Raw genomic sequence first — 57,322 nt, 5'->3', positions numbered from 1 at the left:
CGACGCAAACCGTGCAAGATGATGATCGACGTCGCCTAACGTTGTTTCGATGATCGACAAACGCTTGAACCAATGCGCCGCTGCAACTTCGTTCGTCACGCCCATTCCGCCATGCAACTGCACCGCTTGCTGACCGACGAAACGCGCTGCCTGACCCACTCGCGCCTTGGCCGCGGAAATCGCCCTGCGGCGTTCATCGGCGTTATCGCTTGCATATCGTGCGGCGGCAAGGTAAGTGATGGAACGCGCCTGCTCGGCATGGATCAACATCTCGACCATGCGATGCTGCAAAGCCTGGAAACGCGCGATGGGCGTGCCGAATTGCTTGCGCTCCTTCGTGTATTCGACCGTCGCGTGATTCAGCGCATCGAGCACGCCGACGGCTTCTGCGCACAGCAAAAAGGTCGCGTAATCGGCAATATGCTCAAGCGTTGCAGCACCCACGTTGGCCTTGCCGAGACGGACTGCTTCAGTCCCCGTGAACGTGAGCGTCGCGGCACGCTGGCCATCAATCGTCCGATACTCGATGACTTCCACATTCGCCGCGTTACGCGCAACGACGAACAACGCGATTTCGCCAGCCAGCCGCGCGGGCACGATCCAATAGTCAGCCTGCGCGCCGTGCAGGACCAGTGACTTCTGGCCGCTCAACGCGAACCCGTCGCCTTTCTCCTGCGCGGTGGTATCGATCGAGAACAGGTCGTAGCGGGCGTGCGGTTCGTGAAACGCGACCGCGAGCTTGATCTCGCCGCCGGCCGTGCGTTCGAGTAACGCGTTCGCATGGTCATCGCCCACCAGCCGCAAGGCTTCGATACCCACCGCCGTGGCCCAATAAGGCTCCACGACAAGCGCTCGTCCGAGTTCCTGCATCACGACCAGCATGTCGGCCGGACCGCCGTCGAAACCGCCTTGCGCTTCCGGCGCCGGCAAAGCCGTCAAGCCTAGCTCGGCGAATGCCGTCCAGTGTTTTGCATCCACGCCGTCCTTCGACGCCACGATCTTCTGACGTGCATCGAACGTGTACTCGTTGTCGAGATACCGGCGCAATGCGTCCCTGAACTGTTGCTGCTCATCGGTGAAATTGAAGTCCATGTGCAGCTCCTCACAAGCCCAGAATCATCTGCGCGATGATGTTTTTTTGAATTTCGTTCGAGCCGCCGTAGATCGACGTCTTGCGGAAGTTGAAGTAGTACGCGGCGAGCGGCGCGGCATCGTCGTCGCCGGCGAGGCTGTGTTCACGTTCGCCTTCCAGATACGCGGGGTCGAACGCGGCGGCTTGCGGGCCGACGGCTTCAACCATGAGTTCGGTCAGCGCTTGCTGGACTTCGGTGCCCTTGATCTTGAGCATCGATGCCTCTGGTCCCGGCCCGCGGCCGTTCGCTTCGCTCGCGACCACGCGTTGCACAGTGACTTCGAGCGCCATCACCTCGATTTCAAGCGCAGCAATTTTCGAAGAGAACACGGGGTCGCTGAGTAACGAACCGCTACCCTTCTTCTGATTCGCGGCCAGCCGTTTCAGGAACACGAGTTCGCGCTTCGATTGCCCGACGCGCGCAATGCCCGTGCGTTCATGTCCGAGCAAATACTTCGCATAGGTCCAGCCGCGATTTTCTTCGCCAATGAGGTTTTCAACCGGCACTTTTACGTCTTCGAGGAAAACTTCGTTGACCTCGTGATCTTCATCGAGCGTGATGATCGGCCGCACGGTAATGCCCGGCGTTTTCATATCGATAAGAAGAAACGAGATACCTTCCTGCTTCTTCGCGCCGGTGTCGGTGTCGGTGCGCACGAGGCAGAACATCATGTCCGCGAATTGGCCGAGCGTGGTCCAGGTTTTCTGGCCGTTGACCACGTAGTGATCGCCCTGGCGCTCAGCGCGCGTTCTCAACGATGCCAGATCAGAACCGGATCCGGGTTCCGAGTAACCCTGGCACCACCAGTCGGTGCCATCGAGAATGCGCGGGAGATAGTGGGCTTTTTGCGCGTCGCTGCCGTATTTCATCAGCACAGGCGCGACCATCGATACCCCGAACGGCAACACGCCCGGCGCACCGATACGCGCGCATTCTTCGTCCCAGATATGGCGCTGCGTCGCGTTCCAGCCGGGACCGCCGTACTCTTTCGGCCATGCGACAACGGACCAGCCGCGCGTACCGAGCAGCTTGTGCCAGCCCGCGTAGTCGTCGCGATTCAGACGTTTGTGTTCGAGCACCTTGGTCCGCAGAGCTTGCGGCAGGTTTGCGTCGAGCCAGGCGCGGATGTCGGCGCGAAATGCGTCGTCGGCGGGGGAATAATTCAGGTCCATGTGCGGTGTCTCCTGTCATGACCCGGGTCGGCCATGAGGAGACGCGCGCTAGGCTGAACCAGATTCAGCTTATTGCAGCGGCTCTTTCAGTGCGGCCGGCACAGGCAACGGCATCACGTCGATGCCTTCTTCCATCAATGCGTGCGCATCTTCCGGCGTTGCGACGCCACGAATATTGCGCGCCGGCGCTTCGTCGTAATGCATGCGTCGCGCCTCTTCAGCAAAACGATCGCCCACGTTCTCGGTCTTCGCGAGAATTTGCCGCATGAACTGCAGCGCACGCGCCTGAAGCGCCTGATCTGCGTCTTGCGTCGGCCGGACTGCTTGCGCAGCGCCAGAACTGGCCGCTTCTTTCTCGCCTTGATCGGAACTGCTCGATGAACGGGCCGCTAGCAAATTCAGCCGTGGGGCCGACGGCATGCGGCTCACCTCTGTTGTCGAGCACACCGGGCAAGCCACGAGCTTGCGCGACAACTGGGATTCGAACTCATCGGTCGAAGCAAACCAGCCTTCGAAACGATGGTCGTGTGAGCACTTCAAGTCGAGAACCTTCATGCTGATCGGGGCTTGCCAGAAAGTTTAATCGCAAAAACGCGTTTTGTGAACGACCGTTCGCAAAAAATGACATTGCGACGGTTCGATGGAATGGTGGAACACACGTTCGATTTTAGCCCGACGCTGGAACCCGTGCCGAAAGGTGTGCACGCATGATTTGACAGACAAATAAAAAGCGGCCTTGTTAGCCGCTTTTTTGTCGAAAGTTAGTCTTTTTAATCGCTGATCGGATCGCCCAACGCCCACTCACCCGACATCACCTTCTCCAGCCAGAAGCTGCCGATGATCGTCTTGACGTCGCTGATATGGCCGCTTTTGATCCACTCCAAAACCTGCGACTGGTCCGCGATGAACGTCTCCAGGAACTCGCCCTCGTCGAGCTTGCGCTCGCCTGCCGTCAACCCGCGCGCCAGATACACGTCGATGAATTCGGTGGAGTACGAAATCACTGGATGAATCCGCGTCAACAGAAACCATTCGCGCGCCGTATACCCGGTTTCTTCGAGGAGCTCGCGTTTTGCACACGCCAGCTCGCTCTCGTTCGGATCGATCTTGCCGGCGGGATATTCGAGGAGGACCTTGGCGATCGGATATCGATACTGCCGTTCAAGCAGCACGCGGCCGTCATCGAACAGCGGCAGGATCATCACGGCACCCGGATGTTCGACGAACTCGCGCGTGGCATGCTTGCCATCAGGCAGTTCAACCGTATCGATCTTGAGCGTGAGGAACTTGCCCTTATGCAGCAACTTGCTCTCGACCGTCTTCTCGAGCAAGCCATCATCGGAATCGGGGAAATCGAGAGATTGATCAGCCATCGTGCACCTTGAAAGAAACGCGCTGTTAGAGCGCGAGAATCAGGCCGCTGCCGGCTGTCGCGGTCAGCGGCGCTTGACGAGATACTGGAACGCGAAACCGGGGAACGCGAGCACCAGGAACAAGCTGAAGGTCACGGCGTAAAACTGCCAGCCCTGCTCGAAGCGGTTACCCGCACGCGCCTCGAGCATAAAGCCGAGCACGCCCACGACAAAATAAAGCACGATCAATTCCGCGATGCGAATCCAGCCGTTTTTCTTCGTCGTCTTGATTGGCACGACGGAGAAAAGACGCTGATTCACGAACGGGAGGTTGGCGCCGACCAGCGCCAACAACACGATAAACCAGCCCGCTGCCGACATTAGAGCTGGAACGGCAAGGTGTGCGTGATCGCTGCCAGACAGGCGTTCATCAGCGGACCGGGGACAATGCCAAGCACCAGCACAGCCAGGCCGTTAAAGGCGAGCAGCGCGCGCTTGAGGTTGTCTGCGATGATCGGTGATGCATCGGTCGGTGCATCGAAGTACATCAGCTTGACGATACGCAGGTAGTAGAACGCACCCACGAGCGACGACAAGACAGCCAGCACCGCGAGCCACGTCAGGCCGGCGTTCATGGTGGCCTCGAGCACGGCAAGCTTCGCGTAGAAGCCGACCATCGGCGGAATGCCGGCGAGCGAGAACATCATGATCATCATCACGAATGCGAACACCGGGCTACGCTGGTTCAGGCCCTTGAAGTCATCGAGTGTTTCGGCTTCGAAGTCCTTGCGTGCCAGCAACATGACTACGCCGAAGGTGCCGAGCGTGGTCAGCAAATAGATGATGCTGTAGAACATGGCCGAGCTATACGCGTTCGCCGCGCCGTCAGCCTTGCCGTCGACCACCCCTGCCAGCATGCCGAGCAGCACGAAGCCCATGTTCGAGATAGCCGAGTACGCCAGCATCCGCTTGATGTTCTTCTGCACGATACCGGTCACGTTACCCACGATCAGCGACAACGCGGCCAGGATCACCAGCATCTCTTGCCAGTCCACGGCCAGCGGCAGCAGCGCCATCACCAGGAAACGCAAGCCCCACGCAAACGCTGCAGCCTTCGGGCCACCGCCAGTGAGCAGCGTCATCGCCGTCGGTGCGCCTTGGTACACGTCAGGCACCCACATGTGGAACGGCACTGCGCCCATCTTGAACGCCACGCCTGCTACCACGAAGATCACGCCGAACAAAAGGACCGCGTCGTTGATGCGGCCCGTTGCAATCGCCTTCGCCACTTCGTTCAGTTCAAGCGAGCCGGTCGCGCCGTACAGCATCGAGATACCGTAGAGCAAAAAACCCGAGGCGAGCGCGCCGAGTACGTAGTACTTCATCGCGGATTCGTTGGCTTGCGGCGAATCCTTGCGCAACGCGATCACTGCGTACAACGACAACGACATCAGTTCCAGGCCGAGATACAGCGTCAGGAAGTTGTTGCCGGAAATCATCACGCACTGGCCGAGCAGCGAGAACAAACCGAGCAGGAAGAAGTCACCGCGGAACAGGTCGCGATCTTCAAGATACTTGCGCGAATAGATGATCGACACCGCGAAGCCGAGGGTCACGACCGCTTTCATCGCGCTCGCAAACGGGTCGACCACGTACATGCGCGTGAAGTAGTAATGCGGCGTGGGATCGAGCGCCTGGAAGGCGAACCACACACCGACCACAATGGCCGTCACAACCGATATCAGATAGGTCGTGTGACGGCTCTTCGCGCCGAAGATGGTGTCGTTCAACCAGGCCACGACGACCATCAACATCAACAGTCCATCGGGTAACAGGGCACTCATGGGGGCGTTTTGCATGATCTTTTATTTCCTCCGCACGCGTTACTGGGCCAGCGGCAGTTTGGACTGCGCGACGTGGGAGAGGAGATTTTCTACGGATGCGTGCATCACGTCGGTGAACGGCTTCGGATACAGGCCCATGTACAGCGTGAATACAGCAAGCACGGCAAGCATGAAGAATTCGCGCTTGTTGATATCTTTAAGCTTCGCCACGTGCTCGTTCGCTACCGCGCCGAAATGCACGCGCTTGTACATCCACAGCGTGTAAGCCGCGCCGAGAACCAGCGTGAAGGTCGCCAGGAAACCGATCCAGAAGTTGAACTTCACGGCAGCCAGAATCACCATGAATTCACCGACGAATCCCGAGGTACCCGGCAAACCGCAGTTGGCCATGGCGAACAACATGGCGAATGCGGCGAACTTCGGCATCACGTTCACCACACCGCCGTAGTCGGCGATCCGGCGCGAGTGCATGCGGTCATACAGCACGCCGATACACAAGAACATGGCGCCCGAGACGAAACCGTGCGAGATCATCTGGATGATCGCGCCTTCCATGCCGAGCGTGCTGAAGATAAAGAAGCCAAGCGTGACGAAGCCCATGTGCGCAATCGACGAATACGCGACCAACTTCTTCATGTCTTCCTGCACCAGCGCCACGAAGCCGATGTAGATCACCGCGATCAGCGACAACGTAATCACCACCGGCGCCAGGAAATGGCTGGCATCCGGCGCGATAGGCAGCGAGAAGCGGATGAAACCGTACGCACCGAGCTTCAGCATGATCGCGGCCAGCACGACCGAGCCGCCCGTCGGCGCTTCCACGTGGGCGTCAGGCAACCATGTGTGGACCGGCCACATCGGCACCTTCACGGCGAAGGCCATGAAGAACGCGATGAACAGCAATATCTGCGGCGTGAAGCCGATCTTGAATGCCTGCCACGTAGCGATGTCGAACGTGTGCGTCTGCGTGTACAGGTACAGCAACGCGATCAGCATCAACAGCGAGCCCATCAGCGTGTACAGGAAGAACTTGAACGAGGCATAGACCCGGTTCGCCCCACCCCACACGCCGATGATGATGTACATCGGGATCAGCGTGGCTTCGAAGAAGACGTAGAACAACATGCCGTCGGCGGTCGAGAACACGCCGATCATGAGGCCCGACAAGATCAGGAACGCGGCCAGATACTGCGCCACGCGCACCGTGATGACTTCCCACGCGCTGATGATCGTGATCACCGTGATCAACGCCGTCAGCACGACGAACCACATGGAAAGACCGTCGACACCCAGGTGATACGAGATGTTGAAGCGGTCGATCCAGACTGCCTTCTCTTCGAACTGCAACGCGGCCGACGAATTGTCGAAGCCGGTAATCAGCGGAATGGTGACGATCAGTCCAAGAATGGAGCCGATCAATGCAAGCCAGCGCGACGGGCCTGGATTGCTGTCGTTGCCTATTGCCAGTACAAGGATGCCGACGATGATCGGCAACCAGATAGCGAGACTAAGAATGGGTAAAGAGTGCATAGATAGGTGTCCCCGCCTTATTTGCCGCCGAGCGTTACAAACAGGGTCAAGAGCCCCAACATGCCAATAATCATGGCGAACGCGTAGTGATAGATGTAACCGGATTGAAGGAAGCGAATCACACCGGCGAACCAGCCGACGAACTTCGCGAGGCCATTGACGATGCCGTCGATAACAGCGACATCGCCCTCTTTCCAGAGCCCGCGGCCAATGGCGACCGCGCCCTTTGCAAATACGACGTCGTTGATTTTGTCGAGGTAGTACTTGTTGTCGAGCAGGTTATAGATCGGCAGGAAGCGTTGCTTGATCACGCCCGGCAGATCCGTGCGCTTCCAGTACAGGAACCACGACACGACCACGCCCGCGAGCGCCAGCCACACCGGCAAGCCTTCGACCGAACTCAGGCCCATCGCGAACCAGCCGTGGAATTCCTCGGCCATTTCATGCAGCGCCGGATGGTTTTCGCCGATGAAAATCACCTTGTCGAACACCACGCCGTGCGAGAAGAAGTCGCCGAACAGCATTGGACCGATTGCAATTGCACCGATGATCACCGACGGAATGGCAAGCAGGATCAGCGGCAGCGTAATAACCCACGATGTTTCGTGCGGAACGTGTGCGTGATCATGACCGTGCCCATGATCGTCATGGCCGTGTGCACCGTGACCATGTGAATCATGTGGGTGCGCCGCGGCTTCTGCAGCTTCGATACCCATCGGGCTTTCCGGATGCTTCGGACCACGGAAGCGCTCCTTGCCGTGGAACACCAGGAAGTACATGCGGAACGAATACAGCGCCGTCACGAACACGCTCGCCACGACCGCGAAATACGCGAAACCCGAGCCGGCGATGTGCGAGGCCTTCACTGCATCGATGATGGAATCTTTCGAGTAGAAGCCCGAGAAGAACGGCGTACCAATCAACGCAAGCGAACCGATCAACGACGTGATCCAAGTGATCGGCATGTATTTACGCAGGCCGCCCATGTTGCGCATGTCCTGATCGTGATGCATGCCGATGATCACCGAACCCGCGCCAAGGAACAGCAGCGCTTTAAAGAACGCGTGCGTAGCCAGATGAAACACGGCGACCGGATAAGCGGAGACGCCGAGCGCCACCGTCATGTAACCGAGTTGCGAGAGCGTGGAGTAAGCCACCACGCGCTTGATGTCGTTTTGCACCACACCCAGGAAGCCCATGAACAGCGCCGTGATCGCGCCGATCACCGTCACGAACGACAACGCCGAATCCGACAATTCGAACAGCGGCGACATGCGTGTGACCATGAAGATACCGGCCGTCACCATGGTTGCCGCGTGGATCAGTGCGGAGATAGGCGTCGGGCCTTCCATGGAGTCCGGCAGCCACACGTGCAGCGGGAATTGCGCCGACTTACCCATCGCGCCGATAAACAGGCAGATACAGGCAACGGTCAGCAAACCCCAGTCGGTGCCCGGAAACGTCATGCCGGCAAGCGCGGTACGGTGAGCGAAGACATCGCCGTAATTCAGCGAACCCGCAAACGCCAGCAACAAGCCGATGCCGAGCAGGAACCCGAAGTCGCCCACGCGGTTCACCAGGAACGCCTTCATGTTCGCGTAGATGGCCGTCGGACGGGTGTAGTAAAAGCCGATCAGCAGGTACGACACGAGACCCACCGCTTCCCAGCCGAAGAACAGCTGCAGGAAGTTGTTGCTCATCACGAGCATCAACATGGAGAACGTGAAGAGCGAGATGTACGAGAAGAAGCGCTCGTAGCCCACTTCTTCATCGGCCATGTAGCCGATCGTGTAGATGTGCACCATCAGCGAAACGAAGGTGACGATCACCATCATCATCGCGGTGAGCGAGTCGACCAGGAAGCCGATCTCCATCTTCAGCGGACCGACCGTCATCCATTCGTAGATGGTCGCGTTGAAGCTCGCGCCTTGTATTACGTCGAAGAAGACGAAACACGAGAGCACGAACGAGATCATCACGCCGAGGATCGTGATGCGGTGCGAAGCCTTGCGCCCGATCTTCCAGCCAAACAGGCCGGCGATCAGCGAACCGGCAAGTGGCGCCAGCGCAATCGTGAGCAGAAGGTTTTCATTGAGTGTCATGGACATATCTGTCTTGCCTGAAATTAACCTTTGAGCTGATCGAGGTCTTCGACGTTGATCGTGTCGAGACTGCGGAACAATGTGACCAGGATAGCGAGGCCGATTGCGGCTTCAGCCGCCGCGACCGTCAGCACGAAGAACACGAAGATTTGTCCGTGGATGTCGCCGAGGTAATGCGAGAAGGCGACGAAATTCGTGTTGACCGCCAACAGCATCAATTCGATAGCCATCAGGATGATGATCACGTTACGTCGATTCAGAAAAATCCCGACGATGCTGATCGCGAACAGGATCGCGCCAAGCACGAGGTAATGGGCAAGACTCAACATGATTGTTTTTCTCCTCAGCCTTTGTTGTCGACCGTGCCGGCGCCGGCATTGCCGGTGACGGGCGGTTCGGTCGCGGCGTCCGGCGCTTCGGTTTCGGACTTCATCTTGACGATCCGCACGCGATCTTGCGCACGCACCTTAACCTGGTCGCTGATGCGCTGGCGCTTGCTGTCCTTCTTCTCACGAACGGTCAGCGAGACGGCTGCGATGATGGCCACCAGCAAGATCAGGCCGGCGATTTCAAACGCGAAGATGTAGTCGGTGTAGATGACCTTGCCGATCAGGTGCGAATTCGACATCACCTCGTTCGGACCCACGCCGGAACCGACTCCGTTCACCAGCATTGCGTCGCGCACCGGCGTAACGGTTGCGCCGTAGCCGTGCCAGAGAATCAGCGCGGTTTCTATGATGATGATCGCGCCCACGATGCTGGCTATGGGCACGAACTTCTTGAAGTCGCCATGCAGCACGTCGAGGTTGATATCCAGCATCATCACCACGAACAGGAACAGCACCATCACTGCGCCTACATAGACGAGAACCAGCAGAATGGCGAGGAATTCGGCTTCAAGCAGCATCCAGATCGCGGCCGCGTTGAAGAACGCGAGCACGAGGAACAGCGCGGACGCTACCGGATTGCGCGAAGTGATCACCTTCAGCGCCGAGACAACCAGCAGCAACGCGAAGATGTAAAACAGTACGGTCGTGAATTCCATGATTACCGGTTCATCGTTAGGCTTTGTGTTTTGACACAAGCGCGCCGAGCCGCGTTTTTTTAAGAACGCAACCACCAACTTTGGCGCGCGGGCCGGAACAGCAGGTCAATTCAAATGCAGGAACAGCAAGGTGCGCGGCGATGTTCAGCTTGCTCTGCCCCGCTTCGCTTTATTGCTCTTCTTTACCGAGCTTCTTACCGATACGGCGCGTCAGCAGCCTTCGCAGCCGCAATCTCCGTTTCATAACGGTCGCCCACTGCGAGCAGCATGTCTTTCGTGAAATACAAGTCGCCGCGCTTCTCGCCGTGATACTCGAGGATGTGCGTTTCGACGATCGAATCGACCGGGCAGCTTTCTTCGCAGAAACCGCAGAAGATGCACTTGGTCAAGTCGATGTCATAACGCGTGGTACGGCGTGTGTTGTCAGCGCGCGTTTCCGATTCGATCGTAATGGCGAGCGCGGGGCACACGGCTTCGCATAACTTGCACGCGATGCAGCGTTCTTCGCCATTTTCGTATCGGCGTAATGCGTGCAGGCCACGGAATCGCGGGGAGATCGGCGTCTTCTCTTCCGGGAACTGAACGGTCACCTTACGCTGGAACAGATAACCGCCTGTCAGCGCCAGACCCTTCAGCAACTCGGTCAGGAAAAACGTTTTGAAGAAATTCTGAAATGCGTTCATGGTTATTTCATCCGCCCATTATTTCCAGATGTTCAGCGGCGACATGATCCAGAACCCGACCACGACCACCCACACCACCGACACCGGCAGAAAGATTTTCCAGCCGAGACGCATGATCTGGTCATAGCGATAACGCGGGAACGTCGCACGAGCCCAGATGAACACCGACAGCAGGAAGAAGATCTTCAGCACGAACCAGAAAATGCCCGGGATGAAGGACAGGAAACCAAACGGTGCACTCCAGCCGCCAAGGAACAACGTGCTTGCGATCGCCGAGATCACGATCATGTTGATGTATTCAGCCAGGAAGAACAGCGCGAACGCCATGCCCGAATAATCGATCATGTGGCCCGCGACAATTTCCGACTCGCCTTCCACCACGTCAAACGGGTGACGGTTCGTTTCAGCAATACCCGAGATGAAGTACACAACGAACATGGGCAGCAGCGGCAGCCAGTTCCACGAGAGGAAGTTGATACCCCAGTTCGCGAAAATGCCCTGCTCTTGCGACACCACGATGGCCGACATATTCAGGCTGCCCGTGACCATCAGCACAACGACGAGCGCGAAGCCCATCGAGATTTCGTACGAGACCATTTGTGCTGCTGCGCGCATCGCACCGAGGAACGCGTACTTCGAGTTCGACGCCCAACCGGCGAGGATCACGCCGTACACGCCGACGGACGAAATCGCCATCACGTAGAGCAGGCCCGCGTTGATGTCGCCGAGCACCGCTTTCGCCTGGAACGGAATCACCGCCCACACCGCGAACGCGGGCACCACGGTCATGATCGGCGCGATCAGGTAGATCCAGCGGCTTGCTTGCGTCGGCTGAATCACTTCCTTTAGCAACAGCTTCAGCACGTCGGCGATCGGCTGCAACAGACCGAGAGGACCCACGCGATTCGGGCCGAGACGAACGTGCATCCAGCCGATGAGCTTGCGTTCCCACAGAATCAGGTACGCCACGCACAGCAGGATCACTACCGAGACCACGAGAATGCGGACTAAGGCCCACACCGTCGGCCAGGCGACGCCGAGAATCTGCGTCCCGCCTGCGTTGATCGTATCGAACAAGCCCATTTACGCCTTCTCCACTACCAGTTCACCGAACAGAGCCCCGAGCGCTGCACCGGCCGACGTTCCCGCCGATACACGCACCACGCTTTCCGCCAGGTTCGCATCACGAAATGCCGGCAGGACCACCGCGAGATCACCTTGGGCGACACGCACTGCATCGCCGTTTTTCAGACCGAGTTTCTCGAACAGCGACGTCGGCAATCCAACCACGTTTGCGTCGCGCGCAGCAGCCGTCAGATGCAACGATTCAGCGCGACGCGACAACGCGTCGGCATGGTAAATCGGCGTGTCGGCGAGACGTTCGTAGCGGCCTTCGTTTGCTGCCGCTTTCGAAACAGCCTTGATCGCCACGTTCGTCTTGTTCGACAGACGCGCCGTCAAATCGCCGCTCGTGCCCAATGCCGCGTCACGGACTTCTTCGGCGGTATCGAATTCGAAACCCTTCAGGCCGAGGATGCTGCCCAGAACGCGCAGGACCTTCCAGCCCGGACGCGTTTCGCCCAGCGGACGTACCACGCCGTTGAACGTCTGCGCAGTGCCTTCAGCGTTGACGAACGTGCCCGACGTTTCCGTGAACGGCGCGATGGGCAGCAGCACGTCGGCGTAATCAGCGCCATGCTTGAATGCCGACAACGCGACAACCATTTCTGCCTGCTTCAATGCGGCCAGCGCTTGAGCCGGGTTGGCGGTATCGAATGCGGGTTCGACGTTGAACAGCACGTAACCCTTGCGCGGCTGTTCGAACACTTCACGTGCGTTCAGTCCGCCTTCGCCCGGCAGTGCATCGACGAGATGCGCGCCAACCGTATTAGCCGCTTCCGTCAGATAACCCAGCGTGGCGCCGGTGTTGTCAGCGATCCATTGGCATACCGCCTGGATCTGCGCAAACTGCGGATGCTGAACCGCGCTGTTGCCGAGCAACACCACGCGCTTTTCACCCGCCGACAACGACGCCGCAATGTCTTTCGCCGCAGCCGATGCTTCATACGAAGCGAACGCTTCCGGCACTGCAACGCCTCGTGCTTCGCCAACCGCTGCAGCCAGACTGCCGAGGCGGTCGAGCCATTCCGACGGCGCCGCGACTACGCGATGCGCAGCCGGAATCAGCGAATCGTCATTGGTCGCGTTCAGGAACGTGAGCATTGCCCCGCCCTTGGCGGCCTGACGAAGGCGCGCAGCAAACAGCGGATGATCGCGACGCAGGAACGAACCGACGACAAACGCCGTATCGATATTCGTCAGGTCTGCGATCTTCATGCCAAGCCACGGTGCGCTGTCCGAAACCGGCGCCGAGAAATCGCTCTGACGCAGACGGAAGTCGACGTTCGGCGACCCCACGCCTTCAGCAAACTGCTTCAGCAAATACAGTTCTTCGACGGTGCTATGCGGCGTAGCCAAAGCAGCGATCTGATTCGCGCCATGATCGGCCGTAATGCCCTTGATACCCTTCGCCACGTATTCCAGCGCTGTTTGCCAGTCGGTCTCGATCCACTTGCCGCCCTGCTTCAGCATAGGCTGTGTGAGACGTTCGTCGCTGTTCAGCGATTCGTACGAAAAGCGATCCTTGTCCGAGATCCAGCATTCGTTGATGGCTTCGTTTTCCATCGGCAGAACGCGCATGACACGGTTGTTCTTGACTTGCACGACCAGGTTCGCGCCGACGGAATCGTGCGGGCTGATCGACTTGCGGCGCGACAGTTCCCACGTACGGGCGCTGTAGCGGAACGGCTTGCTCGTCAACGCACCGACCGGGCACAGGTCGATCATGTTGCCCGACAGTTCCGAGTCCACCGTCTTGCCAACGAACGACGTGATTTCCGAATGCTCGCCACGACCCAGCATGCCGAGTTCCATCACGCCGGCCACTTCCTGACCGAAACGGACACAACGCGTGCAATGAATGCAACGCGTCATTTCTTCCATCGAGATCAGCGGTCCGACGTTCTTGTGGAACACCACGCGCTTTTCTTCGTTGTAGCGCGATTGCGACTTGCCGTAACCCACGGCCAAGTCTTGCAGCTGACATTCGCCGCCCTGATCGCAAATCGGGCAATCGAGCGGGTGATTGATCAGCAGGAATTCCATTACGGACTGCTGCGCCTTCACGGCCTTGTCCGATTTCGTCCGCACGATCATGCCCGCCGACACCGGCGTGGCACAGGCGGGAACCGCCTTCGGCATTTTCTCTACTTCGACCAGACACATCCGGCAGTTCGCCGCGATCGACAGTTTCTTGTGATAGCAAAAGTGCGGAATGTAGGTATCTACCTTATGCGCAGCCTGGATCACCATGCTGCCTTCAGGCACTTCTACACTTTTGCCGTCGATTTCTAGTTCAACCATGATGGGGAATGGTCCTTGGCCTGATCACTGATCACGCGGTAAGCGCTTCGGACGTGTGCGCGTGATGCGCGTGTCCGTCGACGAGACAATGTTTATGCTCGACGTGATATTCAAATTCGTCCCAGAAGTGCTTCAGCATGCCGCGCACCGGCATAGCCGCCGCGTCGCCGAGTGCACAGATGGTGCGACCCATGATGTTTTCTGCGACCGAGTTCAGCAGATCCAGGTCTTCCTTGCGCCCGAGTCCATGTTCGATCCGATGAACCACGCGATACAGCCAGCCCGTACCTTCGCGGCAAGGCGTGCATTGACCGCACGACTCTTCGTAATAGAAGTACGAAAGACGCAGCAGCGAGCGCACCATGCAGCGCGTTTCGTTCATCACGATAACGGCGCCCGAACCGAGCATTGAGCCGGCTTTGGCGATCGAGTCGTAGTCCATGTCGGTCTTCAACATGATGTCGCCCGGAATCACCGGCGCCGACGATCCGCCCGGGATCACCGCTTTCACCGACTTGCCGCGCACGCCACCGGCCAACTCGAGCAGGGTTTCGAACGATGTGCCCAGCGGCACTTCGAAGTTGCCCGGACGATTGACGTCGCCAGCCACCGAGAAGATCTTCGTGCCGCCATTGTTCGGCTTGCCGATCTCGAGATATTTCTGCGGGCCGATAGCCAGCAGGAACGGTACGGCTGCGAATGTTTCAGTGTTGTTGATCGTGGTCGGCTTGCCGTACACGCCGAAGCTCGCCGGGAACGGCGGTTTGAAGCGCGGCTGGCCTTTCTTGCCTTCCAGCGACTCGAGCAACGCAGTTTCTTCGCCGCAGATATACGCGCCGTAACCATGGTGCGCATGCAGCTCGAACGAGAACCCCGAACCCAGGATATTTGCTCCGAGGTACCCGGCCGCACGCGCTTCTTCAAGCGCCTGTTCGAAGATCCGATAGACCTCGAAAATCTCGCCGTGAATGTAGTTGTAGCCAACCGTGATGCCCATGGCATACGCGCCGATGGCCATGCCTTCGATCAACGAATGCGGATTCCAGCGCAGAATGTCGCGGTCTTTAAACGTACCCGGTTCACCTTCGTCCGAATTGCAGACGAGGTACTTCTGCCCCGGGAACTGGCGCGGCATGAAGCTCCACTTGAGGCCGGTCGGGAAACCCGCACCGCCGCGGCCGCGCAAGCCCGACGCCTTGACGTCGGCAATGACCTGCTCTTGCGGAATTTTTTCTTCGAGAATGCGGCGCAGCTGGGCATAACCGCCGCGCGCCACATAGTCTTCAAGGTGCCAGTTTTCGCCGTTGAGGCCGGCGAGAATCAGGGGCTGGATGTGGCGGTCGTGGAGAGACGTCATTTCGATAGTTCCTCGAGGAGCGTGTCGATCCGCTCGCGACTCATGAAGCTGCACATACGGTGATTGTTCACGAGCATCACGGGTGCATCGCCACACGCGCCGAAACATTCGCCTTCTTTCAAGGTGAACTTGCCGTCGGCGGTGGTTTCGCCAAAGTCGATACCAAGCTTTTGCTTCAGGTATTCAGCCGCGCTTTCCGAGCCGCCGTCCGGACCGAGCTGGCACGGCAGGTTCGTACAGAGCGTGATCTTGTGTTTGCCGACCGGCGAGGTCTCGTACATGGTGTAGAACGTCGCCACCTCCTGCACGGCCACGGCGGGCATGCTGAGGTAATCGGCGACAAACTGCATCAGCTCCGGCGACAGCCAGCCGTGCTCTTCCTGAGCGACAGTCAACGCCGACATCACCGCGGACTGTTTCTGGTCCACGGGATATTTCGCGATCGCGCGATCGATTTCTTTCAGGCCTTCAGCTGAGATCATTTCAGACACGACTCTTTCAGTTCCTACCGAACGAAAACCCGCCGCGTCCTTCTTTTGCGGCAGACCTGGCGTCCTGCTGTTGTTGGTTCGCCGGCAAGCTCAGCGCTGTTGCGCGTGCGTGCCGGCGTGGTGCGGCGCAGAGTGCTCGCGACTGCATGTCAGCGATCGATCTCACCGAACACGATGTCCTGCGTGCCGATGATCGTCACCGCGTCCGCAATCATGTGACCGCGAGCCATTTCGTCGAGTGAAGCAAGATGCGCATAACCCGGAGCACGAATCTTCAGTCGATACGGCTTGTTCGCGCCATCCGAAATCAGGTAAATACCGAACTCGCCCTTCGGATGTTCGATTGCCGCATACGTCTCACCTTCGGGAACGTGAAAACCTTCCGTGAAGAGCTTGAAGTGGTGAATCAGCTCTTCCATGTTGGTCTTCATGCCCACGCGCGACGGCGGCGCAATCTTGTGATTGTCGACCATCACCGGGCCTGGATTCTTACGAAGCCAGTCAATACATTGTTTCGCGATGCGGGTGGACTGACGCATTTCTTCCACGCGCACGAGATAACGGTCGTAGCAGTCACCGTTCACGCCGACCGGAATATCGAAATCCAGTTGATCGTAGACTTCGTACGGCTGCTTCTTGCGCAGATCCCATTCAATGCCCGAGCCGCGCAGCATCGCGCCGGTCATGCCGAGCTGCAATGCGCGCTCAGGACTGACCACGCCGATACCCACCAGACGCTGCTTCCAGATACGGTTATCGGTCAGCAACGTCTCGTATTCATCGACGCACTTCGGAAACCGCCCAAAGAACTCTTCGATGAAATCGAGCAACGAACCCTGACGCGTTTCGTTCATCCGCGACAACGCCTTCGCATTGCGGATTTTCGACGCCTTGTATTGCGGCATTGCGTCAGGCAGATCGCGATACACGCCGCCCGGACGGTAATACGCCGCGTGCATCCGGGCGCCGGAGACCGCTTCATACACGTCCATCAAATCTTCGCGTTCACGGAACGCATACAAAAACACCGCCATGGCGCCGACGTCGAGCGCGTGCGAGCCGATCCACATCAGGTGGTTCAGCACGCGCGTGATTTCGTCGAACAGCACGCGGATATATTTCGCGCGAACCGGGATGTCGATGCCGAGCAGCTTCTCGATCGCCAGCACGTAGCCGTGTTCGTTGGCCATCATCGACACATAGTCGAGACGGTCCATGTACGGCACGGACTGAATGAAGGTCTTCGATTCCGCGAGCTTTTCAGTCGCGCGATGCAACAGGCCGATATGCGGATCGGCGCGCTGAATCACTTCGCCGTCCAGTTCCAGCACGAGGCGCAGCACACCGTGCGCGGCCGGGTGTTGCGGACCGAAATTGAGCGTGTAGTTCTTGATCTCTGCCATGGCGTTCTCTTAGTGTTTCAGACCGCCATAGCGGTCCTCGCGGATCACGCGCGGCGTGATTTCGCGCGCCTCGATCGTCACTGGCTGGTACACGACGCGCTTCTCTTCCGGGTCGTAACGCATTTCGACATAACCCGACACCGGGAAGTCCTTGCGGAACGGATGGCCGATAAAGCCGTAGTCGGTGAGAATGCGGCGCAGGTCCGGGTGGCCTTCGAAGACGATACCGAACAGGTCGAATGCTTCCCGCTCATACCAGTTCGCGGACGACCAGACGTCGACAGCCGACGGCACGATGGGCACTTCGTCGTCCGGCGCGAACACGCGCACGCGCAGACGCCAGTTATTCGCGATCGAAAGAAGATGGAGGACGGCCGCGAAACGCGGGCCTTCGTAGGCGCCTTCGCCGTAAGTGGAGTAGTCCACGCCGCACAGGTCGACGAGTTGTTCGAAGCCGAGCGAACGGTCGTCGCGCAGCTTGAGGATCACGTCGGCGTAGTTCGCTGCCTTGACGACGATGGTCAGTTGCCCGAGCGACTCGGTGATGCTATGCAGGCGGTCGCCGAACGCCGCCTCGAGGTTCGCTTTCAGGGTCTCGAGTTTGCTTGCCATATTGGGGAGGCTCTGGCCTTGGTGACGCTTAATGGGACTTCACGGACTTCAACGCCGGGACTTCAATGCCACTGACTGACGTGCTTATGTGCGCGCGCACTTTCCGGCGCACATACTAACGACAATTACTGACGAGCGATGGTGCTGGTGCGGCGAATCTTCGCCTGCAACTGAATCACGCCATACACCAGCGCTTCAGCCGTCGGCGGGCATCCGGGCACGTAGACATCGACCGGTACGATCCGGTCGCATCCGCGCACTACCGAATACGAATAGTGGTAATAACCACCGCCGTTGGCGCACGAACCCATGGAGATGACCCAGCGCGGCTCGGCCATCTGGTCGTAGACCTTGCGCAGCGCGGGCGCCATCTTGTTGCATAGCGTGCCGGCGACGATCATCACGTCCGACTGCCGCGGACTTGGACGAAACACGACGCCGAAACGGTCCAGATCGTAGCGGGCAGCACCCGCGTGCATCATCTCGACCGCACAACACGCCAAGCCGAACGTCATGGGCCACAGCGAACCCGTGCGCGTCCAGTTAATCAGTTTGTCAGCCGTGGTGGTGACAAACCCTTCCTTCAAGACCCCTTCGATACTCATTTGCTTTCACTCCAGATGAGCAGCCAGCCAAAGCCGCCCAGCAATCCGGTGATCTTCAACCCGCTCAATACTGCATCACTCCCAGTCCAGCCCACCCTTTCTCCAGATGTAGGCGAAACCAAGCAGAAACTCGAGCAGAAAAACCATCATTGACAGGAAACCAGGCCAGCCGACATCGCGCAGGGCGACGCCCCACGGAAACAGGAACGCGGTTTCGAGGTCGAAAATAATGAACAGAATAGCGACGAGATAGTAGCGCACATCGAACTTCATACGAGCGTCTTCGAATGCTTCGAAGCCACACTCGTAAGGTGCGTTCTTTTCGGTGTCAGGCTTATTGGGACCGAGGATCTTACCGATGCTGACCAGCGCGATACCTAAACCGGTGCCTACGACAAGGAACAGCAAGACGGGATAATAGGCTGAGAGATTCACGACTATCCTCAAATCGGTTTGATCTGGTGTGCCGGCCGGGACGACTGCCCCGCCGATTTTCAACTAAAGCCGAGAAACATGCACAAGAGACCTTGAGCAAAATCACTCGCCAGAAGTGACAATGCCAGCCGAAGCAATGCATGCGGCTGGCATTGGATAACTTTTGGTGCCGACGGCGAGACTCGAACTCGCACAGCTTTCGCCACTACCCCCTCAAGATAGCGTGTCTACCAATTTCACCACGTCGGCACTGTCTTGCAATCCGGAAAAACAACTTCTTATTGCCGGGAATCGCTTCAAGAACAAAATTATAACCGGGTTAACCAGTTTGTTCAACGCACAAAAAGCTATCCAGGCGAAAAATTATTTCGGAACGTCAGAGCCCGGACCCGACGATGCAACCGGTGCCGAAGCCGCCGCGGAACCGGATACGCCAACGGCCGGATGCGCGACGGGCGCGGTCATTGCCGCCCCGCCCAGCAAGCCTGCGGAGGCTGCCGGCTTATAGCTGCCGAGGTACGTCAGGGTCAGTGTCGAGATGAAAAACACGGCGGCGAGCACGGCCGTTGTGCGTGACAGGAAGTTGGCCGAACCGGTCGCCCCGAAGAGACTTCCCGACGCGCCACTACCGAACGCCGCGCCCATATCAGCACCTTTGCCGTGCTGCAGCAATACCAGTCCGATAACACCAAATGCCGACAACAACTGGACGACAATAATCAAAGTCTTTAAATACAGCATTACGTTCACCCGACTCTTTAATGTTCACGCGACACTGTTGCGTCACGCTTTTAATGCTTACATTTTCGAAAGCTGAAACTCGGTAATTAAACCGAAACGTTTTGTGCCGCCTGGCAAATCGCAAGAAAATCTTTCGACTTCAGCGATGCGCCGCCAATCAATCCGCCGTCAATGTCCTGTTGAGCGAATAATTCTTCCGCGTTTTCCGGCTTGACGCTGCCGCCGTACAACACCGGCACGTCCGCCACTGCCGCGCCCTTGCCTGCCAGTTGCGCGCGCAGGAATGCGTGAACCTGTTGGGCTTGCGCCGCCGTCGCGCTTTTTCCCGTGCCGATCGCCCAGATCGGCTCGTACGCCACGACCATCTTCGCCGCCTGGGCTTCGCTCAGCACCAGCAACACCGCTTCCAACTGCGCGCCGATCACTTGTTCTGTCAAACCATTGTCGCGCTGCTCCAGCGTCTCACCCACGCACACGATGGGCGTCAACCCTGCCTCGAGCACTCGCTGCGCTTTCACCGCGACCAGGCCCGAATGCTCGCCATGATAGGCGCGCCTCTCCGAATGGCCAACGATCGCGAATGTTGCATCAAAATCCGCCGCCATGCCTGCCGCGACTTCACCTGTATACGCGCCCTGCGTGTGGGCTGACACGTCCTGCACACCCCACGCGACCACCGATCCGCCCAGCAGCGCCTGCGCTTGCGCCAGATACGGCATTGGCACGCAAACCGCTGCACGCACGCCCTTCTCCAACGTCGCGGCGCCAGCGGCGACTCCTTGCATCAAGACCGCATTTTCAGCCAGACGGCCGTGCATCTTCCAGTTTCCGACTACCAGTTTTGCGCGTTTGGCTTGTTCTTTCGGCATTTGTCTCGTCGTAGCAGCGAGGCTGCCGATCATTGAAATAGAAAATGGAACTTTCGGACGCAACGCTCCAGCACAACATGCGATTTTACTGTGCCCGGCGGAAATCGGTCAAACAACGTGCTCAATCAGCGTAGTCAAACAGCAAAACCAGATCGCCGTTATCCGGACTCCGCGCCCAGCCTTCAGGCAACCTGGCTCCAGTCCAGCATGATCTTGCCGATATGCGTGCTGCCTTCCATCAACGCGTGAGCGGCAGCGGCCTGATCGGCTGGGAAAACCTGGTGAATGACCGGCTTGATCCGTCCTGCTTCAATTTCCGGCCACACCTGCGTCTTCAATTGCACCGCAACCTTCCCCTTGAACGCGATTGAGCGCGGCCGCAAGGTGGAACCGGTAATCACCAAACGCCGGCGCAGCACTTCGTTGAGATTGATCTCGGCCTTCGATCCGCCCAGGGTTGCGATCACCACGACCCGGCCGCCATCGGCCAGCGCCTTCAACTCGCGCGGAAGATAATCGCCCGCGACCATGTCGAGGATCACGTCCACACCTCGGTCATTGGTCAGCGACTTCACGACATCGACGAAATCTTCGGTGTTGTAGTTGATCGCGCGTTCCGCGCCCAGCGTTTCGCACGCCTGACACTTTTCGTCGTTCCCGGCTGTCACGAACACGCGATGTCCCAGCGCCTTTGCGATCTGGATAGCCGTCACGCCGATACCGCTCGATCCGCCCTGGATCAGCAGCGTTTCTTCGGCACCGTTCTCGCCCTTGCCCAGATGCGCGCGTTCGAACACGTTGCTCCAGACCGTGAAGAACGTTTCCGGCAGCGACGCCGCCTCGATGTCCGTCAACCCCTTCGGCACCGGCAGGCATTGCTCGAGCGGCGCACACGCGTATTCGGCGTAACCGCCGCCGGCGAGCAGCGCACACACGCGGTCGCCTGCCTTCAGCCCGAACGGATTGTGCTTCGGATCGAAGTCGCCGCGCACGATCTCACCCGCCACTTCCAGCCCCGGCAGATCCGACGCACCCGGCGGCGGTGCATAACCGCCCTTGCGCTGGAACACGTCCGGACGATTCACGCCCGACGCCACGACCTTGATCAGCACTTCGCCGGCCTTCGGCTCGGGCATGGGGCGCTCGCCCAGCTTCAATACGTCGGGCGCGCCGAACTCGGTGATTTCGATGGCTTTCATCTGCTTGTTCCCTTCAAGTCACACGCACATAACACCGAGACATAACTCCATGGCATTGCAGGCTCACTCGGACAAAACATCAGCCGAAACCCGCAATAACATCGAATCACATTTGAACCTTCATCTTCCACCGACAAATTCAAAAACTGCCGGCACGCAAACGTCACGCGCCGGCCATCCCGAACTTACCGCATTACTGCTGTGGCGGCTGGATCGGTTCGATAGGCGCGCCGCCTTCGTTCAGCAAAGCCTTTGCTGACAAACGCACACGACCCTTTTCGTCTGTCTGAATGACCTTGACCTTCACGATCTGGCCTTCTTTCAGGTAGTCGTTGATGTCCTTGATGCGCTCGTTCACGATTTCCGAGATGTGCAGCAGACCATCCTTACCCGGAAGAATATTCACGATCGCGCCGAAGTCCAGCAATTTGAGTACCGGACCTTCGTAGACCTGACCCACTTCCACTTCAGCCGTGATGTTCTCGATGCGCTTCTTCGCTTCCGCCATGCCTTCGCTGCTCGTGCTTGCGATGGTCACCACGCCGTCATCGGAAATATCGATGGTCGTGTTGGTTTCTTCGGTCAACGCACGGATCACCGAACCGCCCTTGCCGATCACGTCGCGGATCTTTTCCGGATTGATCTTCATGGTGATCATGCGCGGCGCGTAGTCCGACAGGTTCGTGTTCGTGCCCGGAACCGCGGTCGTCATCTTGCCGAGGATATGCATGCGGCCTTCCTTCGCCTGTGCGAGCGCGACCTGCATGATTTCCTTCGTGATGCCCTGGATCTTGATGTCCATCTGCAGTGCCGTCACGCCTTGCGCCGTGCCCGCCACCTTGAAGTCCATGTCGCCGAGGTGATCTTCGTCGCCCAGGATGTCAGTCAACACTGCGAACTTGTTGCCTTCCAGGATCAGGCCCATCGCGATACCCGCGACGTGCGCTTTCATGGGCACACCAGCGTCCATCAGCGCGAGACAGCCACCGCAAACCGATGCCATCGACGAAGATCCGTTCGATTCCGTGATTTCCGATACAACGCGGATGGAGTAACCGAATTCGTCGGCGCTCGGCAGCACTGCAACCAAAGCGCGCTTCGCCAGACGGCCGTGACCGATTTCACGGCGCTTCGGCGAACCGACGCGACCCGTTTCGCCGGTCGCGAACGGAGGCATGTTGTAGTGAAGCATGAAGCGTTCGCGATACTCGCCTTCGAGCGCGTCGATGTTTTGTTCGTCGCCCTTCGTGCCCAGCGTCGCGATCACGAGCGCTTGCGTTTCGCCGCGCGTGAACAGCGCCGAACCGTGCGTACGCGGCAGCACGCCGGTACGGATTTCGATCGGGCGGACGGTGCGCGTGTCGCGGCCATCGATACGCGGTTCGCCGTTCAGGATCTGCGTGCGGACGATCTTCGCTTCGATGTCGAACATCACGTTGCCGATAGTCGCCTTGTCAGCCGGCGTCTGGCCTGCTGCCACTGCGTCCTCGGTCAGCTTCGCGGTCGTTGCTGCGTAGACTTCCTTCAGCTTTGCGGTGCGAGCCGATTTGTCGCGGATCTGATAAACCGCGTTCAGGTCGGCTTGCGCCAATTCCGTCACGCGGGCGATCAGCGGCTCGTTCTTCGGGGCCGGCGTCCAGTCCCACTCCGGCTTGCCACCTTCGGCAACCAGTTCGTGGATTGCGTCGATAGCAACCTGCATCTGGTCGTGGCCAAACACCACGGCGCCGAGCATGACTTCTTCGGTCAGTTGCTGCGCTTCCGATTCCACCATCAATACCGCGCGTTCCGTACCGGCCACGATCAGGTCGAGCGCCGATTCCTTCATCTGCGGACGGGTCGGGTTCAGCACATATTCGTTGTTGATATACGCAACGCGGGCAGCGCCCACCGGGCCGTTGAACGGCAAGCCGGAGATCGCCAGAGCCGCTGATGCGCCGATCAGCGCAGGAATGTCCGCGGGCACATCCGGGTTCAACGACAGCACATGAATTACTACCTGCACTTCGTTATAAAAGCCTTCCGGAAACAGCGGGCGCAACGGACGGTCGATCAGGCGCGAGATCAGCGTTTCGCCTTCCGACGGACGGCCTTCGCGACGGAAGAAACCACCCGGGATCTTGCCGGCTGCGTAGGTCTTTTCCAGATAATCGACGGTCAACGGGAAGAAATCCTGGCCCGGCTTTGCCGTTTTCGCGCCGACAACCGTCGCGAGCACCACGGTATCTTCGATATCAACGATTACCGCGCCGCCAGCCTGACGTGCGATTTCACCTGTTTCCAGGCGAACGTTGTGTTGTCCCCACTTGAATTCCTTGACGATCTTTTTAAACATTCTCACTCCTTCTTCGTTATGCCTCGCGTGTTTCCTACGTGTTGTCGTGGACTTCGGAGCATCCGGAGCCCATGCACACGGTAAAGAAACGGCGAAGCCAAGCGATGACCGGAACCACACGAGAGAGGGGTGTATGTCATTCCAACGCAACACGACACGCGATGCGCATGACGCGCTGGAATGACACAAAGCTCTGCCGCGAGGCCCGGTCCTGTAGTCGAATCGGTTTCCGATCCGGGGTTGGCTTTAATGCAAGCCTTCGATAATTCCCGCTACTTTCACTTCTGCGCCCATGAAGAGCGCGCCGTTCAAAAACAAAATGCCTGTATCAGCAGACTGACACAGGCATTTCGTTGTGTACGCTGGCCGCTTACTTGCGCAGGCCCAGCTTCTCGATCAGCGAGCGATAACGATCAGCGTCTTTGCCCTTGAGGTAATCGAGCAGCTTACGACGGCGGCTCACCATGCGCAGCAGGCCGCGGCGGCTGTGGTGATCCTTCGTGTGAGTCTTGAAGTGAACGGTCAGTTCGTTGATACGGGTGGTCAGCAGTGCGACTTGCACTTCTGGCGATCCGGTATCGTTAGCGGCGCGCGCATATTCTGCGACGACGTCGGACTTCTTTGCATGAGTAACTGCTGCTACGGTCGACATTTGATTTTCCTTTGAAACGGACAGGCGGTCACGGAAGAAGGGCCGTGCCGTGGGTTTTCTACATTCTTGAATCAAGCTCTGATTCACTCACCGCGCGAGGTTCTATAAGGGTTTTGCAACCCCTTTCCCATACGGCAAGTCGCGAATTATAGCACAGCGGTTTTTGCCGTCGACCCGGTTCGACACGACGGATGAAATGATGCAATAGGCCTGCGCCCAAGCTTTCTGTGATGTTGCTTTGTTGTTACGACGCCGGGCGCTTCATCTGGCACGTGGTCGGCATCGCGGTCTGGGCTGCCGGGATCTTCAGCAGAGTCCGGAAGCCAAAGCTTGAGCCTTCGTTGTCGAAACGAACGCCTGCCGTCCCCGCCTTATCCATTTCCATGACATAAAGGGGCTGGATCACCTGGTGATCGGCGGCGCGCATTTCCATCGTCTGGAAACCCTTGTCGAGCTTTATCCCTTCCAGCGCTCGGGCGACTGCAGCCGGATCGGCGCTGCGCGCCTTCTCCATCGCCTGCGCGAGCATCTCGACCATGAGCGGCATGCGCAGGAAGAGGTAGTCATCGGCGGCGGCAGGAAAACGGGCCCGAAAGGCCCCGTAGTAGGCGTCGGATGCACTGCCACCCACGTTCGGATGCCAGTCGGCCACCGCCACGACGTGTTTTACGCCCGCGTCGCCCAGCGCGGCGGGCGCGCCCAGGCTGTTGCCGTAGAACGTGTAGAAATGCGTGTCGAGCCCTTGCTCCCGCGCAGCTTTGACAAGCAATGTCAGGTCATTACCCCAGTTGCCGGTGATCACCGCGTCGGCGCCGCTTGCGCGGATCTTGGCAACGTACGGCGCGAAGTCCTTCACGCGGCCGGCGGGGATGAATTCATCGGCGGCAATTGTTATGTCCGGACGGCGTTCCTTCAGCGCGCGCTGGGCTTCGCGGCTGACATCGTGGCCAAAGCTGTAGTCCTGGTTGAACAAATAGACCTTTTTCACCGATTGATCGCGCTGGATGACATCGGCGAGCGCGTTCATGCGCATGCCGGCGTGGGCATCGAAGCGGAAATGCCAGAAGCTGCAATCCGCGTTGGTGAGCGCGGGGTCATCGGCGGAATAATTGAGGAACACCACCCGATGTTCGGGATCACGCGCATTTTGCTTGTTGATCGCGTCGATGAGCGCCGCGGCAACCGCCGAACTGTTGCCCTGCATGACAAAGCCAATATTCTGGTCGATAGCCGCACGCAACTGAACCAGGCTGGCTTCGCTGCTGCCCTTGCCGTCGAGAACCACCAGCTGCAGCGGGTGTTTGCCGTCGGGCAAGGTAACGCCACCGTTCGCGTTGACGCGCTCGACACCAAAGCGCACATTGCGCTCGACGGCTGCGCCCGCGTTCGCGAACGGACCGGACATGCCTTCGATCATCGCGATACGGATAGGCGGCAAACTCGAATTGGCGTCCGCCGCGCACGCGGGAGCGACCAGCTGGCCGCCAACGCATGCGGCCGCCAGTAATGAACCGCACAGGCGCTTGCCGACCCGCGACGCGCGACCGAGCGGCCGAAACCATCGTGCCGGCAGGAACCGATCACGTGCGTTCAGAAAAACCACGCGCGGCAAGCCGAGGCCGAAACCCATACAGTCCATTTCAGTTCATCCATCGAAAAATGACAGCAAAGCGAATCGCGGATCATAGGGCGTTCGGCACGCTGCGCGCAACCGCCCGTGGAAAATGCGAACGCAAATGGAATAGCCGCCCGAGCCTGCACGTTCCATCTACATGCTCTAAGTGCACGTCGATCGAAACCGCCCGGCTATCCCGCATGTCAAAATAAGCAATACGGCGCAGATCAGCAGAAAAACCCGCGACCAATCGGATATCGCGCCGATACGAATACGAAGGAGGCTTCGATGTTGAGCAAGGCAATACGAAAACCCGCCGCAGCAATGGCACTCGCCCTTCTGCTCACGGCATGCGCCCAGCCATGGCAGAACTATCAGGCAGGCGCGGACTCGTCGACGATCACGGCCAGGCTCGGGCCGCCAAGAGAGGTCTACGACCTGCCGAACGGCGGGCGCCGCCTGATGTGGCCAACGCAACCGCTGGGCGAAGTGACGACGGCGGCGGATATCGATGCATCGGGGAAGATCGTGAGCGTGCGCCAGGTCCTCGATGAAAACGAGTTCTTCAAGGCGCAGATTGGCACGTGGACGCGCAAGGACGTGTTGCTCAACTTCGGCCGCCCGGTGGAAACGTCCTACTTCCCGTTGATGAAACGCGAGGTCTGGACGTACCGGTACATGGAGGCGAACTACTGGTACATGATGTACAGCTTTTACTTCGACGATCAGGGCACGCTGCGCCTGACGCAAAAAACGCCCGACCCGCTCCACGATCCCGATCAACGGAATTTCTTCTGATATTGCTTTTAAACAGCGAAGAAATCTTTTGTCGACGAAAAAATGCCGCTCGGAAAGCGGCATTTTTTTCGCGTCTTCATTGCCGGAAAATTGTCGTGGAACGTAATTCGTCACGTTTCGTCGCGCCGCAGCAATGACGTTGAAAGTTTATTTCCAGCGATAATTTCGCCGTTGCAGTGTCGTACCTCTTACGCTTTTGGAACTGATACCTATGAATCGACCCGAACGCATGCTGGCTGAAAACGTCGGCTGGGCGGCGGAAGTTGCCGCCAGCGACCCTGATTTCTTCGACACCCTGGCTCAGGGCCAAAGTCCAACCGTCCTGTGGCTGGGCTGTTCGGACAGCCGCGTTCCCGCCGAAACCATCACGCATTCGAAGCCCGGTGATCTATTCGTCCATCGCAACATTGCGAACCTGTTTTCACCGGACGATGACAACACCATGAGCGTCCTCGAATACGCGGTGAACGTCCTGAAAGTGGACGACGTCATTGTGTGCGGACACTACGGCTGTGGCGGCGTGCGGGCGTCGTTGCTGCCGCTGTCCGACGCCCTGCCCCACGTCAATCGCCGCATTGCCCCGCTGTGTGCGTTGGCTCGGACCCACGGCAGCGAACTCGACGCGCTCGGCACAATGGATTCGCGCATCGACCGGCTATCGGAACTGAGCGTGCTCGAACAAGTGAGCGCGCTGCGTGAGACGTCCATCGTGCGCGACGCCGAGCATCCCCCGCGCGTTCACGGCTGGATTTTCGGTCTGCGCGATGGGCGCATCAAGGTGCTGTCGTCTGGAGAACCCGCCGGATCTTCGAACACTTCTCGTCATTCATCGTGACTATAGTAGGTGTACTGATGACTGATCCGTGGATCGGAATCCCGCAGGGTATTGCATGCAGTATCGGACGGGCTATTCAGCTCCAATAAAAAACGGCCCTCGCTTGTGGCGGGAGCCGTTTTTAACCGATAAAGCGCCGGATACGCGCCTCGTTCGACCGAGTCAATTCACGAAATCAAAGCGAGGAAAGCTGCGGATTGAGCTTCTCGACCTTTGAATGCAGCTTGTTCAGCGCCGCGAGATAAGCCTTCGCCGACGCCGCCACAATGTCCGGGTCCGTGCCCACGCCGTTCACGATCCGGCCGCTCTTCGACAACCGCACGGTCACTTCGCCCTGAGCCTGCGTGCCGGTGGTGATCGCGTTCACCGAATACAGCACCAGCTCGGCGCCGCTCGTCACCTTCGATTCGATCGCGTGGAGCGTGGCATCGACCGGACCATTGCCGCGTGATTCACCGTGCACTTCAATACCATCGACAGCAAACACCACGCGTGCATGCGGCTGCTCGCCCGTTTCCGAGTGCTGCGCCAGCGACACGAAGCGGAAGGTTTCCTTCGCCTGCATTTCCGCGGATTCTTCGGAGACGATCGCCATGATGTCTTCATCGAAGATCTCGGATTTACGATCGGCAAGTTCCTTGAAGCGGACGAACGCGGCGTTCACATCTGTTTCCGATTCGAGCGTCACGCCCAGATCTTCCAGGCGTTGCTTGAACGCATTACGTCCTGACAACTTGCCGAGCACGATCTTGTTGGTCGACCAGCCCACGTCTTCGGCACGCATGATTTCGTAGGTATCGCGCGCCTTGAGCACGCCATCCTGGTGAATGCCCGATGCGTGCGCAAACGCGTTCGCGCCGACGACAGCCTTGTTCGGCTGCACGACAAAGCCGGTGATTTGCGAGACGAGCTTCGACGTCGGCACGATATGCGTTGTGTCGATACCGAGCTCCAGCCCGTAGTAATCCTTGCGCGTTTTCATCGCCATCACGACTTCTTCGAGCGCCGTATTACCCGCGCGCTCGCCCAGACCGTTGATCGTGCACTCGACCTGACGCGCGCCGCCGATGTGCACGCCGGCCAGCGAATTCGCGACCGCCATGCCGAGGTCATCGTGACAATGCACGGACCAAATCGCCTTGTCCGAATTCGGCACGCGTTCGCGGATGGTCTTGATCAGGTCGCCGTAGCCCTCCGGCACGGCATAGCCGACCGTATCAGGGATATTGATGATGGTCGCGCCTTCATCGATCACCGCTTCCAGCACGCGACACAGGAAATCGAGATCGGAACGGCTGCCGTCTTCCGGCGAAAATTCGACGTCATCGGTGAACTTGCGCGCGAAACGCGTGGCAAGACGCGCCTGTTCATAGACCTGATCCGCGGTCATGCGCAGCTTCTTTTCCATATGCAGCGCCGACGTCGCAATGAACGTATGGATGCGGAAGTGATCGGCAGGCTTCAGGGCGTCGGCGGCGCGCTGGATGTCTTTATCGTTGGCACGGGCGAGCGAGCAGATCGTGCTGTCCTTGATCAGGCCGGCAATGGTATGGATCGCGTCGAAATCGCCGTTCGAGCTGGCAGCAAAGCCTGCTTCGATCACATCGACCTTCATCCGCTCGAGTGCCTTCGCGATCCGGATCTTCTCTTCCTTCGTCATCGACGCGCCGGGGGATTGCTCGCCATCACGCAAGGTCGTGTCGAAAATGATCAGTTTGTCTGCCATGTCGGGCTCCAGTGGGGAGTTTTTAAGTATTGAAAACGGTGGGGAAAAACGGAAAAACAATACGGAATCCGGGTGTTCGCGCCACCGCTGGCGTCGAAAACCACGAACGAGCAGACGGCAGGCGGGAAGCTTAGCGCGGTAGACGCGCTAGTAGCGATAGCGCGCGTAGCGGCGCGCCAGCTAGGGAAAACGAGAGGGGATGGGCGAAAAAAATCATTTTAAGACTATAACGAGATTTTTGAGAGCGTGCAATTGGGCTTTCCGATCGACGTCATTGAGGATGCCTGTCACGCCTGCCCGCATGCGTTTGCGCCATTAAACGCCCAAAAGCAAAAAGCGCGCACCGGAATCACTCCGATGCGCGCTCGCTTCATGTTCAATGCGTTCAATACGGTCAATGCGCCTTTTCAGACGATCTGGCCGGATTCGGCCGGCCGCGGATGGCCATGTAGCCCCACCACGCGTAACCGGAGAAACCGTACAGCACGAACAAGCCGAACAACATCAACGGCGGATCCGACGATACCAGCACGAATGCCACCACCACCAGCAACACGCCGGCGAACGGAACGCGGAACCGCACGTCGAGCGCCTTGCCGCTGTAGAACGGCGCGTTCGACACCATCGTGACACCGGCATAAATGGTCAGCGCAAACGCCACCCACGGCAGCCAGACGAGCTTCAGCGGCACGCGGTTATCGGTGGCGAGCCACACGAAACCCGCGATCAACGCCGCCGCTGCCGGACTCGGCAGGCCCTGGAAATAGCGTTTATCGACTACGCCTACGTTCGTATTGAAGCGCGCGAGACGCAATGCCGCGCCCGAGCAATAGACAAACGCCGCAAGCCAGCCCCAACGGCCCAGGTCCTTCAGGATCCATTCGTACATCACCAGCGCCGGCGCGACGCCGAACGAAACCATGTCGGACAAGCTGTCGAATTGCTCGCCGAACGCGCTTTGCGTATGCGTCATGCGCGCGACACGGCCGTCCATGCCGTCCAGCACCATGGCCACGAAGATCGCGATGGCCGCGATCTCGAAGCGCACGTTCATGGCTTGAACCACCGCGAAAAAACCGCAGAACAACGCGGCCGTGGTGAACGCGTTGGGCAGCAGGTAAATGCCGCGCTTCCTCAAAAATTGTTGCCGCTTCGCACGCCGCGTTTCCAGCACGCCGAGATCCTGTGTCGCCTTATTGCGGCGAAACGCCCGCGGGGGTGTTGTCGTGCTTCGCGTCCGGCGCGGTTTGAGTGCCGCCATCGAGTCCTCCGTTGTGCAGCCTGGTTTTACCGCTTTACTTGTACTGATTATTCTGCGAACTCGGCGAGGATGGTAGACGAGGCCGACACCTTCTCGCCAATCGCCACCCGCGGACGGCTGCCCACCGGCAAATACACATCGACTCGCGACCCGAAGCGGATAAAGCCATAACGCTGGCCACGATTAAGCGGCTCGCCCACATGGACATAGCACAAAATGCGCCGCGCGATCAGGCCAGCGATCTGCACCGATGTCACCGTATGCCCTGCCGCGGTCTGGATCACGATCGCGTTGCGTTCGTTCTCGGTCGAGGCTTTATCGACGGCGGCGTTGAGGTAAGAACCCGGGAAGTACTCCACTTTGCTGATCGCGCCATCTACGGGCGAGCGCTGCGAGTGGACATTGAACACGTTCATGAACACGCTGATCTTCAGCGCTTCGCGGCCCGCGTATGGGTCGTGTGCCGTTTCCACTGCGACGATGCGACCGTCGGCGGGACACAACACAGCGTTCGCCTGAACCGGAATCGGCCGGGCGGGGTCACGGAAAAACTGGACGACGAAGATCGTCAGCAGCCAGAACGGCCAGGCAAAACCAAAGCCGCCGATGGCCTGGATCAACACGGCAATGACAGCCGCAATGGCAATAAACGGCCAGCCTTCACGCGCGATGATCGGATGTGGATAGTTCATGAACGAGTTCTATATTTTTAGTAAAACCGTAGGATAGCAAAAGCCGTCCGGCGCCAAGCGACACCGGACGGCTTTCGGTCTTTACTAAGACCGGCAAACAAAGCCGGTCGTTCAAGCTTTTTTAGTTCTTCGACTGGTCAACCAGCTTGTTTGCAGCGATCCACGGCATCATTGCGCGCAGCTTGGCGCCGACCGTTTCAATCTGATGTTCAGCCGTCAGGCGGCGACGCGATTGCAGCGTCGGTGCGCCCGCCTTGTTTTCGATGATGAAGCTCTTCGCGTACTCGCCCGTCTGGATGTCCGTCAGCACTTGCTTCATGGCCTTCTTCGTTTCCGACGTCACGATCTTCGGACCCGTCACATATTCACCGTATTCGGCGTTGTTCGAGATCGAGTAGTTCATGTTGGCGATGCCGCCTTCATAGATCAGGTCGACGATCAGCTTCAGTTCGTGCAGGCATTCGAAGTACGCCATTTCCGGCGCGTAGCCTGCTTCCACCAGCGTTTCGAAGCCAGCCTTGATCAGGTCGACCGTACCGCCGCACAGCACAGCTTGCTCGCCGAACAAGTCGGTTTCGGTTTCTTCGCGGAAGTTCGTTTCGATAATGCCGGCACGGCCGCCGCCGTTAGCTGCTGCATACGACAATGCGACATCACGTGCTGCGCCCGATTTGTCTTGCGCCACGGCGATCAGGTGGGGAACGCCGCCGCCTTGCGAGTACGTGCTGCGGACCGTGTGGCCCGGCGCCTTCGGGGCGATCATGATCACGTCGAGGTCGGCACGCGGGATAACCTGGCCGTAATGGACGTTGAAACCGTGCGCGAATGCCAGTGCAGCGCCTTCCTTGGCGTTGTCGTGCACTTCGTTTTTGTAGACTTCAGCGATCTGCTCGTCCGGCAGCAGCATCATGACCACGTCCGCGCCCTTCACGGCTTCCGCCACTTCCTTGACCTTCAGGCCGGCCTTCTCAGCCTTGCTCCACGATGCGCCGTTCTTACGCAGACCGACCGTCACGTTCACGCCGCTTTCCTTCAGGTTCAGCGCGTGTGCATGGCCTTGCGAGCCATAACCGATGATCGTGACTTGTTTGCCCTTGATGAGGGAGAGGTCGGCATCTTTGTCGTAGAAAACTTTCATGGTGGTTCCTTAACTTGAATTTAATAAGTGAATTGGGTGCTAAATAACGTGCGCTTTGTTCAGCCGCTCTCAGACCTTCAGGATTCGCTCGCCCCGGCCAATGCCGGAACTGCCTGTGCGAACGGTCTCGAGAATCGCCGTTGCGTCCAGCCCCTGAATAAATGCGTCGAGCTTGTCGCTCGCGCCCGTCAGTTCCATCGTGTAGCTTTTTTCGGTGACGTCGATGATGCGGCCGCGGAAGATATCCGCCATCCGTTTCATCTCTTCCCGTTCCTTACCGACCGCTCTCACCTTGATCAGCATCAGCTCGCGCTCGATGTGGGCGCCCTCTGTCAGGTCGACCACTTTCACCACCTCGATCAGGCGGTTCAGGTGCTTTGTGATCTGTTCGATCACGTCATCCGAGCCAATGGAAACGATGGTCAGCCGCGACAGCGAACTGTCTTCGGTCGGCGCCACCGTCAAGGTTTCAATGTTGTAGCCACGCGCTGAAAAGAGCCCGACGACACGCGATAACGCGCCCGGTTCGTTTTCCAGCAGCACGGAAATAATGTGTCTCATGATAGGTGCGTTCCTGATTTATCCAGTTAGATAGCGTGTTTTCGCGAGATTCGTGCGCGGCCGGACGTCTTTTGTGAAGACGGGCGCGCGCGAATCCGAACGAGAAACGAGCCGTTATAGATCTTCCGATCCGAGCAGCATTTCCGTGATGCCCTTACCTGCCTGGACCATCGGAAATACGTTTTCGGTGGGATCTGTCTGGAAGTCGAGGAACACCGTGCGATCCTTCAGGCGCAATGCTTCTTTCAGCGCCGGTTCGACATCGCGCGTGTGCTCGATACGCATGCCCACGTGACCATACGCCTCAGCCAGTTTCACGAAGTCAGGCAGCGCGTCCATATACGAACTGGAATAGCGCTTCTTGTATTCGATCTGCTGCCACTGGCGAACCATGCCGAGATAGCGGTTGTTGAGCGAAATGATCTTGATCGGCGTGTTGTACTGCTTGCACGTCGACAATTCCTGAATGCACATCTGGATCGAGCCTTCGCCCGTGATGCACAACACCTCGTCGTTCGGGTGCGCCATCTTCACGCCCATCGCCGCCGGCAGGCCGAAGCCCATGGTGCCGAGACCACCCGAATTGATCCATCGACGCGGCTTGTTGAAGCGATAGAACTGCGCCGCCCACATTTGATGCTGGCCGACGTCCGAACAAACGAAGGCTTCGCCGTCGGTCAGTTCCCATGCTTTTTCGACCACGTACTGCGGCTTGATGATCTCGCTTGCGCGGTCGAACTTGAGGCAGTCCTTCGAACGCCATGCTTCGATGTCCTTCCACCAGTCGGCCAGCGCCGCAGTGTCCGGACCATGATCGGCCGTCTGCAATTGTTCGATCAACTCCTTCAGCACTTCTTTCACGTCGCCGACGATAGGGATATCGACTTTGACGCGCTTGGAGATGGACGACGGATCGATATCGATGTGAATGATCTTCTTCGCATGCGACGCGAAATGCTCAGGATCGCCAATCACGCGGTCGTCGAAACGCGCGCCAATGGCAATCAGCACGTCGCAATGCTGCATGGCCATGTTGGCTTCGTACGTGCCGTGCATGCCAAGCATGCCGAGGAATTTCTGGTTGTCCGCGCGATAACCGCCCAGGCCCATCAGCGTATTCGTCACCGGATAACCGAGCAGGTCGGCGAACTGGTTCAACTCACGTGCCGCATTCGCCAGGATGATGCCGCCGCCCGTATAAATGTACGGACGCTTCGCCGAGAGCAACAACTGCACGGCCTTGCGGATCTGGCCCGAATGGCCTTTGGTCACTGGATTGTATGAACGCAGCGAGACGGACTTGAGCGGTTCGTACTTGCACGGCGTCTTCGACACGTCTTTCGGAATGTCGATCAGCACCGGGCCGGGACGTCCCGTACGAGCGATATAAAACGCTTTCTTGACGGTCGCAGCGAGTTCGCGCACGTCTTTGACGAGGAAGTTGTGTTTGACGCAGGGACGTGTAATGCCGACGGTGTCGCACTCCTGGAACGCATCCTGACCGATTGCCGCCGTAGGAACCTGGCCGCTGATGATGACGAGCGGTATGGAATCCATGTAGGCAGTGGCAATACCGGTCACCGCGTTGGTGACGCCGGGGCCGGACGTAACCAGGCAGACGCCAACATTTCCCGTGGAGCGCGCGTAGGCGTCGGCGGCATGAACCGCGGCCTGTTCGTGGCGCACGAGGATGTGCTGGATCTCGTCCTGCTTGTACAACTCGTCGTAGATATAGAGTACCGAGCCGCCGGGATAGCCCCAAATGAACTCGACCTTTTCGTCAGCGAGCGCGCGCATGAGCACGGTGCCGCCAATGGATTCAGCTTCGAGCGAGGGAGTCGTATCCGACGTGGAGAATTCCGCGCTGGGCATATTCATACATTCACCTTTCGAATTTTCGGCAAAAAATTGATTGGGTGCTCTCTGCCGGGCTTATGGCTCGGGTTCAAGCGGCGCGTCTAAATGGGAAGCGGGCTTCTTGGGCTCGCCTCAAAGAGACAGTTCACTTTATGATGCGAGTCGGAAACAATAGCCCGAGGCTATAAAGTTCGTCAAGGAAAAACTGCGCAATCGCGCGGCAAGCGCATGGAATTCGGCGTTAAAAGCATGGATTTCTGTGAAATACCGACGAAAGCTGTGTGTTTCAGCCTGTAACAGCGGCGCATTTCCTCGCTGTTCACTCAAAAGTTTGCTAGCATCCGCAGGCTTTAACCTCTCACCAACCCTTATCGACGCACACTCGTTGCGCCGGGCCTCACGGATGGCATCAGACAAGGAACTCGCCGATTTTCTGGCGGGCGTCGAAAGACGCGCGTTTAAGCAGACGGTGTACACCGTACGCGACGACGATGCGGCGCTCGACATCGTTCAGGATGCGATGATCAAGCTCGCCGAAAAATACGGCGACCGGCCTCCGCCCGAATTGCCCCTTTTGTTTCAGCGTATCCTGCAAAATGCAACGCACGACTATTTCCGGCGCCAAAAGGTCCGCAATACGTGGGTAAGCCTGTTTTCCTCGTTCGGCAACGCCGACGACGACGAATTCGACCCCCTCGAAACCTTCGAATCGCAAGATGGGACGGTCGGTGCGGAAAGCAGCGAGAGCCGGCTTGAGCGTGAACAGGTGCTCAACCTGATCGACGCCGAGATCCAAAAACTACCAGCACGTCAACGGGAAGCGTTTCTCATGCGTTACTGGGAGGATATGGATGTCGCCGAAACCGCCGCTGCAATGGGCTGCTCTGAAGGCAGCGTAAAAACACATTGCTCGCGGGCCACGCATGCGTTGGCACACGCGCTGAAGGCGAAAGGAATCACGCTATGAGCAACGCTCTCGATCACAAGGAAACCGAGTTCGCGCTGAAGGTACGCCGCGCGCTCGACGAAAACATCAATTCGCTGCCCACCGCATCGCTCGACAAGCTCGCAGCGGGGCGCCGGACGGCGATCGCACGCAAGAAACCGGAAAAAGTCGCCGTGGCGGCGCCGGTTTTTGCGCCTGCGCTCGCCGGGGCGGGCATCGCCGGTCCGGGTTCGCACGACTCGGGGCACACGGGTAAACGCGGTCGCTTCTCGCGGCTCGCGCTGGCGTGGCCGCTGCTCGCGCTGGTGATCGGATTGGCTGGCATCGCTTATTTCGAGGACCAGCAGCGCACCGCGGAACTCGCCGATATCGACGCTGCCATGCTCAGCGACACGCTTCCGCTCGACGCCTATCTCGACCACGGTTTTAACGCGTACCTGACGCGCAATCACTAAGACTGCAGGAGTCATCGGGTGAGTTACAAGCGCGGCCTCGCGATTGTCTTTGGATGCGCAATTGCGGGACTTGTCGCGTTTGCCGCCACCTATCCGCGTTTCTATTCGTCCGCTTCGGCGGTGCCCGTTGCCGCCGCCCCTGCCGGGGCGAGCGCGGCAGAAGTCTTGTCGCCGCTTTCTTCGCTCTCCTCCCCCGCAAGTCCCATGGCCTGGGCCAAGCTCACCGACGCTCAACGGGTCGCGCTCGCGCCGTTTGCCTCCGAATGGGATCAGTTCAGCGAGGAACGCAAGCGCAATTGGATCAAGATAGCGTCGCGATACAAGAAGATGTCGCCTGAAGCGCAAAAACGCCTTCACGAGCGAATGGCCGAGTGGATCCATATGACACCGGATCAGCGCAAGGTCGCCCGCGAGAATTATCAGGTTTCCAAGTCAGTGCCTGTTGAGAAACGGGAACGGGCGTGGGATGCGTACCAAAAGCTCCCGGAAGAGCAGAAGAAAAAGCTCGCCGCGGCCGAGCACCCTCGCCGGCCGACGGTTGTCAGCGCGCCGCCAACCGGCAAGACCGAGGTCAAGGATATCGACCGGCTGATGACTGCCCGGGAACACGCGCGCGCTTCCGAGGCTGTTGGCGAAATGGGGGCGTCCGGATCTCCCGCCGCCACCGCCGCTCCCGCCGCGCCATCGATTCCCGGCGCCGCCAGTTTTGTGCCGGCCACGCCAATTCCGGTTTCGCCGCAGCAGGCGCCATCCGTTTTCAACGGGTCTTAGGCAAAAGTGAGCGCATCCTCCCTGGAATCTGTCGGGTCTCCCGGATTGACCGCGCCCAAGCTGCGTCGTCGCCTGGCTACGATGCTCTACGAAGGCGTGATCCTGTTCGGGATCGTTTTCATCGCTGGATATTTGTTCAGCACACTCACCCAGCAACGCAACGGACTCACCCATCACAATCTGCTGATGGCGTGGATCGGGTTTGTGCTCGCCGTTTATTTCGTCTACTTCTGGACGCATGGCGGCCAGACCCTGCCGATGAAAACCTGGCGGCTGAAAGTGGTCGATGCGCGTGGCGCGCCGGTTTCGACCGCTCGCGCCATCGCGCGGTATGTGTTCGCGTGGTTGTGGTTCTTGCCGCCGCTGGCATTGCATCCGCTGCTCAAGCTTTCCGTTCCGACCACGCTGGTGGTGACCACTGTGTGGATCGTGCTTTGGGCAGCAGCGGTATGGCTCGATCCGGCGCGACAGTTCTTGCACGACCGGCTGGCCGGAACGCGGGTCGTGGGCGTGGATTTGGGCGTGGTTCAGGCTAAGCGTTAATCCGCCGTTGGCGATGTTGGAACGTCGTGGATCACGGCCCGACAAAATACCTTAGGTTTCCGAAGCGTCTGTTGAGCGCTGAAAATTCAGCGTTCTCTCCGATCTCGCCTTTGTCGGTCTCAGCTCAGCCAGTCGGGAGCTTCCTTCAACGCCATATGCAGGTTGTCGTTGAAATGATGGATCCGATATCCCAATCCCGCAAACATCGTCTGCAATGAGCGTCGCGTGTAAAGCGTGATGTGGCCATTGCGAGGCGCGATGTACCAATTGTCCATTCCCCGCGGCGACACGTGATCTATCGTCACCGTGGAAAACAGCAACACACCCCGTCCGTTTAAAAGTCCGAGCGCTTCCTTGGCCGTTGCCAGCGGTTCAGGCGTGTGTTCCAGAACCTCGAATGCGCTGATGAAATCGAATGAGCCGGCCGGCGACACAGCTTGTTCATCCATCGGGTCCCAGCTATGTCCGTCGACTCCGCCCGCGCACAATAACGACGTCAGCGCGCCATTGCCACCGCCATAGTCGAGACACCTCAACGCGCGATCTTTCTTGATGAAATCGAGAATGAAAGCGGCGTTGCCCGCAGGCCGTGAATCAATGTAGTCAGGGTCGACGAGCACGTAATCGTCGTTATAAATGTGCTGCAGGTAGTCGGCCTTGCTCCATTGATCGAACGCATTCGTGAAGATCAGGCCGCAAGCATCGCATTGATGGTAATAGACCGGCACGCCGGTAAGCGGCAAGTAGCGCCCGCGCCGCTCTTCGCAACTCTTGTTGAAATCCGTAACGCCGTAAAGAGGCGCAGGTTCGTTGCATACCTTGCACATCGACATTCGAACGACCGGCCCCACTGTTCCACTATCCAGTTGCATAGGATTCCATTGTAAATTCGAAAGTATAGGCTATGCCAACGCGGTGAAGACGCTCGGCGCGCCTGTTGTATTGTTTCAGTTTTTGCGCAGCCGTGGCTCCGCAGCAACGTTTTCCTTCGCAGGAATTTCTAACTGTGCGAGCCCGGTCGTGAACGAGATCGCGCCTGGACAGAGCGTGTTGTCATGCGACGCCAAACGCCCGCAGCGCCGACGGGACCGCCTCGGACAACTCCGCAGAAGACACCGAATAACGGGGTAATTCGAGGCGTTTTTCCTTCCTCGCCGCACATTCGCAACCCTTAGTAATAAGAAGTTTTCGTGACTGTCATGGCTCCGTCACGTGGGCATGGCGCAATGGCCGCACTGCAACCCGATGCGCGTGCCCATGGCCACTAAATCGTCTGCGAGTCACCTGTTAGCGATTACCCTCCGCGATGCCGAAGCCGTCGCGTTCCGCACCGACGTTGCGCCTCCCCCTTCCCCTGAAACCACTGGCGCGAGCCTCACTCCCCCCACCGCTACGGGCACCACCTCTCGCCCCGACGACGAACCCGCCGACCATCGCTACCGCACCATCTGGCTCTCCGATATCCATCTCGGCTCCGGCGGTTGCCAGGCGAACTATCTGCTCGATTTTCTGCGCCATAACGATTCCGAGTACCTGTACCTGGTCGGCGACATTATCGACGGATGGCAACTGCGCAAGGGCTGGTTCTGGCCGCAAGCGCACAACGACGTGATCCAGAAAGTGCTGCGCAAAGCGCGCAAAGGCACGCAAGTGGTCTACATTCCGGGCAATCACGACGAAGCCGCGCGTCAGTTCTGCGACCTCGCTTTCGGCGATATCCACGTGCGCCAGGAAGCCTTTCACACCACGCTGGCCGGCAAGCGCCTGTGGATCGTGCATGGCGATCTCTTCGACGGCGTCATCCAGCACGCCAAGTGGCTCGCTTATCTCGGCGACACGCTCTACACGCTGATCCTGTTGCTCAATCGCTGGTTCAACCGCGTGCGCAGCCGTCTCGGCCTGAACTACTGGTCGCTCTCGCAATACCTCAAGCATCAGGTCAAGAACGCGGTGAACTTCATCTCGAAGTTCGAGCACGTGATGACCGATGAAGCGCGCCGCCGCGGCTGCGACGGCGTTGTCTGCGGCCACATCCATAAAGCTGAAATCCGCGATATCGACGGTGTCCTGTACTGCAATGACGGCGACTGGGTGGAAAGCTTGTCTGCGCTAGTCGAGACGTTCGAAGGCGAGCTGAAGATCATCTACTGGACGGTCCTGCGTTCTCCTGAACACCATTCGCAAAAGGCCGGGGCAACTGCCTGATCAAGCATCTTGATCAACCGCCTGAATGCTTTCACTTATCGAGGCCATCGAATGAAAATCATGATCGTTACCGACGCATGGGAACCGCAAGTCAACGGCGTCGTGCGTACATTGAAAAGCACTAGCCGCGAACTGACTGCGCTGGGACATCGCGTGGAATTGCTGACGCCGCTCGAATTCAGGACCATCGCATGCCCGACGTATCCCGAGATTCGCCTGTCGCTGCTGCCGCGCCGCCGCGTCGCGCAACGCGTCGAGGAGTTTGCGCCGGATGCGCTCCATATTGCGACGGAAGGTCCGCTCGGCATGGCCGCGCGCTCATTCGCGCTGCGCAACAAACTGCCGTTCACGACCGCGTACCACACGCGTTTTCCTGAATACGTGCAGGCACGGTTCCACATTCCGCTCGCCGCAACCTATAAGTTTTTGCACTGGTTTCACAAGCCCTCGCAAGCAGTGATGGCGCCCACGCCCGTCGTGAAAAACGACCTCGAAAAGTTCGGTTTTACGAACGTGGTCCTGTGGACACGCGGCGTGGATCTGGATATCTTTCAACCGATGGATTCGAAGGTCCTGAACACGACGCGGCCCATTTTTCTGTATGTCGGACGCGTGGCGGTCGAGAAGAACGTTGAGGCCTTCCTGAAGCTCGATCTGCCCGGATCGAAGTGGGTCGCGGGCGAAGGCCCGGCGTTGGCCGAACTGAAATCGCGTTACCCGAATGCGAACTATCTTGGCGTGCTCTCGCAGGCAGAACTGGCGAAGGTCTACGCGGCCGCCGACGTATTCGTGTTCCCGAGCCGCACCGATACCTTCGGCCTCGTGCTCCTCGAAGCGATGGCATGCGGCACGCCAGTCGCGGCGTACCCGGTGACGGGTCCGATCGATGTGCTCGGTACCGATGGCCCGGGTGCGCTCGACGAAGACCTGCGCGAAGCATGTTTGCGGGCGCTGAAGATTGAACGCGCCGATGCCCGTGCGTGGGCGGAGAAATTCTCGTGGCGGGCGGCATCGGAGCAATTTGCGTCGAATCTGAAGCCGCTTGCAACGCGTGGTGCGACGCAGAAACAAGCAACGGCGTAATCTGGCTCGAGCGCGAGACTGCGGCATGATTGAACGCCGCGCTCTTCGCGCAACGTAGCGGTGTCACGGCAAGCTGCGCGGGTCGGGACTCATCGGCCGATGATGCCAACATGTGATGCGCCCAGCTGCAACCGTAATTGCAACCGGTCGTCGGCGGACTCGCCTTGGACTTCTGCGCCGCGGCCTGGCGTCGAGCGTGGCTCAGCGAGTACGCCGAAGCGTGCGTCACACCAATCACAGCAAGTTTCAAAGAAGCGCAATGTGAAAGCCAAACCTTCAGTGCAAGCGAAACCCCTGCTCTTGATACACCGGGAACCCTTCAGCAACGAAGACGACCACATCGAGAGCTCGCCGCCGCATCCGAGCGAGCCCTTGAGCGCCGACGATTCGCTCGCTCCGTTGCCGTTCAATCCGTACAAGGGCAATCGCGGGCTCACTCGCGCCTGGCACGCGATGAAAAATTCGCTGAACGGCTTTCGCGTGGCGATCCGCGAAGAAAGTGCGTTCCGCCAGGAGCTCACGCTCGCGGCCATCCTGGTGCCGTGCGGCATCTTCGTGCCGGTATCGGCGGTTGAACGCGCGGCGCTGCTGGCATCGGTGCTGCTGGTGCTGATGGTGGAGTTGCTTAACTCGAGCGTGGAAGCGGCAATCGACCGGATTTCGCTGGAGCGGCACGAACTGTCCAAACGAGCGAAGGATTTCGGCAGCGCGGCCGTGATGGTCGCCTTGCTGGTCTGCGTGCTCACGTGGGGCCTGATAGTCGGCCCTCTGCTGTGGCGATGGGCGCTGATGATGTTTTAAACGCCGTTCGCTACGCAACCGCCGGCCCCGCGGACCCCGCGCCCTTCCAGCCGTTTATAATCGTCCGATATTCAAGATAGCCACCGATTTCCGGGTTCGTGACGTCGTCACGCAGGCCGCCTCAGGCCGCCCTCACCCGGAGCCGGTCAACCAGGTCCGGACGACATGGAAGCCAAACCTCCCCGCCGCACCCGCGAACGGATTCTCGAACTATCGCTGAAGCTGTTCAACGATATTGGGGAACCGAACGTCACGACGACCACCATCGCGGAAGAGATGGAAATCAGTCCAGGCAACCTGTACTACCATTTCCGCAATAAAGACGACATCATCAACAGCATTTTCGCGCAGTTCGAACAGCAGATCGAAAAGCGCCTGCGTTTTCCGGAAGACCATCGTCCGACGATTGACGAGATGTGGTCGTACCTGCAGTACATGGCGGATTTCCTGTGGCAGTACCGGTTTTTGTATCGCGACCTGAACGACTTGCTCGCGCGAAACCGCACGCTCGAAACGCATTTCAAGCAGATCATCACCCACAAGGTCAACTTCGCGCAGCAACTGTGCGATGCACTTGTAGCCGATCACGAAATGGTCGCGACGCCCGCGGAAATCAAGGTGATCGCGACCAACATGGGCGTGATCGCGACGTACTGGCTGTCGTATCAGTTCGTCATGAATCCGCGCAAATACAACGAGCAGGAAACCATCCGCTCGGAATTGCATCAGGCGAGCCTGCATATCATCTCGATGATGGCGCCGTACCTCCGCGGGCGGTCACGGCAAATTTTCGACGACCTCGTGTCGGGCAAAATGCCGGAACGCGTCTTTGCCGATTACCGCGCGCCGAAGGAAGACGGCGCCCCTAAGGAACCTAGTTAATGAAAGCAGTCTGCGTATATTGCGGCTCCGCGAATGGAGCCAGACCGGTCTATGCCGAAGCGGCAAAAGCGTTCGGCCGCGCATTGGTGGAAGCGGATCTCGCGCTCGTCTACGGCGGTGGCAGCGTGGGGTTGATGGGCATCATCGCCGATGAAGTCCTCGCACTGGGTGGCCGCGCCATTGGTGTCATTCCCGAATTGCTGATGAACAAGGAAGTCGGTCATAAAGGTCTGACGGAACTGTATGTCGTGCCCGACATGCATCAGCGCAAGAAGAAAATGGCGGATCTCTCGGATGCATTTGTATCGATGCCGGGTGGTGTCGGCACGTTTGAAGAGCTGTTCGAGACCTACACGTGGGCTCAGCTCAAGTATCACGAGAAGCCGGTCGCGTTGCTGAACGTGGACGGGTATTACGATCCGCTGCTCGCCATGCTGCGCCATACGGTGGAAGAAGGTTTCATGCGCACGCCGTACCTCGACATGCTGCAAGTCAACGCCGATCCCGTGAAGCTGATTGAATTGCTGAAAGCCTATACACCGCCGCTGGTGGACCGCTGGCCTGAGAAACGCGACGCGGTTTGATATCTCAATGGAGAATTCGACGATGTCGAAGGTAGTGTTGATCACAGGCGGCAGCCGCGGAATCGGCCGTGCCGCCGCGTTGTTATGCGCCGCGCGCGGCTGGTCGGTCGGCGTGAATTACGCGACCAACCGCAGCGCCGCCGATGCAACCGTCGCCGGCGTGGAAGCCGCTGGCGGCCGCGCAATCGCCATCCAGGGCGATGTCTGCGAAGAAGCCGATGTGATCGCGATGTTCGATGCAACGCTGAACGCCTTCGGCCCGATCGATGGTTTCGTGAACAACGCGGGTATTGTCGCGCCCGGTTCCGCGCTCGCGGACATGGACGTCGCGCGCATGAAACGCGTCTTCGATACCAACGTGCTCGGCGCGTATCTCTGCGCGCGGGAAGCGGCGCGCCGCATGTCGACGAAACGTGGCGGACGGGGCGGCTCGATCGTCAATGTGTCGTCGGCGGCAGCGCGACTCGGGGCACCGAACGAGTACCTTGATTACGCGGGATCGAAGGGCGCCGTCGACACCATGACGATCGGCCTCGCGAAAGAACTTGGCCCGGAAGGCGTGCGCGTGAATGCCATCCGGCCTGGTTTGATCGATACCGAGATTCACGCAAGCGGCGGCAAACCGGATCGCGCGGCGCAGTTGGGCGTGCTCACTCCGTTGGGGCGGCCTGGCACGGCCAATGAAGTGGCGGAGTCGATTGTGTGGTTGTTGTCCGATGCGTCGGCGTACGTGACCGGCGCATTGCTCGATGTGGCGGGCGGGCGTTAGAACGTCAGAAGCCGCCCTTCTTCTTGAGCCATGCGTGTTCCTCTGCCGTTGTCTCGCGGCCGAGCATGACGTTGCGATGTGGAAATCGGCCAAAGCGCTCGATCACTTCAGCATGGCGATGCGCGTAGTCCAGAGAATCTTGCACGTCCTTATCGCCGGATTCATCGAAGAGTGCCTGGAGCAGACGCACGGCTTCGCGCTGGCTTGCCAACGCCTCGTCGTGCTCGAAGGGCATGGCCACGAATAGACGATGATGAATCGTCGGCAACGTGAGATCGCCGCGTGTATCGACCAGCCTATCCGCCAGTTTCAATGCTTCGTTGTCCCCAGCGAATGCGCGCGGCGTCCCGCGAAAGCAATTGCGCGTGAACTGATCCAGCAACACGATCAACGCCAGCGCGCCAAGCGGCGTAGCCGCCCACGATGCAAGCCGCCCCTCCAACGCCTCCTCGAGCAGAGCGCCGAAGCGCTCGTGGAGCATGGCGTCGAAGGTGACGTCCTTCTTGAACCAGACCTTGCGCGCGTGGCCGAACTCCGCTGAATCCGGCGCACCGAACCATGTGTCCAGCACCGCTTGAGCGCGTGCGTCGAGCATCACGCGAACTCGATTACGAGACGCCGCGTGCGTGCACTTTTCTTCTCCACTTTCGCAATCCTCAAGTCACCGATCTCGCTCGTATTGCGCACATGCGTACCGCCGCACGGCTGCAGATCGATCCCTTCGATACGCAGCAACCGCACGCGCCCCATGCCGGCCGGCGGCTTCACGCTCATCGTGCGGACGAGCTCGGGACGCTCCTCCATTTCCTGATCGGTGATCCACTCGGTCGCCACCGGATGCGCGCCGCCAATCAGCTCACGCAAGCGCGTTTCCAGTTCCTCGCGTTCGATGGGTTCGACCGTCGCGAAATCCATGCGGGCATAACCGCTGGTGATGCTGCAACCATCGACGGGATAGGGTAATGCCGCGCACAACAGATGCGTAGCCGTATGCAGGCGCATGTGCCGGTAACGCCGTTCCCAATCGATCTCAGCTGTCACCCGATCGCCCACTTTCAGCTTGGCGAGCAGCGCCTCCTGATCCGGCGCGGGCACATGGACGGCATCATCAGGCGTGGCGCCTTCGAACTTGGCCTTGCGGGTGTCCGCTATTTCGATGCGCGTGCCGTCCGCCAGCGTCAGCGATCCAGCGTCGCCGGCCTGGCCGCCGCCCAGTGGATAAAACACGGTTTGATCGAGATGGATACCGAGCTCGTCGATAGCCGTTACCAACGCCTCGCAACGCGTCGAATAGGCGTCTTCGCGAAACAGCGCGCGTGTGCTCATGGGGAATCTCCTGGTCTGTCGCCGGCTGAAAATGAACCCGTATTATGCGGGTCTGCGGCCAAGGCGCCTTCGCGCGGGCGGTTGCGCACTCTCTCGTCTGGCTGCCGGGCACGGACTGATATGCCATTCGTTGAGCGGAGAATCAGGCCATCCGCGACTGATTCGCCCTGACGGTGCGCTCCATCATGACGAGCGTCTCCTCAGTGATTGGCAAGCCGTTGGCATAGTGCCGGAACCCGGACGCAACCGAGGCAATGCGTTCGATGCTCTGCGATGCCATACGCGATGCAACGCCGGTCTTGCTGGCGAGGTTCATCAAATGCTCGCGCGCCGGCGCCCTTGCCTCGCCGCAAATGTCCATCTGATGCTCACCGCCCGGACCCCCGTTGAACGTCAGGTCATAGGCGGGCGAAAACTGCCAGCGGCCGTCTGCGGCCATCTCGAATGAGAAATTCTTTGCGTGGTCATCGCGGTTGTTGAACACGACGTTGAACACACATCGGTCAAATGCCTGCTGAACTTCGCGCGCGTCCCGCGTCATGAACTGCGTTAGCCGCAGCAGTGTGATGTAGTCCATCTGCGGCACGCGGAAGTCGGAGTGAGCCGCGCCCGCGGCCGTATGCATCGGCACACGCATCCCGTTGGAGCGGTCAAACCGCTCGACGCCAAACGCCGACAGCGAGGGACCGAGATCGAAGTAATTGGTGGCGGGCATCCGAAGTCCACAGGCCACGGCTATCGCCGCATACATTGCCTCGACCGCACAGACTTCCTTGTGATCGTGCTGCGCCGGGAATTTTACGAGCCACGGTGTCCCGAGTCCTTGCTCCGAGTTCGACATCCGGCCGGAATGCGGGTCATAGTTGACCAATACTTTGGGGCGCGCGCCGTGCGGTGAGCCGCCCATCAGCGCGAGCTCGCGCAAGAGCGCCTCACTGTCATCCGTTATCACCTGGCGGACTTCGTGAGCGAGCGTAAGCAGCTGAACATCCTCCGGAACCAGCACTTCGCCGTCATTGGGTTCAAAGACGAGCGCGCCCATCGCTTTTTCGCCGATGAAAGCCAGCCGGTCCAGCGGAGACACGAGCCGGGGATCCCGCCCAAGCTTCCGGAACAACCGGTCCACCAGGAGCATGCCCCAGCCGTCCGGCAAGCAGTCGCTCACGAGGCCGGGCAGTCGCAGTTGATGCGCAGGGAAGTCTCCATACGTTGTCGCTGCGAGCGGCATCTTGAGTGGAGACAAATTCAAGCCGCGCTGCTGCGCGTGCGCGGAGTATTCAAACAGGAGGTCAGTGCCGTCGTCGGCCAGCTTGCCGAGCTCGAAGCGCTCACCCCAACCCGCGTAAATCACGCTCAGCTTCCTCATTCTGTCGCTCGCGAAGCGCGCTGGCGCTTGACGCTGGCCGCCTCCATCGCCTTGATGGATTTGGGCTTCAGCGCAAAAATTCCGCCCAACTCCTCCACCAGCCCCAAAGCCATGACGACCCTCACGAAGTTATCGAGCGTGGCACGCCCGCTACGCTCGATATTGCGAACAGCCCGCTCCGAGATTCCGGCACGGCTGGCGAGTTCGTCCTGCTGAAGATTCTGCAGAAGCCGATGCGCGCGCAGACGTTGCCCCAACTCCGCTACGACTTCTTGAGAGTTAGACAGATTAAAGTGCATTTTTATGCCGGTTAGCAGCTAAAACACGGAACTACCGGCATAATTTTACTGTTTATGGATTTCTTGGTCAAATACAGTCATCTTGGATAACCGGCATAAAAAAGTCGGTTAGCCTTGAATATCGATCATAACCGGCTCAAAACTACCGATTAACGGAGGCGATGGGCAATGCGGGCAGTGCGGAGACGGGTTACTTGCGGACTCGCCTACGCCCGCTACACCCAGGGGTTTGAAGCCATGTTTGTAACCAATGAACCAACACCCTAGGCGCGGTTACGCATCCAGTCGGCGGTATCGAAGAAGGAGGTGAGCAAGCGTTTACGCAAGGGCGCGTCAAGGCCAACGTCTTCCATTGCCCACGCCATGCAGCGCAACCACTGATCGCGCTCCGGCAAGGCAATCGCGAAGTTCATATGGCGAGCACGCAAACGCGGATGCCCAAAGCGGCTGATGTAATGGTCCGGGCCGCCCATCCAGCCGCACAGGAACCAGAAGAATTTATCGCGGGAATTCTCGAGCGCCGGGGGATGCAACGCCCGTAACCCGGCGAATTCCGGTTCGAGATCCATCAGGTCGTAGAACCGGTCGACGAGTGCACGTACGCGCTCCTCGCCGCCGACGAGTTCGAATGCCGTGGGTTGCGGCGCTTGTTCAATATTTGCGTCGGTCATGCGTTTTCTTTGGGGGTTATCGGGACATTGGCGCAATGAACAACCTTGGGCTTTCCAGGTCGTTCAGGCATCCCGCAGCGATTGCAGCGCGGGCCGCGACAGCACGCGGCGCAAGCTCATCCAGCCGCCCACGCCCGAACACACGACGCCCGCCACAATCCCCGCGGGCACCAGCGACGGGTTGAAATCGATGTGAAACTCGAACACGCGCGTCGCCAGCACATAGCCAATTCCCTGCGCGCCTAGCGCGGCCATCAGCCCGCTCAATGCGCCCACGGCCACGAACTCCGCGGTCTGCACCGAGCGCACCTGTTTATGCGATGCCCCAAGCGCGCGCAGCAACGCGGACTCATGCACACGCTCGTCGCGCGTGCCGGCCAGCGCCGCGTACAACACGAGCACGCCGGCCGCGAGCGTGAAGACAAACAGGAACTGCACGGCGCCAATGACCTGCTCCAGCACGCGCTGGATCTGCGCGAGAATCGGCGCGATATCGATAGCGGTCACGCTCGGATACTTGTTGATCAAACCATCGATCAAACTTTGTTGTCCCGGCGGCAAATGAAAACTCGTGATGAACGTGGCGGGCAAATCGCTGATAGACGACGGCGGCATCAGCACGAAGAAGTTGACCTTGAACGAATTCCAGTCGACCTTGCGCAGGCTCGTGACCGGCCCTTCGACCTGCATGCCGGCGACGTCGAAACGCATTACATCGCCGAGTTTCACGTGGATGATCTTCGCGAGTCCCTCTTCTATCGATACCTGCGGTTTGCCCTCCGTGCCGTACCAGTCGCCGCCGGTCACGCGGTTATCGCTGGGTAGTTCGGTGGTGTACGAGAGGTTGAACTCGCGGTCGACCAGACGTTTTGCATCGGCCTTTTCGTAGTTGTCGGGACTGACCGGTTTGCCGTTCACGGCAATCAGACGACCGCGCACCATTGGCGACAACACCGCGTCACCCTGCCCGTGCTGCTTGAGGTAATCAGTCACGCCGGCGCGCTGGTCAGGCTGGACATCGATGAGAAATTCGTTCGGCGCGTCCGGCGGCGTCGATTGCCGCCAGCCCGCGATCAGGTCGCTGCGCGTCATGGCAATGAGCAGCAGGCACATCAGACCGATGCCAAGCGCCGTGATCTGCAGCGCGCTCGCGCCGCTGCGCCGTTCAAGCGATGCCAGCGCGTATCGCCAGCCCACTCCCGCGCCCACGCGTTCGCTGCGCACAAACCGCGCGGCGCCCCAGAGCGCCACGCGCGCAATAGCGCCAAACAGCACCAGGCCGCCCGCGAATCCGCCCGCCACGATCCCGCCCAGCTTCCACTCACCCGCTGCGAGCACAAGCAGGCCGGCGAACAACAGCACGCCCACGCCGTAAGCGATCCACGCGACCCGGCCTGCATCGCCAAGCTCCCGGCGAATCACGTGGACCGGCGGCACGCGCGTCAGCGGCAGCAACGGCGGCACAGCGAAACCCAGCAACAACACCAGTCCGGTCGCTGTGCCCTGCAACGCGGGCCAGACGCTGGGCGGCGGCAACTCGACATCGACGAGCGCTCCCAGCCAGTCCAGCAGCACCAGATGCCCGCCGAAGCCGAGCACGACGCCCACCGCACTGCCCAGCAATCCGACCAGCAGGAACTCACCGATAAACAATGCCCGCAACGTTCCCTGGCTCACGCCGAGGCAGCGCATCGCGGCGCAGCCGTCCAGATGCCGGCGCGCGAAACGGTGCGAGGCCATGGCGATGGCAACCGCCGCGAGCAGCGCGGTGAGCAGCGAGACGAGCGTGAGGAAATGACTGGCGCGATCGATGGTCTGACGCACTTGCGGCTGGCCGTCCTGCAACGATTCGAGCGCGACGCCGCGCAGCTTGCCGTCATCCACCCTGGCGCGGGCGAACGTGGCGAACTGCTTGATCTGCGCATCCGGTCCCGCCACCAGCAGCCGATAAGTCACGCGGCTGCCGAACGTGACGAGGCCGGTGGACGCGAGTTCATCGGCACGCATCATCAGGCGCGGCGAAAAGCTGACAAACGAAAAACCGCGATCGAGTTCACGCGTGATGACCGCCGCGACCTTGAACGTGCGCGTACCCACGCGGACCGTGCCGCCGACAGGCACTTTCAGCGCATCGAGCAATGCGGGGTCGACCCAGACGGTGCCGGGTGCAGGAATAGTGGTGGCGGGCGCCCCTGGTTGATCGACGGCCGTTGCAGTGCGTACCGCGCCGCGCAGCGGATATCCGGGGGAAACCGCCTTCAACGCGGCGAGGCGGGCGACGGGCGGGTTTGATCCATTCGCCGAAACGCCCGCGCTGATCATGCTGGGGAAAATCGCCGTGGTCGCCGTATCGAGCTTGAGTTGCGACGCTTCTGCGGCGAACGCGGGATCGACCGGATGATCGGCGCGCACGACGAAATCCGCAGCAATCATCTGCCGCGCATCCCGCTCCAGCCCTTGGCGCATCCGATCGCCGAGAAAGCCGACGCTCGCGAGCGCGGCGGCCGCCAGCACGAGCGCAAGGATGAGCATGGTTAACTCGCCCGCGCGCCAGTCGCGGGCGGTCATCCGCAGCGACTGGCGCGCGATCTGCGCGAAACTCAGTCCTCGCCTCGAATTTCGCTTGGAGTCTTGCTTCGGATCTTGCTTCGAATCCTGCTTCAGCTCGCCGCCCAGGCTACTCGTACTCAATCGTGCTTGCTCCTGAAGCGGCCCACGCCGGGATTCACGCGTGCGCTGACGCTGGGCACCATGTGCTTGGCCATCCGCCCAAAGCCGCCACGCACGCCTCTCACGAGCCTTGGCAATGCCCAGCCCGCACACAGGAGGAACGCGATGATCAGCACGAGGCACAACAACGGCACGAACAACGCGAGCGTGATGCCGAGCAGCGCGCCGAAATCCTCGGTCGCCGATGCCACCCAGTTCGACACCGGTTCCGGCGATAAATTGATCAGTGCACGCGTGCCGGCTTTTGCCAGATGCGCGGCGCCCGCGAGCGTACCGCCGGCGAGCGCTGCCACGGTCAGCAGCGCCGGATCGGCGTGGCCAAACGCGCCGACGGCCAGCACCGCGCCGGCCGGAATGCGAATGAAGGTATGGATGGCGTCCCAGAGGGAATCGAAGGCGGGGATTTTATCTGCGAAAAACTCGACTACAGCGAGCGCTGCAGCCACGCCGATTACCCACGGAGAACCGAGCACCGCGAGGGTATCGGGTAGATGAACCAGTCCCATGCGCTCGAACAGCCCCGCGACGAACACCGTCAGGTACAGTCGAAGCCCGCTGGCCCATGAAAGACCCGCTGCCAGCGAAAGTGCTTCAAGCATGACCGTCTCCTTGCGCGCTGCTCGCCCCGCGCCCGAGCGCCGGGCAGATTCCGGCGCATCCGGCTACGAATGCCTGACCCGCCGCTCAAGCTGCCCGACAGGCTGGGGATAAATGGATTCGGCCCGGTAGGTTTGACCCGGCCCACCTTATTCTGGCGCTGTTCCGGATTCATGTGCCCAAACTGGGGCTACCGAACCCGGCAAATTTCTCAAGATTTTCAAGACAACTGAAAGTCATTATAGCCACGCACAGCGTGGTAATGCATCGCGTCATAAGTGAACGTGGGCGGCATCCAACGTTCCTGATTCAGCCCTTAATCCCTAAACAGCGGCGCGCTCAGTCCCGAACCCTGCCTTGCACTCTATAACGGTCATTTTTGCGACGCCTTTAACGATCACCTCAATAAGCACGCGCGATGTGTCCGCGACAAAAGGCCGCTGCAGTGCGTTGAATTGTCGGATTTAATGCCCCGACGACAATTTCAATCCGATCAAGCCAACCACGATCAGTACAGCGCTCGCGACTCGCGCAACCGTCAGCGCTTCGCCAAGCACGACAATCCCGAACACGAATGCCCCGACCGCGCCGATACCCGTCCACACCGCGTAAGCCGTACCCAGTGGCAACTGGCGCATTGCCATTGCCAGCAGTACGAAACTCCCGATGGCTGTGACCAACGTGAACACTGACGGCCAGAGCCGTGTGAAACCTTCGGAGGTTTTAAGACCCGCGGCCCACGCCACTTCAAGCAGGCCGGCGATCAACAATAGAAACCACGACATGGAAACTCCCGTCTAAAACGGGGCCGTCCCCGATGTGTTCAGAGGCGCGCAAGGTCGTCCATGCGGCATGTAATGAAAGCGTAATTATACTGAGACGACGAATGGTTCGCACGCCGGCTACCCGCGAATTCATCCACATTGGCGCCGGTTTCAGTCGGTGTTACGCCGCGTTTTACATCGGGATATAAGAAGGTCGAAAAGCTGAAATAACCCGCAGCAGCCTTGCGGCCAACACCTTTATGCGCTGCGTGAATCCGTTCGAGCAGTGAATGCATCATCGAATGACGACATGAAATAGGAATGTCCTTTCACCAAAACCTGCTTTAATCTAAACCAGTACGCAACGGTCGATGCGTGAAACACTGCCGCGACCAGGCACAACATAGCGCCCACAGCGCTGGATTCGCGCGTCTGGACGCGGACAGCGCACCGCAGAATCAACCCATTTGAAACTTCGCACCGGGAGTGTTCATGGCGTTAGATGCCGTTTTGCTTTCGCGTTTCCAGTTTGCCTGGGTGATTGCGTTTCACATCCTGTTGCCGGCCTTCACGGTCGGGTTATCGTGTTTTATCGCGACGCTGGAACTGCTCTGGTGGATCACCAAGCGGGATGTGTACAGACGGCTTTCCGCGTTCTGGCTGAAAATATTCGCGGTTTCATTCGGCATGGGCGTGGTGTCGGGCATCGTGATGCCGTTCCAGTTCGGCACCAACTGGAGCCGGTTCACCGATGCCACCGCCAGCGTGATCGGCCCGCTCATGGGTTACGAGGTGCTGACCGCGTTCTTTCTCGAAGCGGCGTTTCTCGGTGTCCTGCTGTTCGGCCGCAAGCTCGTACCGCAATGGGCGCACGTGCTGGCAGCGGTTTTCGTCGCGTCGGGGACGGTGATTTCGTCGTTCTGGATTCTCGCGGTGAACAGCTGGATGCAGACGCCTGCCGGCTACAAGATCCTTCCCGACGGCCGCTTCGAAGTCACGAGTTTCTTCGACGCCATCTTTACGCCCTCCTTCCCTTACCGACTCGGTCATACAGTCAGCGCCTTCCTGGTGACGGCCGCGTTCGTGATTCTCGGCGTCGGCGCGCTTTATTTGCGGCAGCGTCGCGCGCTCGAGGAAAGCCGCGTGATGACCAAGATGGCGCTGATCTTTCTGGTGATCATGGTGCCGGTGCAGATGGTTATCGGCGATGCGCACGGTCTTAACACACTCGAACATCAGCCGGTCAAGGTCGCCGCCATGGAAGGCCTGTGGAACACCAGTTCGCCCGTGCCCGCCGCCATCTTCGCAATTCCTGACCAGGCCAACGAGCGCAACGATTTCGAAATTTCCATACCGGTGCTCGGCAGCATCTACCTCACGCACAGCCTGAACGGCACGGTGCGCGGCCTGAAGGACTTCCCGCGCGAGGACAGGCCGAACGTGGCGGTCGTGTTCTTCGCGTTCCGGATCATGGTTGGTATCGCGTTGCTGATGTTCGCGCTCGTGCTCTCGGGCATCGTGCTGTTCGCGCGCGGCAAGCTCGAGTCGAGCACGCGCTGGCTGCGATGCGCCACGTATGGCATGCCGCTGGGGTTTATCGCCGTGCTGGCGGGGTGGACGACGACCGAAGCCGGTCGCCAGCCCTGGACCGTGTACGGACTGATGCGCACGAAGGACTCGGTCACGCCGTCGCTGACAGCGGGCGATGTCGGGCTCTCGTGGCTGCTTTATGTGCTCGCGTATATCGTCATCTTCGGCTCGGGTTTTATCTTGCTGCGGCGGCTCGTGCGGATCGGCCCTGCCGATGAACACGTCGATACCGACAACGACCTCCTGCAACCGGAAACGCGCGCGGCGCGGCCGTTATCGGCGGCATCGGCTAGTGCATCGGGTGGCTCAGCGCGCAGCGCAAGCGCGGCCAAATCCGTCGGCCCGGACGACGTCGTTCCCCCTTCCAGGAGATCATGATGCTCGACCTCGTACCGATGTGGGCCGCCATCCTCGCACTCGCGGTATTCATGTACGTGCTGCTCGACGGCTTCGATCTCGGCGTGGGCATGGTCTTCCTGCTGCGTCGAGACCCCGTTGAACGCCAGTTGATGATCAACTCGGTCGCACCCGTCTGGGACTTCAACGAAACCTGGCTGATCCTGGGCGGCGGCGGTTTGCTCGCGGTCTTCCCGCTCGCGTTCGCGATCATAGTTCCGGCGGTTTATTTCCCCATCCTGCTGATGCTGCTCGGCTTGATCTTTCGCGGCGTGGCGTTTGAATTCCGCGAAGTGGTCGGCGCGCGCAAGTGGATCTGGGACAGCGCATTCGGGTACGGTTCGCTGGTCGCAACGTTCTCGCAGGGCGTTGTGCTCGGCATGTTCATGCAGGGTTTTCCCATTCACGGACGCGTGTTTGCCGGTACAAGCTGGGACTGGATCGCGCCGTTTCCGCTGCTGACAGGGGTCGGGCTGATCTTCGGTTATGCGCTGCAGGGCACGACCTGGCTCGTGCTTAAAACGGAAGGCGATCTGCAGGAATGGGCGCGTGGCACGGCCAAGAAAGTGGTGTTCGGCGTGGTCGCGTTCATCTTGCTGATCAGTATCTGGACGCCGCTGAAGGACGCGCGGATATCGGCGCGCTGGTTCAGTTTTCCGGACAGCTTCGTGTTCGCGCCGGTGCCGGTGCTGACGGCGCTGCTGATCTGGACATTGTGGACATCGCTTGAGAAACGCCGCGAAGTGGTCCCGTTCATGTGCTCGATTGGCTTGTTCTTTTTGGCCTTCACAGGACTGGTGATCAGCCTTTGGCCTTTTATCGCGCCTCCGTCGGTAACGCTGTGGGACGCGTCCACGACGCCGCTTTCGCAACAGTTCCTGCTGATCGGCACGATGTTCCTGCTACCCGTTATCGTGCTTTATGTGGTGTGGTCGTATTGGGTATTTCGCGGCAAGGTACGCGGCGACATGGGGTATCACATGTAGCTCGATCTGCGGGGAACGAGCCCGGATACTGCCGACAAACGTGGATGGTATCCCGGCTCACGCGAACGACAACCCGTCACAAAGTCTGAGCCGCGGCCTTCTCCAAAATCCGGCTCCACTTGTGCGCTTCGCGCCGGTCTTGCATGGGCAGGGTCCAGCGTGGCTGCGTTGAATCCTTCACATTCAGCGCCACTTGCCATGGGCTCGCAGCGCCAGACACACCCGGCTCCATCCGCGCTCCATGCAGGTCCGCAAAAATATACATGCCGACCTGGCCGCCCACGCGCACCTCGCACAAACGCTTGGCCGCCGCGAGCCGCACGCCGCCCCAATCCCGCTTGAGCTCGTGCGTCCAGTCGCCATCGTGGACATTCGGTGCGACTTCTTTCCATCGCAGCCAGAAATACACGGCGACGCCCACCACTACCAGCGCCGCGATTACCGCAGCAGCAATCGCAACACTCACGCCGAACGCCGCCGATAACGCATGGAACGACCAAAACGCGCCGTAGATCACGGCAACCAGGACAACGAGCGCAACAATAATCGGCATCGATCAGAACCTTGCAGGGCGAATCATGTTATTGGGTCTTATGCTTCTCGTTCCAGTCTTTCAGCGCCTGCAGCGTGTTCGCCACATGCTTGTCCGGCGACAGGCTCGTATATTCATAGATCACGGTGCCGTCCGGCGCGATCACGTATGACACGCGATTAGCCATGGAACTGACCAGCGGCATGGTTGCATCGTATTGCTTGATGATTTTTGCATCACCGTCGGCGGCGACCGGGAATTTACTCCGGCATTCGCTCACAGAAAACTTCTTCAACGTGTCGATATTGTCGTGCGACACACCAATGACCGTTGCACCCAGCGCCTTGTATTCATCGACGGCGTCGGCGAACTCATGCGCTTCGATCGTGCAGCCCTTCGTGAACGCAGCCGGATAAAAATACAAGACCACCGGCCCCTTCTTCAATTCGTTCGCGAGCGAGTAGTCGTACACGTTGCCGCCTAGCGACGCCTGCGCTGTGAACACCGGCGCGTGATCGCCGGGCTTGAGCGTGGCATAAGCCACCAGTGCGTACACCGCGAGCGCGGCGCCTAGCGACACCCCCAGCATTCTCCCAGCAAACTTTCGCTTCATGAGACTCCTCCATTTTCGTGACCCGCACACGACAGGACAAACTTCGGAACCGCTCCGCTCACGTAAGAAACGTAGCGAACGCAGCAAACCTGATACCACCAATCCCTACTCCACCCGATGCGCACCAAACCACGTGGCCGCCTCGACCTGCAGGTCGGCAAGCACGGCGGGGGTCAACACCTTGAAATCCACGCTTGAACCAATGCTTGAATCGAGCTCGGGCGCATCGCCTCTTTCCATCGCCTGAGAGAGTCGCAACAGCGCGCCGAGCGGACCTTGGCCATCGACGATCGCCGCACCCATTTCTTTCGATAACTTCAGCAAATCCATGATCTCGGCCGGTGGCAAATCGACCACTACATGCACGAGCGAAAAGATGCCGGTCATGAAGGCGGCATCGGCGAATTCCTCACTCGATGGCCACATAGTCCGCGCCGCCAGCTCCATGAAACGCGCGCGGGTCCCGACCAGTTGCACCAGCGGGTCCGAACGCCACGGCAAATGACGGCCATCGGCATAGAGGAGCAACTGGGTCCAACGCGAAATCTGCCGCGTGCCGGTCGCGGCAATGGCCTCGCGCAACGACGACACCGGCCGGCTCAGCTTGAACGCGCTCGAATTGGCCAGCCGCAGCAACTGCACGACCACGTTCGGATTGAGCTTCAACTCCGCTTCGAGTTCACCGATATCAGGCTCTCCCGACAACACTCCCAGAAGGCGCAGCAACGCCGTACGCGACGGATTCGAGCGGCGCGTGACCAGCACTTGCGGACGGGCGAAGAAGTAACCCTGGAAGAGGTCGAAGCCAAGCTTGCGTGCTTCCTCGAAATCCTGATACGTCTCGATCTTTTCTGCGATCAGCGTCTTGCCATGCTGCTTGAGCGTGGCCGCGAGTTCAGGCAGTGCGTCGCGCCGGGTAGCAAGGAAGTCGACCTTCACGTAATCCA

56 protein-coding genes, 1 tRNA gene and 1 pseudogene (2 of these 58 only partly in view) are annotated in these 57,322 nt (G+C 59.4%); 14 read left to right on the top strand and 44 right to left on the bottom strand.

What is annotated here, in order from left to right:
* From ACMX25_RS22760 to ACMX25_RS22635, 26 genes are all read right to left on the bottom strand, one after another.
* Positions 1–1,092 carry the 5' portion of an acyl-CoA dehydrogenase family protein gene (locus ACMX25_RS22760; protein WP_414952318.1) on the bottom strand. The gene continues 30 nt to the left of window position 1, outside the view, so only the first 1,092 of its 1,122 coding nucleotides appear in the window; it begins with the start codon at positions 1,090–1,092; the stop codon falls past the left edge of the window.
* Positions 1,093–1,102: 10 nt separating this feature from the next.
* A complete protein-coding gene (locus ACMX25_RS22755) occupies positions 1,103–2,305 on the bottom strand; it encodes an acyl-CoA dehydrogenase family protein (RefSeq protein WP_414952317.1) in 1,203 nt (400 codons plus the stop codon).
* Between the two features lie 69 nt (positions 2,306–2,374).
* Positions 2,375–2,860, bottom strand: a complete 486-nt coding sequence (locus tag ACMX25_RS22750) for a DUF1178 family protein (protein ID WP_414952316.1) — start codon at positions 2,858–2,860, stop codon at positions 2,375–2,377.
* A 215-nt stretch (positions 2,861–3,075) separates the two neighbouring features.
* Entirely contained in the window at positions 3,076–3,678 is a 603-nt protein-coding gene (locus ACMX25_RS22745) for an NUDIX domain-containing protein (protein ID WP_414952315.1), read from the bottom strand.
* A 63-nt stretch (positions 3,679–3,741) separates the two neighbouring features.
* The gene (locus ACMX25_RS22740; protein WP_299720054.1) at positions 3,742–4,038 is read right to left on the bottom strand and encodes a DUF2818 family protein; all 297 of its coding nucleotides are present in this window, start codon (positions 4,036–4,038) and stop codon (positions 3,742–3,744) included.
* Positions 4,038–5,516: an NADH-quinone oxidoreductase subunit NuoN gene (gene nuoN / locus ACMX25_RS22735; RefSeq protein WP_299720052.1), complete on the bottom strand. Its 1,479-nt coding sequence runs from the start codon at positions 5,514–5,516 to the stop codon at positions 4,038–4,040. The genes ACMX25_RS22740 and nuoN overlap by 1 nt, the downstream gene beginning before the upstream one ends.
* 24 nt (positions 5,517–5,540) lie before the next feature.
* Entirely contained in the window at positions 5,541–7,031 is a 1,491-nt protein-coding gene (locus tag ACMX25_RS22730; protein WP_414952314.1) for an NADH-quinone oxidoreductase subunit M, read from the bottom strand.
* 17 nt (positions 7,032–7,048) lie between these two features.
* Positions 7,049–9,139 (bottom strand): NADH-quinone oxidoreductase subunit L, encoded by a 2,091-nt coding sequence (gene nuoL / locus ACMX25_RS22725; RefSeq protein WP_414952313.1) that lies wholly within the window; start codon positions 9,137–9,139, stop codon positions 7,049–7,051.
* Between the two features lie 17 nt (positions 9,140–9,156).
* On the bottom strand, positions 9,157–9,462 hold the full coding sequence (gene nuoK, locus ACMX25_RS22720; RefSeq protein WP_031360677.1) for an NADH-quinone oxidoreductase subunit NuoK: 306 nt from the start codon (positions 9,460–9,462) through the stop codon (positions 9,157–9,159).
* A 14-nt stretch (positions 9,463–9,476) separates the two neighbouring features.
* The gene (locus ACMX25_RS22715) at positions 9,477–10,178 is read right to left on the bottom strand and encodes an NADH-quinone oxidoreductase subunit J (RefSeq protein WP_414952312.1); all 702 of its coding nucleotides are present in this window, start codon (positions 10,176–10,178) and stop codon (positions 9,477–9,479) included.
* A 194-nt stretch (positions 10,179–10,372) separates the two neighbouring features.
* Positions 10,373–10,861, bottom strand: coding sequence for an NADH-quinone oxidoreductase subunit NuoI (gene nuoI / locus ACMX25_RS22710; protein ID WP_299715067.1), 489 nt, complete (start codon positions 10,859–10,861; stop codon positions 10,373–10,375).
* Between the two features lie 18 nt (positions 10,862–10,879).
* Positions 10,880–11,944 carry an NADH-quinone oxidoreductase subunit NuoH gene (gene nuoH, locus ACMX25_RS22705; RefSeq protein WP_414952311.1) on the bottom strand — a complete coding sequence of 355 codons (1,065 nt, stop codon included), beginning with the start codon at positions 11,942–11,944 and terminating at the stop codon, positions 10,880–10,882.
* Positions 11,945–14,284: an NADH-quinone oxidoreductase subunit NuoG gene (gene nuoG, locus ACMX25_RS22700; protein WP_414952310.1), complete on the bottom strand. Its 2,340-nt coding sequence runs from the start codon at positions 14,282–14,284 to the stop codon at positions 11,945–11,947.
* A gap of 31 nt (positions 14,285–14,315) precedes the next feature.
* The gene (gene nuoF / locus ACMX25_RS22695; protein ID WP_414952309.1) at positions 14,316–15,641 is read right to left on the bottom strand and encodes an NADH-quinone oxidoreductase subunit NuoF; all 1,326 of its coding nucleotides are present in this window, start codon (positions 15,639–15,641) and stop codon (positions 14,316–14,318) included.
* Entirely contained in the window at positions 15,638–16,123 is a 486-nt protein-coding gene (gene nuoE, locus ACMX25_RS22690) for an NADH-quinone oxidoreductase subunit NuoE (protein WP_414952341.1), read from the bottom strand. The genes nuoF and nuoE overlap by 4 nt, the downstream gene beginning before the upstream one ends.
* 158 nt (positions 16,124–16,281) lie before the next feature.
* On the bottom strand, positions 16,282–17,535 hold the full coding sequence (locus ACMX25_RS22685) for an NADH-quinone oxidoreductase subunit D (protein WP_414952308.1): 1,254 nt from the start codon (positions 17,533–17,535) through the stop codon (positions 16,282–16,284).
* A gap of 9 nt (positions 17,536–17,544) precedes the next feature.
* Positions 17,545–18,147, bottom strand: a complete 603-nt coding sequence (locus ACMX25_RS22680) for an NADH-quinone oxidoreductase subunit C (RefSeq protein WP_414952307.1) — start codon at positions 18,145–18,147, stop codon at positions 17,545–17,547.
* Positions 18,148–18,272: 125 nt separating this feature from the next.
* The gene (locus tag ACMX25_RS22675) at positions 18,273–18,752 is read right to left on the bottom strand and encodes a NuoB/complex I 20 kDa subunit family protein (protein ID WP_027819582.1); all 480 of its coding nucleotides are present in this window, start codon (positions 18,750–18,752) and stop codon (positions 18,273–18,275) included.
* A 75-nt stretch (positions 18,753–18,827) separates the two neighbouring features.
* Positions 18,828–19,187 carry an NADH-quinone oxidoreductase subunit A gene (locus ACMX25_RS22670; protein WP_299719831.1) on the bottom strand — a complete coding sequence of 120 codons (360 nt, stop codon included), beginning with the start codon at positions 19,185–19,187 and terminating at the stop codon, positions 18,828–18,830.
* Between the two features lie 164 nt (positions 19,188–19,351).
* Positions 19,352–19,436, bottom strand: a tRNA-Leu gene (locus ACMX25_RS22665).
* 114 nt (positions 19,437–19,550) lie between these two features.
* Positions 19,551–19,928 (bottom strand): preprotein translocase subunit SecG, encoded by a 378-nt coding sequence (secG, locus tag ACMX25_RS22660; protein ID WP_414952306.1) that lies wholly within the window; start codon positions 19,926–19,928, stop codon positions 19,551–19,553.
* An 86-nt stretch (positions 19,929–20,014) separates the two neighbouring features.
* Complete coding sequence (gene tpiA, locus ACMX25_RS22655) at positions 20,015–20,797, bottom strand: triose-phosphate isomerase (RefSeq protein WP_414952305.1); 783 nt, start codon at positions 20,795–20,797, stop codon at positions 20,015–20,017.
* A gap of 182 nt (positions 20,798–20,979) precedes the next feature.
* Complete coding sequence (locus ACMX25_RS22650; protein WP_414952304.1) at positions 20,980–21,996, bottom strand: NAD(P)H-quinone oxidoreductase; 1,017 nt, start codon at positions 21,994–21,996, stop codon at positions 20,980–20,982.
* Positions 21,997–22,189: 193 nt separating this feature from the next.
* On the bottom strand, positions 22,190–24,337 hold the full coding sequence (gene pnp / locus ACMX25_RS22645) for a polyribonucleotide nucleotidyltransferase (protein ID WP_414952303.1): 2,148 nt from the start codon (positions 24,335–24,337) through the stop codon (positions 22,190–22,192).
* A gap of 364 nt (positions 24,338–24,701) precedes the next feature.
* A complete protein-coding gene (gene rpsO / locus ACMX25_RS22640) occupies positions 24,702–24,983 on the bottom strand; it encodes a 30S ribosomal protein S15 (RefSeq protein WP_414952302.1) in 282 nt (93 codons plus the stop codon).
* Between the two features lie 244 nt (positions 24,984–25,227).
* A complete protein-coding gene (locus ACMX25_RS22635) occupies positions 25,228–26,622 on the bottom strand; it encodes a branched-chain amino acid ABC transporter substrate-binding protein (RefSeq protein ID WP_414952301.1) in 1,395 nt (464 codons plus the stop codon).
* Between the two features lie 264 nt (positions 26,623–26,886).
* Between ACMX25_RS22635 and ACMX25_RS22630 the strand changes: the two genes are divergently transcribed.
* Positions 26,887–27,396 (top strand): hypothetical protein, encoded by a 510-nt coding sequence (locus tag ACMX25_RS22630; RefSeq protein ID WP_414952300.1) that lies wholly within the window; start codon positions 26,887–26,889, stop codon positions 27,394–27,396.
* Between the two features lie 211 nt (positions 27,397–27,607).
* Positions 27,608–28,231 (top strand): carbonic anhydrase, encoded by a 624-nt coding sequence (locus tag ACMX25_RS22625; RefSeq protein WP_414952299.1) that lies wholly within the window; start codon positions 27,608–27,610, stop codon positions 28,229–28,231.
* 175 nt (positions 28,232–28,406) lie between these two features.
* Here the strand turns inward: ACMX25_RS22625 and ACMX25_RS22620 are convergent, their stop codons facing one another.
* From ACMX25_RS22620 to ACMX25_RS22595, 6 genes are all read right to left on the bottom strand, one after another.
* On the bottom strand, positions 28,407–29,957 hold the full coding sequence (locus ACMX25_RS22620; protein WP_414952298.1) for a 2-isopropylmalate synthase: 1,551 nt from the start codon (positions 29,955–29,957) through the stop codon (positions 28,407–28,409).
* A 394-nt stretch (positions 29,958–30,351) separates the two neighbouring features.
* Positions 30,352–31,218: a CDP-diacylglycerol--serine O-phosphatidyltransferase gene (gene pssA / locus ACMX25_RS22615; protein WP_414952297.1), complete on the bottom strand. Its 867-nt coding sequence runs from the start codon at positions 31,216–31,218 to the stop codon at positions 30,352–30,354.
* A 47-nt stretch (positions 31,219–31,265) separates the two neighbouring features.
* Complete coding sequence (locus tag ACMX25_RS22610) at positions 31,266–31,910, bottom strand: phosphatidylserine decarboxylase (protein WP_062084542.1); 645 nt, start codon at positions 31,908–31,910, stop codon at positions 31,266–31,268.
* A gap of 121 nt (positions 31,911–32,031) precedes the next feature.
* On the bottom strand, positions 32,032–33,048 hold the full coding sequence (ilvC, locus tag ACMX25_RS22605; protein ID WP_031360656.1) for a ketol-acid reductoisomerase: 1,017 nt from the start codon (positions 33,046–33,048) through the stop codon (positions 32,032–32,034).
* A gap of 69 nt (positions 33,049–33,117) precedes the next feature.
* Positions 33,118–33,609 (bottom strand): acetolactate synthase small subunit, encoded by a 492-nt coding sequence (gene ilvN / locus ACMX25_RS22600; RefSeq protein ID WP_047844600.1) that lies wholly within the window; start codon positions 33,607–33,609, stop codon positions 33,118–33,120.
* 114 nt (positions 33,610–33,723) lie between these two features.
* A complete protein-coding gene (locus tag ACMX25_RS22595; RefSeq protein ID WP_414952296.1) occupies positions 33,724–35,487 on the bottom strand; it encodes an acetolactate synthase 3 catalytic subunit in 1,764 nt (587 codons plus the stop codon).
* 382 nt (positions 35,488–35,869) lie between these two features.
* Between ACMX25_RS22595 and ACMX25_RS22590 the strand changes: the two genes are divergently transcribed.
* From ACMX25_RS22590 to ACMX25_RS22575, 4 genes are read left to right on the top strand one after another with little or no spacing between them, the layout of a single operon-like run.
* On the top strand, positions 35,870–36,433 hold the full coding sequence (locus ACMX25_RS22590; protein WP_047844602.1) for an RNA polymerase sigma factor: 564 nt from the start codon (positions 35,870–35,872) through the stop codon (positions 36,431–36,433).
* Positions 36,430–36,867, top strand: coding sequence for a DUF3619 family protein (locus ACMX25_RS22585; RefSeq protein ID WP_414952295.1), 438 nt, complete (start codon positions 36,430–36,432; stop codon positions 36,865–36,867). Before ACMX25_RS22590 ends, ACMX25_RS22585 begins: the two co-directional genes overlap by 4 nt.
* An 18-nt stretch (positions 36,868–36,885) precedes the next feature.
* Positions 36,886–37,638: a DUF3106 domain-containing protein gene (locus tag ACMX25_RS22580; RefSeq protein ID WP_414952294.1), complete on the top strand. Its 753-nt coding sequence runs from the start codon at positions 36,886–36,888 to the stop codon at positions 37,636–37,638.
* A gap of 6 nt (positions 37,639–37,644) precedes the next feature.
* A complete protein-coding gene (locus tag ACMX25_RS22575; protein ID WP_414952293.1) occupies positions 37,645–38,181 on the top strand; it encodes an RDD family protein in 537 nt (178 codons plus the stop codon).
* 119 nt (positions 38,182–38,300) lie between these two features.
* Here ACMX25_RS22575 and ACMX25_RS22570 read toward each other — a convergent pair whose 3' ends face one another.
* Positions 38,301–39,053, bottom strand: coding sequence for a class I SAM-dependent methyltransferase (locus tag ACMX25_RS22570; protein WP_414952292.1), 753 nt, complete (start codon positions 39,051–39,053; stop codon positions 38,301–38,303).
* 496 nt (positions 39,054–39,549) lie between these two features.
* Between ACMX25_RS22570 and ACMX25_RS22565 the strand changes: the two are divergent.
* The 6 genes and pseudogenes from ACMX25_RS22565 to ACMX25_RS22540 form a co-directional block, all read left to right on the top strand.
* Positions 39,550–40,386 (top strand): annotated as a pseudogene (locus tag ACMX25_RS22565) (UDP-2,3-diacylglucosamine diphosphatase); the annotation flags it as partial.
* A gap of 51 nt (positions 40,387–40,437) precedes the next feature.
* Positions 40,438–41,469 (top strand): glycosyltransferase family 4 protein, encoded by a 1,032-nt coding sequence (locus tag ACMX25_RS22560; protein ID WP_414952291.1) that lies wholly within the window; start codon positions 40,438–40,440, stop codon positions 41,467–41,469.
* 303 nt (positions 41,470–41,772) lie between these two features.
* A complete protein-coding gene (locus ACMX25_RS22555) occupies positions 41,773–42,270 on the top strand; it encodes a diacylglycerol kinase (protein ID WP_414952340.1) in 498 nt (165 codons plus the stop codon).
* 165 nt (positions 42,271–42,435) lie between these two features.
* On the top strand, positions 42,436–43,152 hold the full coding sequence (locus ACMX25_RS22550; RefSeq protein WP_414952290.1) for a TetR/AcrR family transcriptional regulator: 717 nt from the start codon (positions 42,436–42,438) through the stop codon (positions 43,150–43,152).
* Positions 43,152–43,736: an LOG family protein gene (locus ACMX25_RS22545; protein ID WP_414952289.1), complete on the top strand. Its 585-nt coding sequence runs from the start codon at positions 43,152–43,154 to the stop codon at positions 43,734–43,736. Before ACMX25_RS22550 ends, ACMX25_RS22545 begins: the two co-directional genes overlap by 1 nt.
* A 22-nt stretch (positions 43,737–43,758) precedes the next feature.
* Entirely contained in the window at positions 43,759–44,505 is a 747-nt protein-coding gene (locus tag ACMX25_RS22540; RefSeq protein ID WP_414952288.1) for an SDR family oxidoreductase, read from the top strand.
* A 4-nt stretch (positions 44,506–44,509) separates the two neighbouring features.
* Here the strand turns inward: ACMX25_RS22540 and ACMX25_RS22535 are convergent, their stop codons facing one another.
* The 8 genes from ACMX25_RS22535 to sugE all read right to left on the bottom strand — a co-directional run bounded on the left by ACMX25_RS22535 (position 44,510) and on the right by sugE (position 52,279).
* Positions 44,510–45,100, bottom strand: coding sequence for a DUF924 family protein (locus ACMX25_RS22535; protein WP_414952287.1), 591 nt, complete (start codon positions 45,098–45,100; stop codon positions 44,510–44,512).
* Positions 45,100–45,831 carry an alanyl-tRNA editing protein gene (locus ACMX25_RS22530; protein ID WP_414952286.1) on the bottom strand — a complete coding sequence of 244 codons (732 nt, stop codon included), beginning with the start codon at positions 45,829–45,831 and terminating at the stop codon, positions 45,100–45,102. The genes ACMX25_RS22535 and ACMX25_RS22530 overlap by 1 nt, the downstream gene beginning before the upstream one ends.
* A gap of 142 nt (positions 45,832–45,973) precedes the next feature.
* Positions 45,974–47,197, bottom strand: coding sequence for a type II toxin-antitoxin system HipA family toxin (locus tag ACMX25_RS22525; protein ID WP_414952285.1), 1,224 nt, complete (start codon positions 47,195–47,197; stop codon positions 45,974–45,976).
* The gene (locus tag ACMX25_RS22520) at positions 47,194–47,496 is read right to left on the bottom strand and encodes a helix-turn-helix domain-containing protein (RefSeq protein ID WP_414952284.1); all 303 of its coding nucleotides are present in this window, start codon (positions 47,494–47,496) and stop codon (positions 47,194–47,196) included. The genes ACMX25_RS22525 and ACMX25_RS22520 overlap by 4 nt, the downstream gene beginning before the upstream one ends.
* Positions 47,497–47,759: 263 nt before the next feature.
* Positions 47,760–48,167 (bottom strand): group II truncated hemoglobin, encoded by a 408-nt coding sequence (locus ACMX25_RS22515; protein WP_414952283.1) that lies wholly within the window; start codon positions 48,165–48,167, stop codon positions 47,760–47,762.
* Positions 48,168–48,230: 63 nt separating this feature from the next.
* On the bottom strand, positions 48,231–50,735 hold the full coding sequence (locus tag ACMX25_RS22510) for an ABC transporter permease (RefSeq protein ID WP_414952339.1): 2,505 nt from the start codon (positions 50,733–50,735) through the stop codon (positions 48,231–48,233).
* A 119-nt stretch (positions 50,736–50,854) separates the two neighbouring features.
* Positions 50,855–51,496 carry a DUF4126 domain-containing protein gene (locus tag ACMX25_RS22505; protein ID WP_165092081.1) on the bottom strand — a complete coding sequence of 214 codons (642 nt, stop codon included), beginning with the start codon at positions 51,494–51,496 and terminating at the stop codon, positions 50,855–50,857.
* A gap of 462 nt (positions 51,497–51,958) precedes the next feature.
* The gene (sugE, locus tag ACMX25_RS22500) at positions 51,959–52,279 is read right to left on the bottom strand and encodes a quaternary ammonium compound efflux SMR transporter SugE (protein WP_414952282.1); all 321 of its coding nucleotides are present in this window, start codon (positions 52,277–52,279) and stop codon (positions 51,959–51,961) included.
* A gap of 471 nt (positions 52,280–52,750) precedes the next feature.
* On the opposite strand from sugE, the gene ACMX25_RS22495 reads away from it, so the two are divergent.
* Positions 52,751–54,226, top strand: a complete 1,476-nt coding sequence (locus ACMX25_RS22495; protein WP_414952281.1) for a cytochrome ubiquinol oxidase subunit I — start codon at positions 52,751–52,753, stop codon at positions 54,224–54,226.
* Positions 54,223–55,230 (top strand): cytochrome d ubiquinol oxidase subunit II, encoded by a 1,008-nt coding sequence (gene cydB / locus ACMX25_RS22490; protein ID WP_414952280.1) that lies wholly within the window; start codon positions 54,223–54,225, stop codon positions 55,228–55,230. The genes ACMX25_RS22495 and cydB overlap by 4 nt, the downstream gene beginning before the upstream one ends.
* 76 nt (positions 55,231–55,306) lie before the next feature.
* Here cydB and ACMX25_RS22485 read toward each other — a convergent pair whose 3' ends face one another.
* The 3 genes from ACMX25_RS22485 to ACMX25_RS22475 all read right to left on the bottom strand — a co-directional run.
* Complete coding sequence (locus tag ACMX25_RS22485) at positions 55,307–55,783, bottom strand: hypothetical protein (protein WP_414952279.1); 477 nt, start codon at positions 55,781–55,783, stop codon at positions 55,307–55,309.
* A gap of 28 nt (positions 55,784–55,811) precedes the next feature.
* Entirely contained in the window at positions 55,812–56,375 is a 564-nt protein-coding gene (locus tag ACMX25_RS22480; RefSeq protein ID WP_414952278.1) for a peroxiredoxin, read from the bottom strand.
* A gap of 105 nt (positions 56,376–56,480) precedes the next feature.
* Positions 56,481–57,322 carry the 3' portion of an EAL and HDOD domain-containing protein gene (locus tag ACMX25_RS22475; RefSeq protein ID WP_414952277.1) on the bottom strand. Its footprint extends 490 nt past the window's final position, so 842 of the gene's 1,332 nt are visible here — the last part of the coding sequence; its start codon lies off the right edge, out of view; it ends in the stop codon at positions 56,481–56,483.

The sequence above is a fragment of the Caballeronia eucalypticola genome (genome assembly GCF_047608185.1).
Taxonomy (GTDB): domain Bacteria; phylum Pseudomonadota; class Gammaproteobacteria; order Burkholderiales; family Burkholderiaceae; genus Caballeronia.
The sequence above is the reverse complement of the archived record's forward strand: the minus strand, read 5'-3'. Positions and strand labels throughout refer to the sequence as shown.

Coding starts and splice junctions, on each gene's coding strand:
- ACMX25_RS22755 (WP_414952317.1), bottom strand. CDS start 2,305: ATGGACCTGAATTATTCCCCCGCCGACGACGCATTTCGCGCCGACATC.
- ACMX25_RS22750 (WP_414952316.1), bottom strand. CDS start 2,860: ATGAAGGTTCTCGACTTGAAGTGCTCACACGACCATCGTTTCGAAGGC.
- ACMX25_RS22745 (WP_414952315.1), bottom strand. CDS start 3,678: ATGGCTGATCAATCTCTCGATTTCCCCGATTCCGATGATGGCTTGCTC.
- ACMX25_RS22740 (WP_299720054.1), bottom strand. CDS start 4,038: ATGTCGGCAGCGGGCTGGTTTATCGTGTTGTTGGCGCTGGTCGGCGCC.
- nuoN (WP_299720052.1), bottom strand. CDS start 5,516: ATGCAAAACGCCCCCATGAGTGCCCTGTTACCCGATGGACTGTTGATG.
- ACMX25_RS22730 (WP_414952314.1), bottom strand. CDS start 7,031: ATGCACTCTTTACCCATTCTTAGTCTCGCTATCTGGTTGCCGATCATC.
- nuoL (WP_414952313.1), bottom strand. CDS start 9,139: ATGTCCATGACACTCAATGAAAACCTTCTGCTCACGATTGCGCTGGCG.
- nuoK (WP_031360677.1), bottom strand. CDS start 9,462: ATGTTGAGTCTTGCCCATTACCTCGTGCTTGGCGCGATCCTGTTCGCG.
- ACMX25_RS22715 (WP_414952312.1), bottom strand. CDS start 10,178: ATGGAATTCACGACCGTACTGTTTTACATCTTCGCGTTGCTGCTGGTT.
- nuoI (WP_299715067.1), bottom strand. CDS start 10,861: ATGAACGCATTTCAGAATTTCTTCAAAACGTTTTTCCTGACCGAGTTG.
- nuoH (WP_414952311.1), bottom strand. CDS start 11,944: ATGGGCTTGTTCGATACGATCAACGCAGGCGGGACGCAGATTCTCGGC.
- nuoG (WP_414952310.1), bottom strand. CDS start 14,284: ATGGTTGAACTAGAAATCGACGGCAAAAGTGTAGAAGTGCCTGAAGGC.
- nuoF (WP_414952309.1), bottom strand. CDS start 15,641: ATGACGTCTCTCCACGACCGCCACATCCAGCCCCTGATTCTCGCCGGC.
- nuoE (WP_414952341.1), bottom strand. CDS start 16,123: ATGATCTCAGCTGAAGGCCTGAAAGAAATCGATCGCGCGATCGCGAAA.
- ACMX25_RS22685 (WP_414952308.1), bottom strand. CDS start 17,535: ATGGCAGAGATCAAGAACTACACGCTCAATTTCGGTCCGCAACACCCG.
- ACMX25_RS22680 (WP_414952307.1), bottom strand. CDS start 18,147: ATGGCAAGCAAACTCGAGACCCTGAAAGCGAACCTCGAGGCGGCGTTC.
- ACMX25_RS22675 (WP_027819582.1), bottom strand. CDS start 18,752: ATGAGTATCGAAGGGGTCTTGAAGGAAGGGTTTGTCACCACCACGGCT.
- secG (WP_414952306.1), bottom strand. CDS start 19,928: ATGCTGTATTTAAAGACTTTGATTATTGTCGTCCAGTTGTTGTCGGCA.
- tpiA (WP_414952305.1), bottom strand. CDS start 20,797: ATGCCGAAAGAACAAGCCAAACGCGCAAAACTGGTAGTCGGAAACTGG.
- ACMX25_RS22650 (WP_414952304.1), bottom strand. CDS start 21,996: ATGAAAGCCATCGAAATCACCGAGTTCGGCGCGCCCGACGTATTGAAG.
- rpsO (WP_414952302.1), bottom strand. CDS start 24,983: ATGTCGACCGTAGCAGCAGTTACTCATGCAAAGAAGTCCGACGTCGTC.
- ACMX25_RS22635 (WP_414952301.1), bottom strand. CDS start 26,622: ATGGACTGTATGGGTTTCGGCCTCGGCTTGCCGCGCGTGGTTTTTCTG.
- ACMX25_RS22630 (WP_414952300.1), top strand. CDS start 26,887: ATGTTGAGCAAGGCAATACGAAAACCCGCCGCAGCAATGGCACTCGCC.
- ACMX25_RS22625 (WP_414952299.1), top strand. CDS start 27,608: ATGAATCGACCCGAACGCATGCTGGCTGAAAACGTCGGCTGGGCGGCG.
- ACMX25_RS22620 (WP_414952298.1), bottom strand. CDS start 29,957: ATGGCAGACAAACTGATCATTTTCGACACGACCTTGCGTGATGGCGAG.
- pssA (WP_414952297.1), bottom strand. CDS start 31,218: ATGGCGGCACTCAAACCGCGCCGGACGCGAAGCACGACAACACCCCCG.
- ACMX25_RS22610 (WP_062084542.1), bottom strand. CDS start 31,910: ATGAACTATCCACATCCGATCATCGCGCGTGAAGGCTGGCCGTTTATT.
- ilvC (WP_031360656.1), bottom strand. CDS start 33,048: ATGAAAGTTTTCTACGACAAAGATGCCGACCTCTCCCTCATCAAGGGC.
- ilvN (WP_047844600.1), bottom strand. CDS start 33,609: ATGAGACACATTATTTCCGTGCTGCTGGAAAACGAACCGGGCGCGTTA.
- ACMX25_RS22595 (WP_414952296.1), bottom strand. CDS start 35,487: ATGAATATGCCCAGCGCGGAATTCTCCACGTCGGATACGACTCCCTCG.
- ACMX25_RS22590 (WP_047844602.1), top strand. CDS start 35,870: ATGGCATCAGACAAGGAACTCGCCGATTTTCTGGCGGGCGTCGAAAGA.
- ACMX25_RS22585 (WP_414952295.1), top strand. CDS start 36,430: ATGAGCAACGCTCTCGATCACAAGGAAACCGAGTTCGCGCTGAAGGTA.
- ACMX25_RS22570 (WP_414952292.1), bottom strand. CDS start 39,053: ATGCAACTGGATAGTGGAACAGTGGGGCCGGTCGTTCGAATGTCGATG.
- ACMX25_RS22560 (WP_414952291.1), top strand. CDS start 40,438: ATGAAAATCATGATCGTTACCGACGCATGGGAACCGCAAGTCAACGGC.
- ACMX25_RS22550 (WP_414952290.1), top strand. CDS start 42,436: ATGGAAGCCAAACCTCCCCGCCGCACCCGCGAACGGATTCTCGAACTA.
- ACMX25_RS22545 (WP_414952289.1), top strand. CDS start 43,152: ATGAAAGCAGTCTGCGTATATTGCGGCTCCGCGAATGGAGCCAGACCG.
- ACMX25_RS22540 (WP_414952288.1), top strand. CDS start 43,759: ATGTCGAAGGTAGTGTTGATCACAGGCGGCAGCCGCGGAATCGGCCGT.
- ACMX25_RS22535 (WP_414952287.1), bottom strand. CDS start 45,100: ATGCTCGACGCACGCGCTCAAGCGGTGCTGGACACATGGTTCGGTGCG.
- ACMX25_RS22530 (WP_414952286.1), bottom strand. CDS start 45,831: ATGAGCACACGCGCGCTGTTTCGCGAAGACGCCTATTCGACGCGTTGC.
- ACMX25_RS22525 (WP_414952285.1), bottom strand. CDS start 47,197: ATGAGGAAGCTGAGCGTGATTTACGCGGGTTGGGGTGAGCGCTTCGAG.
- ACMX25_RS22520 (WP_414952284.1), bottom strand. CDS start 47,496: ATGCACTTTAATCTGTCTAACTCTCAAGAAGTCGTAGCGGAGTTGGGG.
- ACMX25_RS22515 (WP_414952283.1), bottom strand. CDS start 48,167: ATGACCGACGCAAATATTGAACAAGCGCCGCAACCCACGGCATTCGAA.
- ACMX25_RS22510 (WP_414952339.1), bottom strand. CDS start 50,735: ATGACCGCCCGCGACTGGCGCGCGGGCGAGTTAACCATGCTCATCCTT.
- ACMX25_RS22505 (WP_165092081.1), bottom strand. CDS start 51,496: ATGCTTGAAGCACTTTCGCTGGCAGCGGGTCTTTCATGGGCCAGCGGG.
- sugE (WP_414952282.1), bottom strand. CDS start 52,279: ATGTCGTGGTTTCTATTGTTGATCGCCGGCCTGCTTGAAGTGGCGTGG.
- ACMX25_RS22495 (WP_414952281.1), top strand. CDS start 52,751: ATGGCGTTAGATGCCGTTTTGCTTTCGCGTTTCCAGTTTGCCTGGGTG.
- cydB (WP_414952280.1), top strand. CDS start 54,223: ATGATGCTCGACCTCGTACCGATGTGGGCCGCCATCCTCGCACTCGCG.
- ACMX25_RS22485 (WP_414952279.1), bottom strand. CDS start 55,783: ATGCCGATTATTGTTGCGCTCGTTGTCCTGGTTGCCGTGATCTACGGC.
- ACMX25_RS22480 (WP_414952278.1), bottom strand. CDS start 56,375: ATGAAGCGAAAGTTTGCTGGGAGAATGCTGGGGGTGTCGCTAGGCGCC.